Origin of the sequence: Burkholderia sp. AU27893, from assembly GCF_002223205.1 — a bacterium.
GTDB lineage: Bacteria > Pseudomonadota > Gammaproteobacteria > Burkholderiales > Burkholderiaceae > Burkholderia.
This window is the reverse complement of record NZ_NKFD01000004.1, coordinates 1088327-1145997: the sequence shown is the minus strand read 5'-3', so window position 1 is coordinate 1145997 and position 57671 is coordinate 1088327. Positions and strand designations below refer to the sequence as shown.

40 protein-coding genes, 3 pseudogenes and 2 riboswitches (1 of these 45 cut by a window edge) are annotated in these 57671 nt (G+C 67.1%); of the genes and pseudogenes, 29 read left to right on the top strand and 14 right to left on the bottom strand.

Translation table 11 applies throughout. The features are described from left to right. The first annotated feature begins 160 nt into the window (after positions 1-160). The 19 genes and pseudogenes from tssJ to CFB47_RS24960 all read left to right on the top strand — a co-directional run. Entirely contained in the window at positions 161-676 is a 516-nt protein-coding gene (gene tssJ, locus CFB47_RS25050; protein ID WP_089462631.1) for a type VI secretion system lipoprotein TssJ, read from the top strand. Next, the gene (tssK, locus tag CFB47_RS25045) at positions 673-2091 is read left to right on the top strand and encodes a type VI secretion system baseplate subunit TssK (protein ID WP_089458228.1); all 1419 of its coding nucleotides are present in this window, start codon (positions 673-675) and stop codon (positions 2089-2091) included. Before tssJ ends, tssK begins: the two co-directional genes overlap by 4 nt. 15 nt (positions 2092-2106) lie before the next feature. Next, positions 2107-3429, top strand: a complete 1323-nt coding sequence (locus CFB47_RS25040; protein ID WP_089462630.1) for a DotU family type VI secretion system protein — start codon at positions 2107-2109, stop codon at positions 3427-3429. A gap of 1 nt (position 3430) precedes the next feature. Then, positions 3431-7057: a type VI secretion system membrane subunit TssM gene (gene tssM / locus CFB47_RS25035; RefSeq protein ID WP_089462629.1), complete on the top strand. Its 3627-nt coding sequence runs from the start codon at positions 3431-3433 to the stop codon at positions 7055-7057. Next, positions 7039-7734, top strand: coding sequence for a type VI secretion system-associated protein TagF (gene tagF, locus CFB47_RS25030; protein ID WP_179258980.1), 696 nt, complete (start codon positions 7039-7041; stop codon positions 7732-7734). The genes tssM and tagF overlap by 19 nt, the downstream gene beginning before the upstream one ends. A 99-nt stretch (positions 7735-7833) precedes the next feature. Continuing rightward, positions 7834-10191 (top strand): serine/threonine-protein kinase, encoded by a 2358-nt coding sequence (locus CFB47_RS25025; protein ID WP_089462628.1) that lies wholly within the window; start codon positions 7834-7836, stop codon positions 10189-10191. Continuing rightward, positions 10178-11293: a type VI secretion system protein TssA gene (gene tssA, locus CFB47_RS25020; RefSeq protein ID WP_089462627.1), complete on the top strand. Its 1116-nt coding sequence runs from the start codon at positions 10178-10180 to the stop codon at positions 11291-11293. The genes CFB47_RS25025 and tssA overlap by 14 nt, the downstream gene beginning before the upstream one ends. Positions 11294-11358: 65 nt before the next feature. After that, positions 11359-11913, top strand: coding sequence for a type VI secretion system contractile sheath small subunit (gene tssB, locus CFB47_RS25015; RefSeq protein WP_089463540.1), 555 nt, complete (start codon positions 11359-11361; stop codon positions 11911-11913). Then, positions 11906-13414, top strand: a complete 1509-nt coding sequence (gene tssC, locus CFB47_RS25010) for a type VI secretion system contractile sheath large subunit (protein WP_089442466.1) — start codon at positions 11906-11908, stop codon at positions 13412-13414. The genes tssB and tssC overlap by 8 nt, the downstream gene beginning before the upstream one ends. A gap of 70 nt (positions 13415-13484) precedes the next feature. Next, positions 13485-13976: a type VI secretion system tube protein Hcp gene (locus tag CFB47_RS25005; protein WP_027791618.1), complete on the top strand. Its 492-nt coding sequence runs from the start codon at positions 13485-13487 to the stop codon at positions 13974-13976. A gap of 10 nt (positions 13977-13986) precedes the next feature. Then, complete coding sequence (gene tssE, locus CFB47_RS25000) at positions 13987-14550, top strand: type VI secretion system baseplate subunit TssE (RefSeq protein WP_373453157.1); 564 nt, start codon at positions 13987-13989, stop codon at positions 14548-14550. A gap of 4 nt (positions 14551-14554) precedes the next feature. After that, the gene (gene tssF, locus CFB47_RS24995) at positions 14555-16426 is read left to right on the top strand and encodes a type VI secretion system baseplate subunit TssF (protein ID WP_089462626.1); all 1872 of its coding nucleotides are present in this window, start codon (positions 14555-14557) and stop codon (positions 16424-16426) included. Continuing rightward, positions 16423-17514 carry a type VI secretion system baseplate subunit TssG gene (tssG, locus tag CFB47_RS24990; protein ID WP_089462625.1) on the top strand — a complete coding sequence of 364 codons (1092 nt, stop codon included), beginning with the start codon at positions 16423-16425 and terminating at the stop codon, positions 17512-17514. The genes tssF and tssG overlap by 4 nt, the downstream gene beginning before the upstream one ends. A gap of 12 nt (positions 17515-17526) precedes the next feature. Next, on the top strand, positions 17527-20184 hold the full coding sequence (gene tssH, locus CFB47_RS24985; RefSeq protein ID WP_089462624.1) for a type VI secretion system ATPase TssH: 2658 nt from the start codon (positions 17527-17529) through the stop codon (positions 20182-20184). Beyond that, on the top strand, positions 20181-22385 hold the full coding sequence (tssI, locus tag CFB47_RS24980) for a type VI secretion system tip protein TssI/VgrG (protein ID WP_089462623.1): 2205 nt from the start codon (positions 20181-20183) through the stop codon (positions 22383-22385). The genes tssH and tssI overlap by 4 nt, the downstream gene beginning before the upstream one ends. A gap of 15 nt (positions 22386-22400) precedes the next feature. After that, positions 22401-23666, top strand: a complete 1266-nt coding sequence (locus CFB47_RS24975; protein ID WP_089462622.1) for a hypothetical protein — start codon at positions 22401-22403, stop codon at positions 23664-23666. Between the two features lie 15 nt (positions 23667-23681). Next, positions 23682-28325 (top strand): RHS repeat-associated core domain-containing protein, encoded by a 4644-nt coding sequence (locus tag CFB47_RS24970; RefSeq protein ID WP_089462621.1) that lies wholly within the window; start codon positions 23682-23684, stop codon positions 28323-28325. 41 nt (positions 28326-28366) lie between these two features. After that, a complete protein-coding gene (locus CFB47_RS24965; RefSeq protein WP_226203280.1) occupies positions 28367-28711 on the top strand; it encodes a hypothetical protein in 345 nt (114 codons plus the stop codon). Positions 28712-29203: 492 nt separating this feature from the next. Then, positions 29204-29522 (top strand): annotated as a pseudogene (locus tag CFB47_RS24960) (IS3 family transposase); the annotation flags it as partial. Between the two features lie 66 nt (positions 29523-29588). Here the strand turns inward: CFB47_RS24960 and CFB47_RS24955 are convergent. Together CFB47_RS24955 and CFB47_RS24950 are read right to left on the bottom strand one after the other, a co-directional pair. Further along, positions 29589-29948 carry a hypothetical protein gene (locus CFB47_RS24955; protein WP_089462620.1) on the bottom strand — a complete coding sequence of 120 codons (360 nt, stop codon included), beginning with the start codon at positions 29946-29948 and terminating at the stop codon, positions 29589-29591. A gap of 115 nt (positions 29949-30063) precedes the next feature. Next, a complete protein-coding gene (locus CFB47_RS24950; RefSeq protein ID WP_089462619.1) occupies positions 30064-30531 on the bottom strand; it encodes an IS21 family transposase in 468 nt (155 codons plus the stop codon). Between the two features lie 161 nt (positions 30532-30692). On the opposite strand from CFB47_RS24950, the gene CFB47_RS24945 reads away from it, so the two are divergent. The 3 genes and pseudogenes from CFB47_RS24945 (at position 30693) to CFB47_RS24935 (ending at position 33600) form a co-directional block, all read left to right on the top strand. After that, a complete protein-coding gene (locus CFB47_RS24945; RefSeq protein WP_089462618.1) occupies positions 30693-32183 on the top strand; it encodes an ISNCY family transposase in 1491 nt (496 codons plus the stop codon). A gap of 201 nt (positions 32184-32384) precedes the next feature. Further along, positions 32385-32696: pseudogene (locus CFB47_RS24940) on the top strand (helix-turn-helix domain-containing protein); the annotation flags it as partial. Between the two features lie 10 nt (positions 32697-32706). Further along, the gene (locus CFB47_RS24935) at positions 32707-33600 is read left to right on the top strand and encodes a response regulator transcription factor (RefSeq protein ID WP_256946749.1); all 894 of its coding nucleotides are present in this window, start codon (positions 32707-32709) and stop codon (positions 33598-33600) included. Here CFB47_RS24935 and CFB47_RS24930 read toward each other — a convergent pair. Then, positions 33567-35609: a sensor histidine kinase gene (locus CFB47_RS24930; RefSeq protein ID WP_089462616.1), complete on the bottom strand. Its 2043-nt coding sequence runs from the start codon at positions 35607-35609 to the stop codon at positions 33567-33569. The two genes, CFB47_RS24935 and CFB47_RS24930, sit on opposite strands and share 34 nt — an antisense overlap. Positions 35610-36135: 526 nt before the next feature. Next, a pseudogene (locus tag CFB47_RS24925) lies at positions 36136-36678 on the bottom strand (NAD(P)H-dependent flavin oxidoreductase); the annotation flags it as partial. Between the two features lie 181 nt (positions 36679-36859). Between CFB47_RS24925 and CFB47_RS24920 the strand changes: the two are divergent. Beyond that, positions 36860-37315 (top strand): VOC family protein, encoded by a 456-nt coding sequence (locus tag CFB47_RS24920; protein WP_089462615.1) that lies wholly within the window; start codon positions 36860-36862, stop codon positions 37313-37315. Positions 37316-37358: 43 nt separating this feature from the next. Then, positions 37359-37943, top strand: a complete 585-nt coding sequence (locus tag CFB47_RS24915; RefSeq protein WP_089463537.1) for a hypothetical protein — start codon at positions 37359-37361, stop codon at positions 37941-37943. Between the two features lie 27 nt (positions 37944-37970). Here CFB47_RS24915 and CFB47_RS24910 read toward each other — a convergent pair whose 3' ends face one another. The 6 genes from CFB47_RS24910 to CFB47_RS24885 form a co-directional block, all read right to left on the bottom strand. After that, the gene (locus tag CFB47_RS24910) at positions 37971-38879 is read right to left on the bottom strand and encodes an ABC transporter ATP-binding protein (protein ID WP_089462614.1); all 909 of its coding nucleotides are present in this window, start codon (positions 38877-38879) and stop codon (positions 37971-37973) included. A 45-nt stretch (positions 38880-38924) separates the two neighbouring features. Further along, positions 38925-39899 carry an ABC transporter permease gene (locus CFB47_RS24905; RefSeq protein ID WP_089462613.1) on the bottom strand — a complete coding sequence of 325 codons (975 nt, stop codon included), beginning with the start codon at positions 39897-39899 and terminating at the stop codon, positions 38925-38927. 64 nt (positions 39900-39963) lie between these two features. Next, the gene (gene atzF, locus CFB47_RS24900; RefSeq protein ID WP_089462612.1) at positions 39964-41880 is read right to left on the bottom strand and encodes an allophanate hydrolase; all 1917 of its coding nucleotides are present in this window, start codon (positions 41878-41880) and stop codon (positions 39964-39966) included. Further along, positions 41877-45470 carry an urea carboxylase gene (gene uca, locus CFB47_RS24895; protein WP_089462611.1) on the bottom strand — a complete coding sequence of 1198 codons (3594 nt, stop codon included), beginning with the start codon at positions 45468-45470 and terminating at the stop codon, positions 41877-41879. Before uca ends, atzF begins: the two co-directional genes overlap by 4 nt. A 127-nt stretch (positions 45471-45597) precedes the next feature. Continuing rightward, complete coding sequence (locus CFB47_RS24890; RefSeq protein WP_089458254.1) at positions 45598-46254, bottom strand: urea amidolyase associated protein UAAP2; 657 nt, start codon at positions 46252-46254, stop codon at positions 45598-45600. A gap of 13 nt (positions 46255-46267) precedes the next feature. Continuing rightward, positions 46268-47023 (bottom strand): urea amidolyase associated protein UAAP1, encoded by a 756-nt coding sequence (locus tag CFB47_RS24885; RefSeq protein ID WP_089462610.1) that lies wholly within the window; start codon positions 47021-47023, stop codon positions 46268-46270. A gap of 57 nt (positions 47024-47080) precedes the next feature. Then, a riboswitch (guanidine-I (ykkC/yxkD leader) is annotated at positions 47081-47214 on the bottom strand. 432 nt (positions 47215-47646) lie between these two features. After that, a riboswitch (guanidine-I (ykkC/yxkD leader) is annotated at positions 47647-47768 on the top strand. 137 nt (positions 47769-47905) lie between these two features. On the opposite strand from CFB47_RS24885, the gene CFB47_RS24875 reads away from it, so the two are divergent. From CFB47_RS24875 to pal, 3 genes are all read left to right on the top strand, one after another. Further along, positions 47906-48928: an ABC transporter substrate-binding protein gene (locus CFB47_RS24875; protein WP_089462608.1), complete on the top strand. Its 1023-nt coding sequence runs from the start codon at positions 47906-47908 to the stop codon at positions 48926-48928. Positions 48929-49160: 232 nt separating this feature from the next. Then, on the top strand, positions 49161-50372 hold the full coding sequence (locus tag CFB47_RS24870) for a porin (protein WP_089458258.1): 1212 nt from the start codon (positions 49161-49163) through the stop codon (positions 50370-50372). 406 nt (positions 50373-50778) lie between these two features. After that, the gene (gene pal, locus CFB47_RS24860; protein ID WP_089462607.1) at positions 50779-51270 is read left to right on the top strand and encodes a peptidoglycan-associated lipoprotein Pal; all 492 of its coding nucleotides are present in this window, start codon (positions 50779-50781) and stop codon (positions 51268-51270) included. A 139-nt stretch (positions 51271-51409) separates the two neighbouring features. On the opposite strand, the gene CFB47_RS24855 is transcribed toward pal, so the two are convergent. Further along, the gene (locus tag CFB47_RS24855; protein WP_089458259.1) at positions 51410-51874 is read right to left on the bottom strand and encodes a hypothetical protein; all 465 of its coding nucleotides are present in this window, start codon (positions 51872-51874) and stop codon (positions 51410-51412) included. Positions 51875-52079: 205 nt separating this feature from the next. Here CFB47_RS24855 and CFB47_RS41280 point away from each other — a divergent pair, with 205 nt between their 5' ends. Beyond that, complete coding sequence (locus CFB47_RS41280; RefSeq protein WP_179258979.1) at positions 52080-52244, top strand: hypothetical protein; 165 nt, start codon at positions 52080-52082, stop codon at positions 52242-52244. A gap of 88 nt (positions 52245-52332) precedes the next feature. Here CFB47_RS41280 and CFB47_RS24850 read toward each other — a convergent pair whose 3' ends face one another. The 3 genes from CFB47_RS24850 to CFB47_RS24840 are packed head-to-tail and all read right to left on the bottom strand — an operon-like array spanning position 52333 to position 57163. After that, positions 52333-53592, bottom strand: coding sequence for a cytochrome c (locus tag CFB47_RS24850; RefSeq protein WP_089462606.1), 1260 nt, complete (start codon positions 53590-53592; stop codon positions 52333-52335). Next, positions 53589-54290, bottom strand: a complete 702-nt coding sequence (locus CFB47_RS24845) for a (2Fe-2S)-binding protein (RefSeq protein WP_089458261.1) — start codon at positions 54288-54290, stop codon at positions 53589-53591. The genes CFB47_RS24850 and CFB47_RS24845 overlap by 4 nt, the downstream gene beginning before the upstream one ends. Then, the gene (locus CFB47_RS24840) at positions 54287-57163 is read right to left on the bottom strand and encodes a xanthine dehydrogenase family protein molybdopterin-binding subunit (RefSeq protein WP_089462605.1); all 2877 of its coding nucleotides are present in this window, start codon (positions 57161-57163) and stop codon (positions 54287-54289) included. Before CFB47_RS24840 ends, CFB47_RS24845 begins: the two co-directional genes overlap by 4 nt. A 486-nt stretch (positions 57164-57649) precedes the next feature. Between CFB47_RS24840 and CFB47_RS24835 the strand changes: the two genes are divergently transcribed. Next, positions 57650-57671 carry the start of a sensor domain-containing diguanylate cyclase gene (locus CFB47_RS24835; protein ID WP_089462604.1) on the top strand. 1529 nt of this gene lie beyond the right edge of the window, so only the first 22 of its 1551 coding nucleotides appear in the window; it begins with the start codon at positions 57650-57652; its stop codon lies off the right edge, out of view.

Below are 57671 nucleotides of genomic sequence, written 5' to 3'. Positions count from 1 at the left end.
TGACCCGGCTTTTTACAAGAATAATTTGCCGACACGAATTGCAATGGATGGATATACCGGTTACACAATTACCGATCAATTAATTGTCCCTTTTTCAATCAGGTCATCCGGTTTCGAAGTCGAAAACCGGCGCACGGCTATTGGGTGGCGAGGGTGGAATATGCAATGGCGGTCGAGCAGTTTCATCGTATGGGGATGCGTGATGCTGTTGCCGGGGTGCGGTGCGACGGAGCACGCCGCGGCGGTGCCGTACGCGATCACCGTTGACGTTGCGCCGGACGTCAACCCTGACCTGAACCGCAAGCCTTCGCCGATCGTGCTGAAGGTGTTCCAGCTCCGCGCGGCGTCGTCGTTCGACAGCGCGGATTTCTTTTCGCTGCAGGACAAGCCGGAAAACGTGCTCGGCGCGGACCTGCTCGGCACCGACCGCGTGATCCTGCGGCCGGGCGAATCGCGCACGCTGCACTATCGCGGCAACGTCGAGGCCGGCGCGATCGGCGTGGTCGCCGAATACCGGATGCTCGACAAGAACCGCTGGCGGCTGACGGTGCCGCTGCCGCGCGCGAAGCAGCTCAATCTCTACAAGTTCTGGCAGACGTCGCCGGGCGAGCTGAAGCTGTCGATCGCCGTCCGCAACGGCGGCGTCGCGCTGAACGATGCGAAGGGGCGCCCATGACCGAACCGACGATGTCCGCGACGCCGGTCGCGGCGCTCCGCCAGCGGGTGGTGTGGACCGAGGGGATGTTCCTGCGGCCGCAGCATTTCCAGCAGCTCGAACGGCACTGGGAACGCTACGTCGCGCTGCGCTGCCTGCCGCTGCAAGGCTTCTACTGGGGCTTCGACACGCTGGAACTCGATCGCGAGCAACTGGCGCTCGGCAAGGTCGCGCTGCGCACCGCATCGGGCGTGATGCGCGACGGCACGCCGTTCGACCTGTCCCATCCGGACGATCTCCCCGAGCCGCTCGACGTGCCGGCCAATGCGAAGGACCAGCTCGTCGTGCTTGCACTGCCACTGTGGCGTGGCGGCGGCGAGGAGGTGTCGTTCGGTGCGGGTGCACGTGCAAGCGGCGCCAATGCCGCGAGCGGCGCAAGCGGTGCAAATGGCAGCGCCGACGTCGCGCGCTACGTCGTCCGCGAATACGAAGTGGCCGACGCGAACGCGGTCGCGCTCGGCCCCGCGCTGCTGCAGACGGGCCGCCTGAACGTGCGGCTGATGCTCGACGCCGAGCTGACCGGCGACTGGCACGCGCTCGGCGTCGCGCGGATCGTCGAGCGGCGCACCGACGCGCGGCTGCTCGTCGACGACGGCTACATTCCGCCGCGCCTCGTCGCGCAGCACGACGCCGTGCTGCTGGCGTATGCGCGCGAGCTGCACGGGCTGCTCACGCAACGCAGCGAAGCGCTCGCGGCGCGGCTGTCGGAGCCCGGGCGCGGCGGCGTGTCGGAAGTCGCGGATTTCCTGCTGCTGCAGCTCGTGAACCGCTATCTGGCGCTGACCTGGCACGCGCAGCAGCACGTGTCCACGCACCCGGAGGCGCTGTTCTGCGACTGGCTGAAGCTCGCCTGCGACCTGAGCACGTTCACGGCGGCCGGCCGGCGCCCGCAGTCGCTTGCGGTCTACGTGCACGACGACCTGCGCACGAGCTTCGCGGAGCTGATGACCGAGCTGCGCCGGTCGCTGTCGACGGTGCTCGAGCAGAATGCGATCCAGATCGAGCTGCGCGATGCGGGCAACGGCATCCGCGTCGCGACGCTGGCCGACCCGGCGCTGCGCGACACGGCCGGCTTCGTGCTCGCGGTGCGCGCGGACGTGCCGGCCGACAGCCTGCGCGCCCGGTTTCCCGCGCAGGCGAAGCTCGGGCCGGTCGAGCGGATCCGCGATCTCGTGCAGCTGCAGCTGCCGGGCATCACGATGCGCCAGTTGCCGGTCGCGCCGCGGCAGATCCCGTATCACGCGGGCCATACGTACTTCGAGATCGACAAGGGCAGCGACCTGTGGAAGCAGCTGGCGCGCTCCGGCGGTCTCGCTTTCCATTTCGCCGGCGAATTCCCTGGGCTCTCGATGGAATTCTGGGCGATACGCGGGTAAGGGCGGGGCGACGCGATGAATTCCTCCTCCGATTCGATCTCCCCCGGCGCCGGCGGATTCGTGCCGCCGAATCCGGGCGGCATGCATCCGGCCGCGGCGGGCGCGGCCGGCCCGACCGCGACGCAGCCGCGCCCGGGGCGCTGGGCCGCGAGCGGCACGAACCCGCTCGTCGCGGCCGCGAATCCGTTGCTCAACCTGGTGCCGCAGATCCGCTCGACCGTCCATCACCCGAACCCCGCGTGGCTGCGCGAGCACCTGGTCGTCGAGATCCGCCAGTTCGAGGCGCGGGCGCAGGAGGCCGGCGTGCCGTCGGAAGCGATCATCGGCGCGCGCTACTGCCTGTGCACGGCGCTCGACGAGGCGGCCGCACTGACGCCGTGGGGCGGCAGCGTGTGGTCGTCGCACAGCCTGCTCGTGTCGTTCCACAACGAGACGTGGGGCGGCGAGAAATTCTTCCACCTGCTCGAACGCCTGTCGCAGCAGCCGCGCCAGCATCTCGACCTGCTCGAGCTGCTGTATTTCTGTCTCGCGCTCGGCTTCGAGGGCCGCTATCGCGTGCTCGACAACGGCCATGCGCAGCTCGACGCGCTGCGCCACCAGCTCGCGCTGACGATCCGTTCGGTGCGCGGCGAATTCGAACCGGCGTTGTCGCCGCACTGGCGCGACGTCGTCACGCGCGATGTCGCGCGCCGCTTCGGCGTGCCGCTGTGGGTGTGCGTGGCGCTCGCGCTGCTGATCGGCTTCGGCGTGTTCGTCGGGCTGCGGATCGCGCTTGCCGGGCATTCGGATCGGCTGTTCGCGTCGATCGACGCGCTGCACGTGCCGAAACTGCAGCCCGCGCAGGCGCCGCCGCGCCCGGCCCAGGCGCCGCGCATCGCGAAGTTCCTGGAACCGGAGATCGCGGCCGGCCTCGTGGCGGTGCGCGACCAGGCCGACCGCAGCGTGATCGTGCTGCGCGGCGACGGGGTGTTCAAGTCCGGCGCGACGTCGGTGATCGACCGCTACGTGCCGGTGCTCGCGCGCGTGGCCGATGCGTTGAACAAGGTGCCCGGCAACGTCCGCGTGACCGGCTATACCGACGACACGCCCGTGCATACGGCCCGCTTCGCATCGAACTGGGACCTGTCGCGCGAACGCGCGGAAGCCGTGCGCGGGATGATCGCCGCGCGGCTCGACCATCCGGAACGGCTCGCGGCGGAAGGGCGCGGCACGCTCGATCCGGTCGCGCCGAACGATTCGCCGGCGAACCGCGCGCTGAACCGCCGCGTCGAGATCACGCTGCTGCCGGCGCCCGGCAGTGCCGCCGTCGGCGCGAGCGCCACGCAGGGAGCCAACTGACATGAACCAGGCTGTCGCGCGTTTCGTCCGGCCGTTGCCGTCGCGGGAGATCTGGACCTTCGCCGGTCTCGTCGTGCTCGCGTGCTTCGTGTGGCTCGCGGGGCCGCTGTTCGCGTTCGCCGAAGCCCGGCCGCTCGAAAGCGGCTGGGCGCGCGGGCTCACGATCGCGGTGCTGTTCACCGCATGGGGCGCACGCGTCGCGTGGCGCAGCTGGCGCGCCGGCCGGCTCAACGCGCAGTTGCTGAACCAGCTGCGCGAGGCCGCGCCCGGGCCGGCCGTCGCCGACGATCCGGCGAAAGCGCAGCTCGACGAGTTGCGCAGCCGCTTCGACGAAGCCGCTTCGCTGCTGAAGAAAGTGCGCTTCGGGCAGGCCGACACCGTGCGCAAGGGCTTGCCGCGCTGGTTCGACCGGATGTCGCGCCAGTATCTGTATCAGTTGCCGTGGTACGTGTTCATCGGCGCGCCGGGCTCGGGCAAGACCACCGCGCTCGTGAATTCCGGGCTCAGTTTTCCGCTGGCCGAGCAGTTCGGCCGCGCGGCGATCCGCGGCGTGGGCGGCACGCGGCATTGCGACTGGTGGTTCACGAACGACGCGGTGCTGATCGACACGGCCGGCCGCTACACGACGCACGAGGGCAACCGCGCGCTCGACGAGGCCGAATGGAAAGGCTTCGTCGACCTGCTGAAGAAGTACCGCACACGGCAGCCGCTGAACGGCGCGATGCTGACGATCAGCGTGGCCGACCTGCTCGGCGCGTCGGAAGCCGAACGCACGCAGCACGCGATGGTGCTGCGCAAGCGGCTGCTGGAGCTGCGCGCGCAGCTCGGCATCCGCTTTCCCGTGTACCTGCTCGTGACGAAGGCCGACCTGCTCGCGGGCTTCGCCGAATATTTCAGCCACTACGGCCGCGCCGAATGCGCGCAGGTGTGGGGTTTCACGTTCCCGCTCGCGCAGAGCGAGGCGCCGGGCTTCGACCTGCGGGCGGCATTCGACCGCGAATACCGGCTGCTGCACCAGCGGCTGAACGACGGGCTGCCCGAACTGCTCGCCGCGCAGACCGACGCGCGCCAGCGCGAGATGACCTACCTGCTGCCGCAGCAGATCGCCGACCTGCAGGACATGCTCGGCCAGTTCGTCGCCGAGGTGTTTTCCGTGTCGAGCTACGAGCCGATGCCGATGCTGCGCGGCGTCTACCTGACGAGCGGCACGCAGGAGGGCACCGCGTTCGATCGCGTGATGAGCGGCATCAAGCGCTTCCTGAAGATCGAGGGCGTGCCGCCGGTCGCGCAGGTCGGTTCGACCGGGCGCAGCTTCTTCCTGAAGTCGTTGCTGCAGGAGCACATCTTCCGCGAGGCCGCGCTCGCCGGCAGCGACCTGCGCTGGCACCAGAAGCGGCGCGTGCTGCAGATCGCCGGCTACGTACTGCTCGCGCTGGTGTGCGTGGCCGTGCTGTTTGCGTGGCTGCGCAGCTATTCGAACAACCGCGCGTATCTCGACCAGATCGGCGCGCGTGTGCCGGCCGTCGATGCGCAGATCGCCGGCGCGAAATTCTCCGATGCGGCCGACGTCGCCCGCCTGCTGCCCGTGCTCGACGCCCTCGGCAACCTCGCGAATGCGGGCGGCGTCGACCTGCAGCATCCGCCGCTCGCATACCGGTGGGGGCTATTCCAGGGCGAGAAGATCGACGAAGCCGTCGACGCCGTGTACCGGCGCGCGCTGGAAGACGTGCTGCTGCCGATCGCCGCGAGCCGGATGGAGGCGGCGCTGCGCGACGCACGCCCCGACGAGACCGAATATGCGTATGCCGCGCTGAAGGCGTACCTGATGCTGTACGACAGCGCGCACTACGATCCCGCGTTCGTGCAGGCCGTCGTCGACCTCGAGATGGAACGCGCGCTGCCGCCCGATTTCTCGCCGGCCGAACGCGCCGCGCTGCGTGCGCATCTTGCCGCGCTGTTCGGCAACCGGGTCGCGGTGTCGCCGTATCCGATGAACGAGCGGCTCGTGGCCGACGTGCGCGACCGGCTGCGCCAGGTGCCGTTCTCGCAGCGGCTGTACCGTCAGATGACGATGACGCTGCGGCCGGCCACGGCCGCGTTCGACTTCAGCGTCGCGCGGGCGGTCGGCCCCGACGCATCGCTGGTGTTCCGACGGCAGAGCGGCAAGCCGCTGTCGGAAGGCGTGCCGGGGCTCTATACGCGCAACGGCTATCGCAACGTGTTCGCGCCGCGCCTGGCCGGCGAGGTCGACGCGTACGGGCGCGAGGAAGTGTGGGTGCTGAACCTCGGGCTGTCCGAGATTCCCGGCCCGAACGACGCGGCCGCGTGGGCGCGCGATATCCGCCAGCTCTACCTGAACGACTACCTGAAGATCTGGGACGACTATCTCGCCGACATCAAGCTGCAGCGCACCGCGACGCTCGCACAGAGCATCCAGGTGGCGCGCGCGCTGTCGTCGGCCGATTCGCCGCTCACGCGGCTGATGGTGGCGCTCGCACGCGACACCGCGCTCGGCGATGCACCGGGCGGGGCGCGCAATCTCGCGGCGCAGGCGCAGGACAAGGTCGACGAGGCGCGCAGCTCGCTGTCGCAGATCTTCGCGGGCCAGGGCAGCAATGCGAGCACGTCCGCGGCGGCGCCCGCGAGCGCCGAGCAGATCGTCGACAGCCACTTCGCCGGGCTGCGTGCGTTCGCGCCGGGCAGCGGCGACCAGGCGTCGGCATTCAACGACGTGCTGAAGTCGATCGACGCGCTATACACGTACCTGACGGCCACCGACGACGCACTGAGGAGCGGCGCGCAGCCGCCGCCGTCCGATGCGCCCGCGAAGCTCCGTGCGCAGGCCGGCCGCCTGCCGACACCGTTCCGCGAAGTGCTCGACGACCTGTCGAACGTCGCGAACGGCAGCGTGGCGACCGTCGAGCAGCGCAGCGTCGCGACCCGGGCCGGTGCGAACGTCGGCGACTTCTGCCGACAGGCGATCGCGGGCCGCTATCCGTTCGCGCGCGGCGCGTCGCGCGATGTCGCGCCCGCGGATTTCGCGCAGATGTTCGCGCCCGGCGGCCTGATGGACGACTTCTTCCAGAAGAACCTGCAGTCGATCGTCGATACGACGTCGCACCCGTGGCGCTTCGCGAACCGCAACGCGGACGCCGATCCGTCGGCCGCCGCGATGCTGGCGTCGTTCGAGAAGGCCGCGGTGATCCGCGACGTCTATTTCGGCGGCGGCGCGCGCACCGCGCAGTTGAAGGTGCAGATCCAGCCGCTCGAAATGGACCCGTCGATCACGGAGATGGTGCTCGACGTCGACGGACAGATCGTCCGCTACGCGCACGGCCCGCTCGTGCAGAGCGCGGTGAACTGGCCGGGCCCGCGCGGCAGCAACCAGGTGCGGCTGCAGGTGTCCGGGCAGGCGGGCGCGACCGACGGCTTCTCGACCGACGGGCCGTGGGCGCTGCACCGGCTGTTCGACCGCGCGGGGGTGTCGGCCGGACGCGGCTCGGACCAGATGATTGCGCGCTTCACGGTCGACGGCAAACCGATCGTGCTGCAAGTGAATGCGGGCAGTGTCCGCAACCCGTTCAGGCTGCCCCAGATGGAGTCCTTTACATGCCCGCCGAAGCCATGAGCCCGACACCGCCGTTCACGCGTACCGACGGCGATGCGCCGGCCTGGTACGGGAAGATTCCCGGCGCCGGCGACTTCGTCAACAGCCGGCTGCCGCATGCGCTCGCGCTGTGGTGGGAGCGCTGGCTCCAGCAGGGCATGGCCGCGATGCGCCAGCGCGGCGCGGACGAGATCGAGCGCCACTACACGGTCGCGCCGGTCTGGAATTTCCTGATTCCGGCGGGCGCGGGGGCGTCGTGCATTCAGCCGGGCTGCCTCGCGCCGAGCTGCGACCGCGTGGGGCGCTACTACCCGGTGATCGCCACGCTGCCGATGCGCGCCGCCGATTACTGGAACGGGCTGCCGGATGCCGCCGACACGTTCTACTGGCAGGTCGGCCAGGCGCTGCTCGACACGATCCGCCATGCCCGCGCACCCGGCGATCTCGAGCAGATGCTGGCGCGCGTGCGGCTCACGCCGGGTGACGACACCTACGCCGACATCGTCGACGGCATGCCGGCGCCGCCGCCGGAACGGCCGGCCCCGGCCGCGTGGCCGGGACTGTCCGGCTATTTCGATCCGCACGGCGGCACCAGTTTCTGGTGGACCAACCGCGCGGACGGATCGCCGCTGCGCACGCACGCGCATACGGGCACGCCCGACAACGCGCTGTTCCTGACGCTGTTCGGCGGCAACTAGCGAGCCGGCTGACGGACGGCGGGCCGCCGGGCGCGGCGGGTGCGGCGGGTGGAATGGACGCGGCGGGTGGAAAGGACGCGGTTTCGAGAGGTGGTGGAGATGAAGGACGCTGGATCGAGAGACAACGAGCACGACACGGCGACACGCGGCGACGCATCCGAATTCACGGTGCGGCCGCTGCCGCTCGGCCATCGCCTGGGCGAACTGCAGCTCGACGAGGTGCTGGGCATCGGCGGCTTCGGGATCGTCTATCGTGCATTCGACCGCACGTTGCGGCGCGCGGTCGCGATCAAGGAATACATGCCGTCGATGCTGGCCACGCGCGGCGGCGACTACACGGTGTCGCTGCGCTCCGAGCGGTTCGCGCAGGCCTTCGACGCCGGTCGCGGCGCGTTCCTCAACGAAGCGCGCCTGCTCGCGCAATTCGATCATCCGGGGCTCGTCAAGGTCCTGCATTTCTGGGAAAGCCACGGCACCGCGTACATGGTGATGCCGTTCTACGAAGGGCGCACGCTCAAGCAGCTGCTCGACGGCGGGATGCGGATCAGCGAGACGCAGTTGCGCAGTATCGTCGCCGCGCTGCTCGGCGCGCTCGACACGCTGCATCGCGCGCAGTGCTTCCATCGCGACGTCGCGCTCGACAACGTGCTGATCCGCCCGAACGGCAGCGCGATCCTGCTCGACTTCGGCGCGGCGCGCAAACGGATCGGCGACCTGGTCGACGACGGCGCGATGATGATCAAGCCCGGTTACGCGCCGATCGAGCAGTACACCGACGATCCCGCGTTCAGCCAGGGGCCGTGGACGGATCTCTATGCGCTCGGCGCGGTGATGCACGCGATGATCACCGGCGAGCTGCCGCCCGCGGCCGTCGTGCGCAGCATCAAGGACACGTACCGGCCGCTCGCGACGCGCGAACTGCCGGCCGGCGAGGTGTACAGCCCGGCGTTTCTCGCGGCGGTCGATCATGCGCTGCAGTTGCGGATCCCGGATCGGCCGGAATCGGTCGCGGCGTTCGCGGCGGAGCTCGGGTTGCGGGATGTCGGCACGGGGGGCGGGTATGGTGCGGCGGTCGTGCCGCCGGTGGGTGATGCGGGCAGGAGCGGGGACGGGAAGGGTGAGGCGTCTGCTGCGTCCGGCTTGGCGTCCGCTGCTGCTGCGGCTTCGATCGGCGCGGGCGGGACCGCTTCGGGCAACGCTGCGCCGGATGGGCGGGCGTCGACAGCCGGTGGTGCGGATCATGGGTCTGCGCCTACGGATACGGCATCCGCATCGTCTGGCGTGTCCGGCGCCGAGCTGGAGGCCGATGCGCCTTCGACGTCCAGAACCGTCGCGCAAGGCGCCGCCGTTGCGGCTGTGGGCTCGCTCGCAGCGTCTGCTGCATCGCATGCGTCTCAATCGTCTGCGAAACCGGTTGAAAAAACGGTCGAATCCGAAACGCCGACCGGAAACGTCGAACGCGCGAAAGAAGCGCCCGCTGCACGAACCGACACACACGACGCAGCCGGTACGCGATCAGCGAATACGGCCTCGGACATCGGCGCGCAAGGTGCAGCCGGTTCCGGCAACGCGAACGCATCCGCGGCTGCCGGCGCCGCCGCTTCGACCGCACCGCATCCCGCCGCACCGGCGTCGTCATCCGGCGGCGCATCCGTGCCGACCGGCGCCCAACGCGGCCACGCTCCGCCTGGATCGCGCCACCGCCGCGTGCCTGTCTACGTCGGTAGCGCGCTCGTTGCGTTGATCGCCGTCGGCCTCGCGGCGACTTATCTGTCGCGTTCCGCTCGCGTCGCCGACGAGGCCGCGCCGGTCGCGAGCCAGCCGCAGGCCGGCACGTCACCGCCCGCGAGCACGCCGGGCGCCACGCTGGCCCAGCAAGGGCCGACACCGACCGTCGTGCCGCCGTCCAGCCTGCCGGCCGGATCGTCCGCGCAGGTTCCGCCGCCCCCCGTCGCCGCAGCGCCGGCCAGCGCGCCTGCCGTCGAGGCCGCCACGCCCGCGCCGCAGGTTGCGACCACCGTAACGAACCCGGCTCCGTCACCGTCGGGCTCCAGCTCGGGCATCGCCCCCGCCGGCAGCCTCGATTCGTCGGAACGCGTCGTCAACGTGCCGCCGTCGGAAGCGGCAGCCACACCGGCGACTGCGCCCACACCAGCACCGAAGGCGCCGTCGGAGGCCGCGACTGCCGTCGCCACCGTCAACGCACCAACGGCCGAGTCGCAGCCGCGTCCGCCGAAGGCGCAGGAAACCGTGCAGGTGCGTTTCAACGTGCGGCCATGGGGCGACGTCTACGTGAACGGCGCGCGGCGCGGCGCAAGCCCGCCGCTGCGTTCGGTATCGCTGACGCCGGGCGTCTACGTGATCGAGATCCGCAACGGCACGCTGCCGCCGTTGCACCGCACCGTGGCGATCGACTTCGGCAGCAAACCGGTCAACATCGACTATGCATTCGAATGACGTCAGCCAGGCGGCGCTGGCCGCCGCCGCATATGCCACGGTGCCGCCCGGCCTGCCGGCGACGCCGCGTGCCGACCTGATCGGCCAACTGCTCGCGGATGTCGCGCCCGATGCGCCGTGCGGCGCGAATCTCGAATACGACGCCGAGTTCCTGCAACTGCAGGAGCGCGCGACGCCGCGTGCCGAGCAGCAATACGGCGACACCGTGATCCCGGCCGAAGCGCCCGACTGGCGCGCGGTCGAGCGGCTCGCGCTGGCGCTGTCGGCGCGCACGAAGGATCTGCGCGTCATCGCCTGTCTCGCACGAAGCTGGATCGAGCAACACGGTATTCCGGGCTACGCGGACGCGCTCGCGCTCGTCGCAAACCTGCTCGAACGCCGCTGGGACGACCTGCATCCGCGGCTCGACGCGGACGGCGAACCGGACCCGACATTGCGGATGAACGCGCTCGCCGAGATAGCCGGCGCACATGACTGCGCGCGCGCGGCGCGCCGCCAGCCGCTGTTCGACGGCGGGCCGAGCGTGCGCGACGCCGAGCGGCTGCTCGACGGCCGCGACGACACCGGCAGCCCCGTGGCGGGCAGTCGCGACAGCCTGCTGGCTGCGCTGTCGGCCGCGCACGGCGACGGCACGACGCCGCTCGACGCGGCGCGCGCGGCACTGCGCTCGCTGGAGGCGATCCGCGTGGGCGTGACGGACAAGCTGGGCCGTGAATGGGCGCCGGACGAAGGCGATGCGGAGAAAGCGCTGCAACGGATCGTGCGCGAAGTGCCGCGGCCCGAGCCGCAACCGGCGTCGCCCGACATGCAGCAGGCCGCGCCCGGCGACACGTCGCAGCCCGGCACGGCCGCAACCGCGCCGGCGGCCATACCGAACGCGCACGCGTGGCGCGATGCCGAGGTCACGAGCCGCGACGACGTGCGCATCGGCCTCGACAAGATGTGCCGCTATTTCGAGCAACACGAGCCGAGCCATCCGGCGCCGCTGCTGCTGCGGCGCGCGCAGCGGCTGCTCGCGCTCGACTTCTACGAAATCATCCGCGATCTCGCGCCGGAGAGCCTGCCGAAGCTGGATCTGCTGAGCGGCGAGCGGAGCGAATGAAACGAGTGAGCGACGCGGGCGGTGACGACGAACTGCGCAACCTGATCGATGTGAAGGAGTGGACGATGACGGACAGAACCAAGGCGGCAGGCAGCGGACAGAAGTTCATCGCGCGCAATCGGGCGCCGCGCGTGCAGATCGAGTACGACGTCGAGACCTACGGCGCGGAACGCAGGGTGCAGTTGCCGTTCGTGATGGGCGTGATTTCCGACCTGGCGGGCAAACGTGCGGAGCCGTTGCCGGACTTGCCGGAGCGCAAGTTCCTCGAGATCGATGTCGACAACTTCGACGAGCGGATGAAATCGGTCGCGCCGCGCGTCGCGTTCCAGGTGCCGAACACGCTGACCGGCGAAGGGATGCTCAACGTCGACATGACGTTCGAGCAGATCGACGATTTCTCGCCGGCCGCGATCGCGCGCAACGTCGACGCGCTGCGCCGGCTGCTGGAGGCGCGCACCGAGCTGTCGAACCTGCTGTCGTACATGGACGGCAAGCACGGCGCCGAGCAGCTGATCGAGCGCGCGATCAACGATCCCGACCTGCTGAAGACGCTCGTGCGCAACCCGCACGAGCCCGCGCAGGGCGGCGACGCGACCCAACCGGAGGCCCGCGATGAATGATCCCGTCCAATCCCGTGCGGACACGCGCGACGCCGCGCAACCGGCCGTCGCGCACGACGAATTCGCCGCACTGCTGCAGAAGGAGTTCAAGCCGAAGACGGCCGAGGCGCGCGAGTCGGTCGAGCGCGCGGTGCGCACGCTCGCGCAGCAGGCGCTCGAACACACGGTCGGCATGACGACCGACGCATATGGCAGCGTGAAGCAGATCATCGCGGAGATCGACCGCAAGCTGTCCGAGCAGATCAACCAGATCCTGCATCACAACGAGTTCCAGACGCTCGAAGGCGCGTGGCGCGGGCTGCACTACCTCGTCACGCACACCGAGACCGACGAGCTGCTGAAGATCAAGGCGCTGCCGGCGTCGCGCAACGAGGTCGCGCGGGTGCTGAAGCGCTACAAGGGCGTCGCGTGGGATCAGAGCCCGCTGTTCCGCAAGATCTACGAGGAGGAATACGGGCAATTCGGCGGCGAGCCGTTCGGCTGCCTGGTCGGCGATTTCCATTTCAACCACAGCCCGCCGGACGTCGAGATGCTCGGCGAGCTGTCGAAGATCGCGGCGGCCGCGCACGCGCCGTTCATCGCCGGTGCATCGCCGGAGCTGATGCAGATGGATTCGTGGCAGGAGCTGTCGAACCCGCGCGACCTGACGAAGATCTTCCAGAACACCGAATACGCGGCGTGGCGCAGCCTGCGGCAGTCGGAGGATTCGCGCTACATCGGCCTCGCGATGCCGCGCTTTCTCGCGCGGCTGCCGTACGGCGCGCGCACCAACCCGGTCGACGAATTCGACTTCGAGGAAGACACCGACGCCGCGAACCACGACCGCTACACGTGGGCGAACTCGGCGTATGCGATGGCCGCGAACATCAACCGCTCGTTCAAGCAGTTCGGCTGGTGTTCGTCGATCCGCGGCGTCGAATCGGGCGGGGCGGTCGAAGGGCTGCCGAGCCACACGTTCCCGACCGACGACGGCGGCGTCGATCAGAAATGCCCGACCGAGATCGCGATCAGCGACCGCCGCGAAGCCGAGCTCGCGAAAAACGGCTTCATGCCGTTCGTCCACCGGAAGAACTCGGATTTCGCGGCGTTCATCGGCGCGCAGTCGCTGTACCAGCCGGCCGAGTACCACGATCCCGACGCGACCGCGAACGCGCGGCTGTCCGGCCGCCTGCCATACCTGTTCGCGTGCTGCCGCTTCGCGCATTACCTGAAGTGCATCGTGCGCGACAAGATCGGCTCGTTCCGCGAACGCGACGACATGGAGCGCTGGCTGAACGACTGGATCATGAACTACGTCGACGGCGACCCCATCAACTCGTCGCAGGAAACCAAGGCGCGCAAGCCGCTCGCGGCCGCGCAGGTGGTGGTCGAGGAGGTCGAGGACAACCCCGGCTACTACACGTCGAAATTCTTCCTGCGGCCGCACTACCAGCTCGAAGGGCTCACGGTGTCGCTGCGGCTCATCTCGCGGCTGCCGACCGCGAAGGCGGCCAACGAGTGAGGGCAGAGCAAGCAACGATCGGCATTCAACGCGGCATTCATCCTGACATCGCACTGAAACGGAGACGGCAATGGGCGTGGCAATGTTTATGAAGGTGGACGGCGTGACCGGCGAATCGGCGGACGCGCAGCACAAGGGCTGGACCGACATCCAGTCGTTCACGTGGGGCGCGAGCCAGCCGGGCGCGATGGCGAGCGGCAGCGGCGGCAACGCGGGCAAGGCGAGCTTCAACGATCTCGTCGTCGCCGCGTACATGGACAAGGGCGCGCCCGCGATCATCAAGAACTGCGCGAACGGCAAGCATCTGTCGTCGGTCGAGATCTCCGCGTGCAAGACGGGCGGCACGCAGGTCGAGTTCATGCGCGTGACGCTGCAGGAGGTGCTCGTCACGTCCGCGCAGGTCGCGGGCATCGATCCGGGCGACGTCGCCGACCGGCTGATGATGCATTACGGCTTCCAGGCCGCGAAGGTGAAGAAGCAGTACTGGCAGCAGAACGACAACGGCGGCAAGGGCGCGGAGGTGACCGTCGGCTGGAACATCAAGGAAAACACCGAGATGTGACGGCGCGGAGATGACGATGGACGACCAGCGAACCCGCGACGGCCGCGACGGCCGGGAAGGCAGCCTGCGCGACCGGCTCCAGCCCGCGCTGCTCGACCGGCTCACCGACGACACGCCGCAGCGCGCCGCCGAAGCGCCCGGCGCGCAGTGGATCGGCACGGAACGCCTGCGTGCGGCCGTGCTGCGCGATCTCGCGTGGCTGCTCAACACGCGCAACGCCGAGGACGGCTTCGTCGACTGGTCGGCGTTCGCGCACGCACAGTCATCGGTGCTCAACTACGGGATGCGGCCGCTCGTGGGCAAGCCGATGTCGGGCGTCGAACGGATGTCGGTCGAGGCGTCGATCCGCGATGCGATCCTGCGCTTCGAGCCGCGCATCGCGCCCGACAGCGTCGAAGTGCGCAGCGTGATCGACGCGGCCGGCGGCTGGGCCGGCGAACGGCGCCACAACGTGTTGCTGTTCGAGATTCGCGGCACGCTGTGGTCGATCCCGCATCCGCTCGAATTCGTGCTGCGCTCCGACCTCGATCTCGAGACGGGCGCGATGTCGCTGCAATCGATGGCGGGGGCCTGACGCGATGGATACGCGCCTGCTCGACTACTACAACCGCGAACTCGCGTACCTGCGCGAGCTCGGCGGTGAATTCGCCCAGCAGTTCCCGAAAGTGGCCGCGCGGCTGCGGCTCAACGAATCGGGGCCGCCCGATCCGTACGTCGAGCGGCTGCTCGAAAGCTTCAGCTTCCTCACCGCGCGCGTGCAGCTCAAGATGGACGCCGAGTTTCCGCGCTTCACGCAGGCGCTCCTCGATGCCGTGTATCCCGGCTATATCGCGCCGCTGCCGTCGATGGCGATCGTGCGGTTCGCGCCGCTGCTGAACGAAGGCAGCCTTGCGCAAGGCTGGCGGCTGCCGGCCGGCACCGCGCTGCGCGCACGTCCGGCCGCGTCCGAGCAGACCGCGTGCGAATTCCGCACCGCGCACGACCTGACGCTGTGGCCGCTCGAACTGACCGATGCGACCGTCACCGGCGCGCCGTCGTGGCTGCCGCGCGGCGCGTTCGCGGCGCGGCAGGACGTGCGCGGCGCGCTGCGCATCCGGTTGGAGGCGCGCGGCGGCGCCAAACTCTCCCAGTTGCCGCTCGACCGGCTGACGTTCCATCTCGCCGGACCCGAGCGCGACGCGCTGCACCTGCTCGAACTGATCGCCGCGCATGCGCTCGGCGTCGTGTGCCACGATCCCGCGCAGCCGCCGCGCTGGCTGCATACGCTCGACGCCGACGCGATCGTCCACGAGGGCTTCGATCCCGCCCAGGCGATCCTGCCCGACGACGGCCGCAGCTTCCACGGCTACCGGCTGCTGCGCGAGTATTTCGCGTTTCCGGCGCGCTTCCTGTTCTTCAGCATCGGCGGGCTGCGCGCCGCGCTCGCGCGTGCGACCGGCGACGCGTTCGAACTGACCGTGCTGTTCGATCGCCACGATGCGGCGCTCGAGGCGGCCGTCAGCGCGAAACACCTCGCGCTAAACTGCACGCCGGCCGTGAACCTGTTCGCGCGCCGCGCCGACCGCATTCCGCTGCAGCCGGGCGCGCGCGAGCACCATGTCGTCGTCGATCGCAGCCGGCCGCTCGACTACGAGGTCTATGCGGTGCAGCGGCTCGCGAGCGAGCAGCGTGACGACGGCCAGTCACGCGAATTCCGGCCGTTTCACGCGTCGTTCGCGAGCGACGACGGCAACCATGGCGCGTACTACACGGTGCGGCGCGAACCGCGGCTGGTCTCTTCTCAGGCGCGTGCGAACGGCACGCGCACCGGCTACGTCGGCAGCGAGACCTACGTGTCGCTCGTCGACAGCCAGTGCGCGCCGTACGACGAAACGATGCGCTACCTGGCGGCCGACACGCTGTGCACGAACCGCGATCTCGTGCTGCTGCAGCCACCGGGCGACGCGAACACGTTCACGTTGCGTGTGTCGGCCCCCGTCGAAAGCATCGTCGCGATCCGCGGCCCGTCGCGGCCTCGGCCGCCGATCGCCGATGCGCAAACCGCGTGGCGGCTGATCCGCCATCTCGGGCTCGCCCGGCACACGCTGACCGATCTCGACGACGACGAGGGCGCGCATGCGCTGCGCGAACTGCTCGGCCTGCATGCCGACCCGGCCGATGCCGCGATGCGCCGGCAGATCGACGGCGTGCTGCGCGTGGCGTTCTCGCCGGTGTTCCGCCGGCTGCCGGCGTCCGGGCCGCTGATGTTCGGGCGCGGCGTGCAGGTCGACGTGACCGTCGACGATCATGCGTTCTCCGGCGACAGCCCATTCCTGCTCGGCGCGGTGCTCGAACAGTTCTTCGCGCGCCACGTGTCGATCAACGCGTTCGCCGAATGCGTGATGACCAGTGCGCAGCGCGGCACGCTCGCACACTGGCCGGCGCGCATCGGCAGGCGGCCCGCGATATGAAGCGCGATATGTCTCCGGCCGCCGAAGCCGCACGCCGCGATGCGTGGTGGGCACGCCTGCGCGCCGCGCCGCACGGCTACGACCTGTTCCAGGCGCTGCGCTGGCTCGATGCGCTGTCGCCCGGCCGCGCGCCGCTCGGCCATGCGACGCGGCCGCGTGACGAGCCGGTGCGGCTCGGGCAGCAGCCGTCGCTCGCGTTCGCGGCGTCGATGCTGGCCGGCGTGAGCGACGAGGGCAGCGGCATGCCGCCGCGCATCGCGATCCACGGGTTCGGGCTGTTCGGCCCGAACGGGCCGCTGCCGACGCACCTGACCGAATACGCGCACGAACGCGCGGCGCAGCACGACGACCCGACGTTCGCCGCGTTCGCCGACCTGTTCCATCACCGTCTGATCCTGCTGTTCTACCGCGCGTGGGCCGATGCGCAGCCGACGGTGAGCCTCGATCGCCCGGAACGCGCACGATTCGATGGTTATGTCGCGAGCCTGATCGGGCGGGCGGCACACGGCGACAAGCCCGTCGCGAAAGCCGACATCCACGCCGACGCCGACACGCTTGCACCGCACGCGCGCTATTTCCACGCGGGCCATCTCGTGCGGCACACGCGCAACCCGGAAGGGCTCGTGCAGATCCTGCGCCGGCATTTCGGTGTCGAGGCGCGCATCGTCGAGCACGTGCCGCAGTGGGTCGCGATCGAACGTTCGCAGCGCTGCACGATCCGCGCGACGCGGCCGACGTTGCGGGTCGGCGCCGTCGCGCTCGGCGTCGCGGTGCGTGATGCGCAGTCGCGCTTCCGGATCGTGCTCGGCCCGCTGTCGCTCGATGCCTACCGCCGTTTCCTGCCGGGCGGCCCGCATGCGCGGCAGCTCGCGCAATGGGTGCGCGAATACGTCGGCATCGAGTTCGACTGGGACGTGCAGCTCGAACTGGCGGCCGACGCGGTGCCGGCGATCGCGCTCGGCGCGGCGCAGGGCATCGGCCGCACCGCGTGGCTCGGGCAACGGCTCGACCCCGGCCCCGCGCGCGACCTCGTCGTCCGCTACGACGTGCGGCGCGGCGGCGCCCCCCTTCATCGCGAAACCGCCTAAACGGGAACCGTCATGTCCGATATCGGCCGCGCCAACCTGTTCGGAAAGCTGAATCCGTTCCTCTACGAGACGCTCGAGCAGGCGACCGGCTTCTGCCGGCTGCGCGGCAATCCGTACGTCGAGCTCGCACACTGGTTCAAGCAGATGCTGCAGCGGCCCGACGGCGACCTGCAGCGCGTGCTGCGCCGCTTCGGCGTGGACGACGCCGCGCTCGACCGCGGGCTCGTTACCGCGCTCGACAAGCTGCCGCGCGGCGCGGGCTCGGTGTCGGATCTGTCCGTGCACATCGACGATGCGGTCGAACGCGCGTGGGTCTACGCGACGCTGAAGTACGACGCGACGCGCATTCGCGGCGCGGTGCTGCTGCTCGCGATCCTGAAGACACCGCAGTTGCGCAACGTGCTGCTGGCGATCACGCGCGAATTCGAGCGCATCGTGCCGGACGTGCTCGCCGACGAACTCGCGTCGATCGTCGAAGGCTCGCCAGAGGCGCCACCGGCCGGACAGGCGGCGCCGGGCGGCGACATGACGATGCGCGGCGCGACCGCCGCCGACGGCTCGGCGCTCGCGCGCTTCGCCGTCGATCTGACCGCCCGCGCACGGGCCGGCGAGATCGATCCGGTGATCGGGCGCGATCCGGAGATTCGCCAGATCGTCGACATCCTGCTGCGACGCCGGCAGAACAACCCGCTGCTGGTCGGCGAGGCTGGCGTCGGCAAGACGGCGGTCGCCGAAGGCTTCGCGCTGCGGATTGCCGCCGGCGACGTGCCGCCGTCGCTGCAGGACGTCGCGCTGTACCTGCTCGACATCGGGCTGCTGCAGGCCGGCGCGAGCGTGAAGGGCGAATTCGAGAGCCGGCTGCGCGGCGTGATCGACGAAGCGATGTCGTCCGAGCGGCCCGCGATCCTGTTCATCGACGAAGTCCACACGCTCGTCGGCGCGGGCGGGGCCGCCGGCACCGGCGACGCCGCGAACCTGCTGAAGCCCGCGCTCGCCCGCGGCCTGCTGCGCACGATCGGCGCGACCACGTGGTCCGAGTACAAGCAGTACATCGAGAAGGACCCGGCGCTGACGCGACGCTTCCAGCTCGTGCACGTCCATGAACCGGAGGAAGCGGCCGCGCTGACGATGCTACGCGGCCTCGCCGGGAAGCTCGAGGCCCATCACCGCGTGCTCGTGCTCGACGACGCGCTGGAGGCCGCCGTCACGCTGTCGCACCGCTACATTCCCGCACGCCAGTTGCCGGACAAGGCGATCAGCCTGCTCGATACGGCCTGCGCGCGCGTCGCCGTCAGCCAGCACGCGGTACCCGCGCCGATCGAAGACGCGCGGCGCCGCATCGACAGCCTGCGCGTCGAACAGGAGCGGATCGGACGCGAATGCGCGCTCGGCACCGGCGATACCGCGCGGCGCGATGCGATCGAGCACGACATTGCCGTCGCCCGGACCGAACTCGACCGGCTCGACACCCGCTGGCAAACCGAACGCGACGCCTTGACCGCGATCGTCGATGCCCGTGCGTTGCTGCTCGACGACGATCCGTCCCACGCACTCGATGCGGATGCACGCGCTACGGCACAAACCCGTCTCTCGGCCGCGCAGCAGGCGCTGGCCGACCTGCAGGGCGATGCGCCGCTCGTGCTGCCCGCCGTCGACACCCACGCGGTGGCCGCCGTCGTGGCCGACTGGACCGGCATTCCGCTCGGCCGCATGGTGCGCGACGAAACGCAGGCCGTGCTGAAGCTCGCCGATACGCTCGGCGAGCGCGTCGTCGGCCAGCAACACGCGGTCGAACTGATCGCCGAGCGCATCCAGACCGCGCGCGCCAAGCTCGACGATCCGAAGAAACCGCATGGCGTGTTCCTGCTGTGCGGACCGTCCGGCGTCGGCAAGACCGAGACCGCGCTCGCGCTCGCCGACACGCTGTACGGCGGCGAACACAACGCGATCACGATCAACATGAGCGAATTCCAGGAGGCGCATACGGTGTCGACGCTGAAGGGCGCACCGCCCGGCTATGTCGGCTACGGGCAGGGCGGCGTGCTCACCGAAGCCGTACGCCGCCGCCCGTACAGCGTCGTGCTGCTCGACGAGATCGAGAAGGCGCACCGCGACGTGCACGAGATTTTCTTCCAGGTATTCGACAAGGGCTGGATGGAGGACGGCGAGGGGCGCGACATCGATTTCCGCCACACGGTGATCCTGCTGACCTCGAACGTCGGCGCCGATCGCGTGACGCAGCTGTGCCGCGACCCCGAGCGCCTGCCCGACGTGCAGACGCTCGCCGATGCGCTGCGCGCGCCGCTGCTCGACGTGTTTCCCGCCGCGCTGCTCGGCCGGTTGACCGTCGTGCCGTACTACCCGCTCACCGACGCGACGCTCGCGCGAATCGTCGCATTGCAATTGCGGCGGATCGCGCAGCGGATCGACGCGCACCACGGCATCCGGCTGCGCTGCACCGATGCGGCGAACGCGCTGGTCGTCGAGCGTTGCCGGACGATCGAATCCGGCGGCCGGATGGTCGACGCGATCCTCACGCACACCGTGATGCCGCGCATCGGCCGCGCGATCCTGCAGGCCACGCTCGAGGGCCGCACGCTGTCGTCGATCGAGCTGAGCGCCGCCGACGGCGAATTCACGTACCGGTTCGACGAGGAGGAAACGACTTGAATCGCGTATTCACACTCGACACCCCGCACGGCGACGGCCTCAAGTTCCATACGCTCGACGGCAGCGATGAACTCGGCCGCCTGTTCGAATACCGGATCGAGGCGCTCGCCGACAGTCACAGCCTGTCGCTGAAGGACCTGCTCGGCAAGCCCGTGACGGTGCGGATCGAACAGCAGGACCTGTCGACCCGCTACCTGAACGGGATCGTTGCGCGCGCATCGCTGTCCGGCCGGCGCGCCGAGCGCTACTACGGCTACGAACTGATCGTGCGCCCGTGGCTGTGGCTCGCGACGCGCCGCTCCGATTGCCGGATCTTCCAGAACAAGACCGTGCCCGAGATCGTGCAGGAGGTGCTGTCGACGTACGGTTTTCCGATCGAGAACCACCTCGCCGAATCGTATGTGCCGCGCGACTATTGCGTGCAGTACAACGAGACCGATGCCGCGTTCGTGTCGCGGCTGATGGAGTTCGAGGGGATCTACTTCTGGTTCCGGCATGCGGCGGACACGCATACGCTGATGCTCGGCGACGCGATGTCGTCGCATACCGTGCTGCCCGGCTACGAGACGATTCCGTACATCGCGCGCGACCGCACCGCGATCGCCGACGAGGAGCACATCGACGGCTGGCTGCCGGCGCAGGCGGTGAGCGTCGGCCGGCACCAGACCACCGACTACGACTATACGAAGCCGCGCGCCGATCTTTCGTCGCAGAAGGTCGATCCGCGTGGGCACGATCACGACGGTTTTGCTTCGTTCGAGTGGCCGGGGGGTTATCGTGACGATGCACCCGGTGCGCATTACAGCCGCGTGCGGCTCGAGGAACAGCAGGCGGAACATGAGCGGGCGAACGCCGATACCGATGTGCGGGGTGTCGCGCCCGGTTATCTGTTCACGCTCGAACATTGCCCGCGTGCGGACCAGAACCGCGAGTACCTGATCGTGCGGTGCCAGTACCGGTTTCAGGAGAACGCGTATGCGAGCGACCAAGGCGCGGAGGCTGTCGTGCATCAGACGATGATGCTCGTGCAGCCGTCGAGCCTGCCTTACCGGTCGCCGCGCGAGACGCCGCGGCCACGCACCAATGGGCCGCAGACGGCCACCGTCGTCGGGCCGCCGGGAGAGGAAATCTGGACCGACCAGTATGGGCGCGTGAAGCTGCAGTTCCGCTGGGACCGGTACGGGCAAAGCAACCAGGATTCGTCGTGCTGGGTGCGGGTGTCGAGTCCGTGGGCCGGAGGTGGGTTCGGGGGTGTGCAGATTCCGCGGGTGGGCGATGAGGTGGTGGTCGATTTTCTCAATGGCGATCCCGATGAGCCGATCGTCACCGGGCGGGTTTTCAACGGCGAGAAGATGCCGCCGTGGGGGTTGCCCGGAAGTGCAACGCAGAGCGGGCTGTTGTCGCGGTCGTCGCCGGGTGGGACGACCGACCACGCCAATGCATTCCGGTTCGAGGACAAGAAGGGCGCCGAGCAACTGTGGATGCATGCCGAGCGAAATTTCGATGCGGAGACGGAGCTCGATCATTCGCTGTCCGTCGGGAACAACCATACGCATACGGTCGGGAACGACGAAACGATGCAGGTGAAGAACAACCGGCAACGGAGTGTCGGGCAAAACGAGACGGTGAATATCGGGCAGAACCGGGTCGCGCAGATCGGGGCGAATGAGACGCATGGCGTTGTCGGCAACCGGACGAGGACGGTCGGGCAGAACGAAACGGTGACGATCGCCGCGAATCGCGACGCGACCATCGGTGGCGTGCATACCGAGACGGTCGCCAAAGCCAAGACCGAAACGATCGGCGAGGGCAAGACGTTGAGCGTCGCGCAGCTTTATCACACGACGTCTCAGGACATGAAGACGCAGGTCGCGTCCACGCATACCGAGGAAATCGGCACGCGAACGTCGACGATCTCGAACGCCCATACGCACACGGTCGGCGGCGAACACACCGTCAACGTCGGTGCGAGCCATACGACGAACGTGCAGCATCAGGTGACCGTCAACGCCGGCGACCAGCTTTCGCTCGTCTGCGGGATGTCCAGCATCGTGATGAAGCGCGACGGCACGATCACGATCCAGGGCGTCAACGTCGCATCGACCGGTACGAACACCCACAGCGTGAACGGCAAGACGGTGACGTCGTCGGCGACCGCCGAGCACACGGTCGAAGGCGCCGTCCTGAAACTGAATCCGTGACGGAGACACGCACGAATGCAGAACTGGCAGCCGACCAATCCGGTGGAGCGCAGGTTCATGGATGCGCATGCGGACTGGATGAGTTTCGCGAAAGAGCAGGACGCGCGACTGATGATCTGGCAGACCGACGAGACGGATGCGGAGCTCGTGCGGCTGTATTTCCAGGTTCAGGATGAAACGTCGTGCGCGGTCAGGACGATGCGCGCGTCGTTCGTCAACGAAGCGGGTTATGCGAAGGCGCTGACGGACGAGCTCATTGCGTTCTACAACAGCCGGCGGGAGGCATCCGATGCGCAGGGCATACGTGCGGATTGGCAGGCACCGTACGACGACGGCAAGAATCCCGTGCTCTATCTGTTCGCGGTGATCGACAGCCTGATGCAGCACCATCCGGATGTTTTTCCGGCAATGGTGTTCGTGCTGGAACCGGTGAAGGTTCGGGATGATGCGGCATGGGTACGCTGGATGGACGATTTGCTGTCGATCATTGCGGTCGCGCCGCAGCTTGCGGAGCGCGTGCGCTTCGTCGTGCCGCGTATCGACATCGCGCCGTTTGCTGCGTTGCTGCAACGGCATCGCGCCGCGGTTCGCATCGTGCACGGCAAGTATTCGATGGCGAGCGTGCATCGCGAATTGCTGGCGGAATCGGGCGAGCGCGGGCCAAGCGGTGAATTCAGACGGCATTTCGTGATGCTGACGGAGATGATCGAAGGCAACAATCCTTCCCGCCTGGAGGAACTGCGAGCGGCCGCATTGAAGGTGGCTGAGCGTGAGCAGTGGTTCGATCAATGCGTTGTCGTGCATCTGATTGCGGGGGCCGCGTATCTGAAATGGCGTGATCGTGAGAAGGCGATCAATGCGTATCGGAGCGCGGCCAGCAGCGGTACGCGTGCGGTTGAAGCCGGACATCCGGCGGGGCACAAGCTCGTGGCGAACGGATTGTTCGGCGAGGCGAGCGTGCATTTGACGCACAAGGATTATGCACACTCGGCGTATTGCTACGAGCGCGCGGTGGCGTCGACCACGGCGGCGAAGGACGGGCTGATGACGGTCGAGGCCTGGCGGATGAGCGCGGTGTGCTGGGAGCGGGCAGGGGAGCGCGAGCACGCGCTGGAGGCCGGGTTCAATGCGCTCGATGCGGGGTTGATGATCGACGAGCCGATGCGGGCGAACAGCAGTCTGCCGATGGTTGTCGAGTGGATGGTGTCGCAGCTGGGTACGCAGGACCGACGGCGCAACGCGTTGAGCGAGAAGGTCGCGGCGTTGCGTGGCGGGCGCTGAGCGGGAGGCGAAACCTTGGCACTTCTCGCCGTCAAGCATCTCGATCCCGTTGTTGGCGTGGACGTTCATTCGGTGCTGGTCACGCCGGGAACGCCGCCGGTGTTCCTGCCGCATCCGCATGTCGGTTTCATGCTCGATCTGCGCGAATACATCCAGGCGGCGAAGGCCGTAGTCGGCTGCATTGCGATGATGATCGTGCAGGAGAAGGCGACCGAATACATCGAGGATCATCCGGAAGATGTGACGAAGCTGGAACACCTCGCCGATGAAGCGAGCCAGCAGGTCAATGAACTGATCGGCGGCGGCAAGCTGCCGGACCTCAAGGACGACCCCACTGTCGCCGAGGGGATGAAACTGGCGAAAGCGGCCAACAGGATCAAGAACCGCATCAGCGACGATCTTGGCTCGAACGTCGGGTCAGGTGGCGGCAGCGGCCGGCCGATTTTCGTGAACGGGATGATGCGGGCCACGGCCGGGACGCATGCGTATCACGTTCCGGGTTTGCATTTTCCGCTTGGCGAATCGTTCGCCCCGCCGCCGGCCGAGTTCGAACCGTCAAATGACGGGGAATCGTTCATGGGCAGCAAGACCGTGCTCGCCAACAACGATCCGCTGTCTTACATGGCGCTTGAAGCGTTGAGTTGCTGGTCGATCGGGATGGAGCCGCCTCCGCACAACAGCGCGCATACGGATCGAACCTATCCGTCGATGCCGAGTTCGGTGATGTTGCCGATTCCGGCCGGGCGGCCGGTGCTGGTGGGCGGGCCGCCGATCATGAACATGGCAGCGGCGGCGAAGGGGTTGTTCAAGGCGTTTCGCGGCTCGAAGTGGGCGAAGGCGCTGGCGGACAAATTGCATCTGAAGCCGGGATTCCTGAAATGCAACGTCCTGCATGCCGAGCCTGTGGATGTCACAACCGGCGAAGTCATCGTCGCGCAGCACGACTTCACGATTACCGGACATCTTCCTCTCGAGTGGAACCGGTGTTACGCGAGCCGCGCGCACCGCGTCGGTACGGTTGGCGTCGGATGGAGTACGCCGGCAGACATCCATCTGAATCTCATTTCGCGCGACGACGGAATCGGCGCGGCGATCTACTTTGTCGATCATGCCACGGCATTCGACGAAGTTCCGACGCACGCGGGGTGGGCAACGCGTGTCACTGACTGGCAGTACGGCTATGCGCTGTACCTCCGTGACAACCAATTGGTATTGCGCACGGGCGAGGGCATCGAATACGGATTCCTGTTGCGGCATCCGTGGGACACGATCGTCAACAGGTTATCCGGGGAGGCCTCACTAACGCTGATGCTCGACTGGATCGGTGACCTCTACGGTCATGCGTGGCTGTTCGAGCGCGGTTCGTCGGGTCACGTGTCACGGATTGTCGAACATGGCGTCGAAGGACCGACGGGACGACTCATCGAATGTCGTTCGAATGTTGACGTAGATGGACACTGCGACCCGACAGCGGTAATGACACTGACCAACGCTGACGGACACGTGTATCCGCTGGTACGTTACGAACGCGATCGCGATCGGAACCTCGTCGCGGCATTCGATGCCATGGGTTATCCGCGCCGCTTCGACTATGAAAGCGGCAATCGGATGACTCGGCACGTCAGTGCCGGTGGTGTTTCGTTTCACTATGGCTATCGACGAAGTGTTGACGGCGAGTGGCGTATCGACCATGCGTGGGGCGACGATGGGGTGCTCGACTATCGCTTCGAATACGACCTCGCTCGAAACCAAACTCGTCTTACCGAATCCATGGGACGCGTTGCCGTCGTTCAGATGAATGAACGTCACGTTCCGATCGCCGAAATAGATGTCCTCGGCGGTATGACCAGTTACGGCTACGACAGTCAGTGGCGTACCTGCGCCCAGACCGATCCGATGGGGCGTACGTCTCGGTGGGAATACGACGCGAATGGCAATCTGATTGCACAGATCATGCCCGACGGTCGATCGGTTCGCGCCGAATACGACAGCAATCACAAGCCGGTTTGCGTGACCGGGGCCGGGGGGCGTCAATTTCGATACGAATGGGATGCACGCGGTCGTCTAGTGAGTCGCGCCACACCATCCCGGGCGACGTTCAGATATGCATACGACACATTCGGTCGCGTGACGTCCTGTGCTGGCCCGCAGGGTGACGTTACGACGTTCGGTTACGACCGACACGGCAACCTGACCACAATCGTCGATGCGCTTGGACACCGAACGCAATATGAACGCGACGCACGTGGCTATGTCATAAGCTCCCTCGATGCAGCAGGGCACCAAAATCGTTACGAGAGGGATGCTTGCGGACGACTGGTACGCGCCATCGAATGGGACGGACGCGAGACTCATTGCAGCTATGACCCGGATGGCAATCTCTTGCGGTATCGCGACCCGGTCGGCAATGTGACGCGCCTTGCCTATACGGCGCTAGGAGAAATCGCGAAGCGGATTCAGTCTGACGGTACTGAAGTCCAGTATCGCTATGACACGGAAGGGCAGCTCGTCCAGGTCGTCAATGAGCGGGGAGAGTCCTATCTGCTCAAGCGCGACGCGCTCGGCAGGATCGTCGAAGAAATCGACTACTGGGGACAGTCGCGCCTTTACGAATACGGGTCGACCGCGGAACTCTTGCGTAGCGTCGACCCGCATGGCCGGGCCATCGAGTATCGATATGACGAAGTAGGGCGAATCGTCGAGAAGCGCATTCCTGATCCCGACCGGCAGGACGGTGTTCGGACTGACTGCTTTCACTACGACGAGCACGGCGATCTCATTCGCGCGTCGACCACATCCTCGCTGCTCGAATTCAGATATGACGACGACGGCAGGCTGGTCGAGGAACGACAGGGCGACGACTTTACGCTTTCCAATCGATATGACGCAGCCGGAAACCGGATCGAACGAAGAACGCGCCTCGTTGCGGGCAGCGAAATCGTCGAGCAGTCGATTCGTTACAACTATGACGCACTGAATGCGGTCGTCGGGATCGAGATCGATGGGCATGCGCCAATCGTCATCGAACGGGATGCACTTGGCCAGATTCGCGACGAACGCCTGGGTGACGCCCTGCGACGCGAAATGTCGTACGAAGCCAACGGACGTTTGTCCCGACAGGCGCTGCTTGCCGATACCGGAGAAATGTTCGCGATCGAATACGCGTACGACGCGAACGGTGACCTGATCGAGCGACGCGACTCCCGGACCGGCATCGAGCAGTTTCAATACGACCCTGTCGGGCAGGTCGTCGCACATATCGACTGCGCAGGTACGACACGCCGCTTCATGTACGACCCCGCCGGAGAATTGCTCAACACCCGGGTGTTCCGGTCAGGCGCGCGACGAGGCGAAGCCGGCTCGCCGGCATGGCGCCGGGAAGGCATGCACGAAGACACACACTACGTATTCGATCGTGCCGGCAATCTCGTCCACACGCGCGCGGCGCACCAAGAGATTACGCTGCGGTGGGACGCTGCAGGGCAGTTGGCCGAGACGCTCACGACTCGTCGCGCCGGGCAGGGCGACGCCAACGACGATCATCACCTCCGCGTACGGTACGAATACGACGCATTTCGCCGGCGCGTCAGGAAAATCACTTCGTCGCGCCAGCTCGAATCGAGCCACACCACGGTTCGTCAATTCTTTTGGGACGGCGACGTCCTCGCAAGCGAACTGCGCGCCGACCAGTCAGACGAGAAAAATGGCCTGACCCAAAGTGTTCAGATCCGACGGGACGTACGGGACTGGATCCACTATCCCGATACGTTTCGGCCGCTCGCCGTGGTTCATCGAACCCTCGACTCGCGCATGCCTCTACGCGTGCCTGAGCATGCCGGTGTCGTGCCCGGAAGCGCGCCCTCACTCGATGAGAGACGGTCACCCAAGGCAATCGCCGACTATTCCGCTCCGAACGCGACGTCGACTACGCGCCGGCTGCCGGCGTCATATCGCCCCGTCAGCACGGTCTACTTCTTCCATAACGACCCAAATGGGGCGCCAGTCCGGGTTGTCGACGAGCGTGGCCGAACTGCGTGGGAAGCGAGTTACGCCACATGGTCGAGCAACACGCCGATACAACCGAAAGACAGGCCACCATTCGATCAGCCCATTCGGCTTCAGGGGCAGTATTACGACGAAGAAACCGGATTTTGCTACAACAGATACCGGTATCTCGACCATGGAATCGGGCAGTTCATCAGCCAAGACCCGAGCTGCATCGAGGGAGGTTCGGCACTCTATCGATATGCACCGAATCCGGCCGCCTGGATCGACCCTTACGGTCTTGCGAACACGATCGACGGTCACGGGAACACGGTCCCGATCGTCGCCCTGGGGATCCCCGACAAGTCCTTGTTCAAACCCAAATCCGGCATCACAACGGCGTACTCGCGCAATTCCCAATGCGGACCGACCACGGCGCAGACGAGGTCTGTGCAGGGGAAGCCATGCGTGGCGTGCAATCAGACGGCCACCACGATGGTTGCAGACCATATCGATGCGCTCGTGGTCGAGTATTATCGAACGGGAACCAACGACGTCACGGTGCAAACGTCAATCGCCGCGGTGCAACCACATTGCCCCGATTGTTCTCGATCCCAAGGGGGCAAAGCGTCGGGCTTTTCGCGGGCAATGAAAAGGGCCCTTCATCTCCCATGAAGAAGATTTTGAATATCTGAACGCACACCTGGAGTGCAAAGATGGAATCGCAACACGAAACAGCCATAGCGGACATGCAGCGCGAAGTATGCGACCGATACGGGTTACCCGAAACCGCCGTGGAGGACATGGTCGCCTTCGCGACGTCGACCGTGGGGCAGATGCCGGTTTATGGCACGCGTCTGGAACGTCGCCCGGACGATAACATCAGCTGGTATTTCCATTGCGGCGAATACTCGGACGCCGATGACTTTTATCAGCCGGTGCATACGGAGCATCTTCAGCAAATGCTGCCGCTCGTCATCAAGTATCTTCGGTTGCCGCCCGGCACGCGTTTCATCGTCGATGACCAGGGATACGAAGATGTTTGGCAGGAGCCGGCCTGAACCTGCCGGCGGAGCAGCGTCGAGGGCGCACACGGAAATACCGCGACCCACGTCCTTGATTTCGCGCGGCCGAATCTCTGCGCTCCCATTTAAAGCGCCTATCGTGGCTGGCGTTTCGAAGGGGGCGATTACGAGCTTGTTACGCTGTTGCCTCGAGCGAGGAGCGACGCTTTGTTTGCCCGGATCATTACTGCATCTCCGCAAATTCTCCCGCCGTCCATTTTAAACACGACAGTCCGTTTCGCTGGCCAACCGGACGCTCGATCTGTGACAACGCAAATTGCACTACAACCGATCACACACATCCGCAGGCTTTCGTACCCAAGGTTGATCTATAGCTGATGTTTCTTATGCTGCAAGTACAGCGTCCGAAAAACAAGATGCCGTGGACCCAGAAATTTAAAAAATTCCCGATAACACTTTCTCTAGTTGCTGCTGACGCTGCTGTCTATTTGCCAGATCGGAAGCGGCACGTTCGACCGCACCTGTATAGGCCAGAAGCTGTACCTGTCTCCGGTGATGGACTTGTACAACGGCGAGATCGTGGCCTATCAGATGGACAGGCGGCCGAGCTTCGAGTTGGTCAACAGTATGCTGAAGAGGGCACTGGCTAAACTCCCGCGCAAGGACAAGCCGTTGCTGCATTCGGATCAAGGCTGGCGAGTGCTTCAGGCAGCAGCGCTTCACTTGCGTGGAGCAATTACGCCAGACGCTGAAGCGCTACATCCATTACTACAATCACGAACGAATCAAGCTCAAACTGAAAGGACTGAGTCCCGTGCAATACAGAACTCAGTCCTTGGGCGCCTAGCCTTTAACCGTCCAACTTCGTGGGGTCAGTTCAGGTGCGGGCTTCGGGGTGTGTTTTCGCTGTGGCTTACTTACTGCTGATCGCCTCTCGGTTCGTCCAGTATTCCTCTGTCTCGCCTTCGCGGCGGAGCTGGATCAAACCGCCAAAGATCGGCACATCGCCCAGGTAGACCGTTTGCCCGGCGCGGAACACGGTGCAATTTCCGGCCGCGATCGCGCTGAGGGCTGCTTTCCTGAACGCTGCTTTGTCGAAAGAAATGATCTTGTCGAAACGTTCTTTGGTATCGCAACCGAACCACGCCCCGGCCTTGTTGTCCTTGATGTGATACGCGGTCGGCCCGGCCACAGCGGCGGATTGAGTCAGGACCGCCGAAATGCAGGCTGCAGCAAACACGCCGCATGCGCGGCGTACCCCGGAAAGGGTCATGGATTGTCCTTTTTTGTTGTGGTATTGAAAGCAGCAGCGTAACACAATGTTACGGTTAGCTTTCTTGGCGGTGGTATGCAGGCGGGCCGACGCCAGTCCATAACGGCCCGCTGCGTTACATACGCGGAAGCTCGATCGCCAAGACGCGCCATTGCGCGAGGACGGCCGCAAAAGTGCCTTCGCGCTTGGCTCGCCGAATCTTGTCGACGACATTCCAGCCCCGCACGTAGTGCGCGAAGCTCCGTTGGCTTGAGAGGAAATGCGCCGCGTGGACGCCGACCCATGCGAGCAATCCGTCGGGGAGAACGTCGGGTGAAGCCGGGTCAGGCTCGATGTTCGCTACAACGGCGGGTTGTTCGACCGTCGAAGCGGCGCGAGCACCGGCGGCCGGCGCGATGGCTTCGGACGCGAGCAAGCGAAGAAGCTCGATGCGGTGCCACGGGATCGGCGAACGACCGGCGACGTAGTTCCGGACAGTGCGGGTGCAGCAGCGGAGCGACTGAGCGATTCGAGCGATGGACAGACCGTCGGTGAGCGCAAGGAAATCGGACAGCGCGCCGTGACGGTGGTCGGCGGCATTCATAGGCGTTGTTGCTAGCGACTAGACTTTACATAACGTGAATTATCGCTGGATTGGGTTGTAGTAGCTAAGTTCAAATGTCCGCTTCTGGCTAAGTTCAGATGTCCGTTTTTCGACCCATCGTAAGCTGACCGGCTGCCGGTTGTCCGGCGCCGGAGGCTGCGATGGCTGCAACGGAACGGATCACGATGACGATGCGCGAACTGGACAGGTTCAAGGTCATTCAGGACGTGGCGGACGGCAAGCTCAAGCCATGGCGTGCGGCAGAACGGCTGGAGCTGACGACCCGGCAGGTTCGCCGGCTGGTCGCCAGGCTGCGGGAACACGGGCCTCAAGGTCTCGTGTCGGGACGGTATGCGAAGCCAAGCAACAACCGGCTGGACGCGGTAATTGTGGACCGGGCGCTGTCGATCATCCGCGATCGCTACGCCGATTTCGGACCGACACTGGCCTGCGAGAAGCTCTGGGAGTGTCACGGCATTGGGCTGGCCAAGGAGACGGTCAGGAAGCTGATGACGGACGCTGGCTTGTGCATTCCGCGTCGACAGCGTCCGCCGAAGGTTTATCAGCCGCGAGCGCGTCGCGCATGCTTGGGCGAGTTGATCCAGATCGACGGCAGCGATCATCGGTGGTTCGAGGAACGGGCACCGGCCTGCACGCTGCTGGTGTATGTGGACGATGCGACGAGCCGATTGATGATGCTGCACTTCACGCAGACCGAATCGACGTTCAGCTACTTCGAGGCAACGCGGACGTATATCGAACGCCATGGCAAGCCGGGAGCGTTCTACAGCGACAAGGCCAGCGTGTTCCGCAACGTGAAGCCGGGCAAGACTGGCAATCGCGTGACGCCGTTTGGCCGGGCGATGTACGAGCTGAACATCGACACGTTCTGCGCGAACAGCAGCTCCGCCAAGGGGCGCGTGGAGCGAGCGCACTTGACGTTGCAGGATCGATTGGTCAAGGAGATGCGATTGCGCGGCATCAACACGGTGGCCGACGCCAACGCTTACGCGCCCTCCTTCATGGCCACCTACAACACGCGCTTCGCGAAGCCGCCAAAGAGCGACTTCAATGCGCACCGGCCGTTGCGGGCCGACGAGAGTCTGGACCGGGCGCTGACGTGGCGCGAGCCACGGAAGGTAACGAAGTCGCTCACGGTTCAGTACGACCGGGTGATGTACTTGCTGGACGATACGCCGGAGAACCGGAAGTTGATCGACCGTCAGATCGAGGTATGGGAGTACCCGGATGGGCGGATCGAGATTCGGGCTGACGATCGTGCGTTGAGCTGCAGGCAATACGACCGCCTGGCCGAAATCGATCAAGGTGCCGTCGTTGAGCACAAGCGTTTGAGCCATGTGCTACAGGTCGCCCAAGCGCTGCAGGCGCAACGCGATAATAGTCGAATCGGTAAAGCCCCGTCTCGAACGCATCGTGGCGACTCAACCCGGACCGACCGAAACGAACCCCAAGCGGGCAAGAAGAAGCAACGCGAGGTCACGCAGGCCGACGTCGAGCATGTGATCGTGGAACTGGCGCAACGTCGGCAAACCGCAAAGCCGCCAAACAAACCTGGCCGTCGGTCTGCAAAGGCTAGTGAAACGAACGTGAGCGCCCTGCCCGTTCAGGCGCCGACCTTCGACACTGCGTAATGCTCAAAACGAGGAAAAAGACGCAGCAAAACCAACCTTAATACCGGACATTTTTAAATAGCTGGAAGGTGGACATCTGAATCCGGGTATGACATTGGTTGTAGTAGCTTTTTAGAAATGTCGTGTTCTGGCTATTTACAGATGTCGTGTTTTTGACTGCTGGCATGCTGGACGGCTCGTTGAGCGAGCGCGGAGCCGTCCATGCAGCCAGCCGGATTGGCGACACTGACGATGCGAGAGCTTGATCGACTCAAGGTAATCCAGGCCGTGGTGGACACGGGCCTGAAGCCCGGACGTGCGGCCGAACGGCTGGGACTGAGCGTGCGACAGGTGGAAAGGCTGGTCATCCGATATCGAGAGCATGGACCTTGCGGCGTCGCTTCGGGCCGTCGTGGCCGGCCAGGCAACCGCAAGCTCGACGAAGGACTAGCGTTACGCGCCTTGACCACTATTCGAGAGCGCTACGCCGATTTCGGCACGACGTTGGCCTGCGAGAAGCCCTGGGACTGCCACGACGAACCTGGTGGCGTTCTACAGCAATAAGTACAGCGTGTTCCGCAATAAAACGCCGGGCAAGATTGCCCCTAACCACGATCACAGCGGCCCCGGTCGGCTAAAATCCCCGCGCTTGCCAAGCGCAGGCGAATCCGGGGCCGATGACGACGGCATCGCGCTACCCAGCGCGGCATTGCCGCCGATCTCGGCGGAAACAAAAGGCAGACCCCGCAACCACACAACGCGGATTCAAGGTAGCAGTATGGCCAAAGTGCTGTTGCTCGACGACGAGGTCGAGTTGCGCGAGGAAATCGCCGCGTTTCTGGAAAAACGCGGCTGGACGGTCGATCAGGCCGGCACGATCGCGGAGTTCCAGGAGCGGGCGTCGGATCTCGCATTTGCGATCATCGACGTGATGCTGCCCGACGGGAGCGGTTTCGACGCGGCCGTGTGGCTCAGAGCCCGGCATCGCGATTGCGGCATCGTCATGCTGACCGCACGCGGAGACACGCAGGACAAGATCGACGGCCTGATCGGCGGCGCCGATCACTATCTGGTCAAACCGGTGAAACTGCTCGAACTCGACGCCATTCTCCAGGCACTCGGCCGCCGGGTGGCGAACGACTGGCGGCTCGACTGTCAGGCCCGCGTACTGTCTGCGCCGGGCGGCGGCCGGCTCGATCTGTCGGCGAGCGAGATCGCCCTGCTCGCGCTGCTGGCGCGGCATCCGTCCAAGGCCGTCAGCCGGCGACAGATCGCGGAGGATTTCGGTTTCGACTGGGTCGACTACGACGAGCGCAGGCTGGAAACGATGGTCAGCCGCCTGCGGCAGCGCTGGCGAAGCGAGACGGGCTCCGAACTCCCGCTGAAGACCGTCCATCGCACCGGCTACACGTTCGCCGCGCCACTGATGCTCGCCTGAGCGGCTACGGCCGCCCTGCCCGCGTTCGTGGGCAAAAAGACCGTCACCCGGCACCCGTACCCCGCCTCGCTCACCAGATTCAACGTACCGCCCTGCATCTCGACCATGCGGCGCGCCAGCGGGAGACCGAGGCCGGTACCCGGCTTGCGGCCCACGTTGCGGCCGCGATAGAACCGCTCGAATACATACGGCAGATCCGCCGGCGCAATGCCGGGGCCGTCGTCCTCGACTTCCAGCTCCACACCGCCCGGCACACGCCGCCCGCGCAACACGATCCGGGTGCCGCCAGGTGTGTATTTGACGGCGTTGTCGGCGAGCGTGCGCAGCACGAGACGCGTGAGGCTGCCGTCGCACACGAAGATGTCCGGCAGGTGTTTCGCGTCGATTTCGAGGCGGTGGCCGTCGGACAGCGCGCCGGCAGCCGTGGCCGCATCGTCGAGCAGCGCCGCCAGCCGGGTGTCGCCGATGCGGGTTCCGCGTCGCAGCAGCTCGAACCCGTCCTCGTGCAGCGAGTCATTGATCAGCACCGTCAAACGCTGCGTCGCGCGCAGGATCTTCTGGTAGCGCGACGACGTCAACGGATCGGCGCGGGAGTCGTCGAGGTCGAGATTCTGGGCAGTGGCGTCGATGACGGCCAGCGGCGTCCGCAGCTCATGCGACACGGTTGCCAGAAGCTGGCGCTGCTCGTCTTGCGCACGCTTTTCCAGCGCGAGCGACGCTTCCACCTGCTCCATTGCCTCCCGCAGCGCCTGGGTGCGCAGCGCGACCTTGGCTTCGAGATCGCGCTCGGCCTGGCGCGCGACACGCAATGCATCGGCCTGCGCCGCTTCCATCGCATTGCGCATCGCGTTGTAGCGCGAGCTGATCGCCGAATTCATGACGAGCATGAACGCGAGCATCCCCAGGTATCCGGCGTTGTCGGCGAGCAGCCCCGGCGGGATCCAGCCGACGTTGCGCGCAACACGCAATGCGCTGCCGGCGAGCAACAGCAACAGCACGAGCACGACGATGCGTGCGTGCCGGTATCCGCGGGCGGTGAGCCAGAGCGCAACGCCCATCGTGACGAGAATGACCGCCATCTGCCAGAACAGGTAGAGCGGTCGCACCCACCAGACATTGATGATCAGCATCAGCGGCGCGACAGCCAGCGCCACGACGATCGTCAGTGCGGCAAAAGCGATCGTCGGGCGCCGCCAGCGCCCGTTGAACAGGCCGAGGTAGTGCATCGTGAACAGCGTGCCGACCGGCGTGCCGAGCAGCCAGCTGATCAGGTAGACCGCATTGCTCGCGGCCGGAAAGCCCGGCAGCAGGTACTGATAGATGTAGCCTTCGGCGCCGAGCGCGGTGAGCAGGTTCACGACGACGCTCAGCGCGTAGAGCCCAAACGATACATCGCGCGTCACCCGGAACAGCCACAGGCTCGAGACGAGCAGCACGAGATGCGCGGCGTCCAGCAGCCCGAATAGCAACGACTCCTTGCTCGTCGCGGAGATGAACGCGTCTGGCGACCACAGCGCCATCGAGAAACTCATGGTGCTGGTGCTGCGGATTCGGAGATAGAGCGTGACCGGCTGGTCCGGCGGAAGGTCCAGGCGAAATACGGGGTTGCGGTACGCGATGTCGCGTTGTTCCACCGGCTTGCGATCGCCTGCGACGTGGCGCTGGTATCCGCCGCCCGGCTTGGGCATGTACAGCGTGACGTCGTTCAGCAGCGACGACCGCAATTCCAGCAGCCACATCGGCGGTGCGCTCGCCGGGCGCATCACGGTCACGCGCAGCCACACCGCGCCGTTGACATAGCCGAGCGCGGGCTCCGACGTCTGGCCGACGAATGCGCGCGCGATCTCGGGCTGGGACATGCGCTCGACCGTGAGCGTGTTAGCCGGATCGCGCAACAGATCCCAGCCGTTCCGGATGCCGACCTGCCCTCCGTCCGGCAACGTAATCGGCGTTGCCGCGAAAGCCCCGGAGGCCCAGGTAATCAGGATGAGGAAGATGAGCCGGAGCATCGCGCGATTCGTACTGGTGTCTGCAATCGGGCGACACTATAACCGAACATGCGACGCCCGCCGGCACGCCGTTGACGTCCGCGCTCCGGATGTCAGAACTTGTCAGTTTTCGCTGCGCACGCTCATTTAAGATGCACGCCAATCAAGGAGGCCGGGCGCGGTTCGCCGACAGTGAGTGCCCCGACACCCTTGACCAGCAACGCTACCCTTGCCTACGCCCCGCACGACGACGGCGCATCGACGCCGACAACAACGATATGGCCGGGCTGGCGGCGGCATTCCGACGAGCAATGACAATAAATCAGGCACGAGGCGCTCGTTGGACGGCATGCCGTCGCCGTCGACCGACTGTCGGCAGGATTTGGCGGGCTTTCGTGGTGTTGCGCGCGACGATGGCGGGCAGCGGTCCGCCCTTCTGCAGTCTCGCCTGGCCCAATGGGGCCGGGCGAGGCCGGAAGCGCCTTGCCGTTCTTCAGCACCAACCCGCACCAGGCGCGCGGCTCCCGGAATTCGGGCAGCTTGTAGCTCAAACAGCAATACGTGCCAGCCGACCACGGATGATCTCCTTCGCCTCGCTCACGATGCGATCGGCGAGTTCCTTCACGGTCGGGATATCGCGGATCAAGCCGACGACCCGGCCGCACGACCATGCGCCCGCGTCGAGCGCGCCCTCCTTCATGATGCGCGGATACACGCCGGCGCCCTCTTCGTCGCTATCGTCGAACCGGATATCGGTACCGAGCCTGCTTTCCTTTTCGAGGATGCGATCGACGGCGGTATTGCGCAGCACGCGCTCGGTATTGCGCAACGGGCGCATGACCAGGCGCGCGTCCAGTTCGGTCGCCGCGACCAGTGCCTGCTTCACGTTCCCGTGCACCGGCGCCTCGCGGGTGGCGATGAAACGCATCCCCATGTCGATGCCGTCCGCGCCAAGCGAAAGTGCCGCCACCAGCGATCGCCCATCAGCCATGCCGCCGGCGGCCACGAACGGAATCCTGAGATCGTCGGCGGCGCTCGGCAGCGGGATGAAGCTCGAAATGTCGTCCTCGCCCGGATGGCCGCTGCATTCGTCCGGCGCCCGCCGCCGCACCGCCGCCCTTGCCCCATTCACACGATTCGTTTGTAGAATCAGCGTGTTAGCCGTTCACGACACGGCAAAATCCTCGGCCACCGCCCCAGCGAAGTCACGACGCGCCCCGCGAGGCCCGACAGGTTCGAGCGACACCCACACCCCCAAACCGGAGGGCACCATGGCGATTCACGAAGTCTTTCCCTATTTGCGCGCCAGGCATGCGGACGACGCCATCGCGTTCTATGCGAAGGCGTTCGGCGCGCAGGAGAAATTCCGTCTCGTCGAGCCGTCGGGACGCATCGGCCACGCGGAATTGCAGCTCGGGCCGTGCACGCTGATGATCTCGGACGAGTTCCCCGAATACGATATCTTCGCGATCGACCCGGATGGCAAGGCGCCGATGTCGCTTCACCTGCATGTCGACGACGCCGACGCGACGATCGCCGCCGCGATCGCGGCCGGCGCACAGCTGACACGCGCGATCCAGGACCAGTTCTACGGCGAGCGTTCCGGCAAGATTCGCGACCCGTTCGGCTACGATTGGCTGATCGGGCATACGATCGAAGCGGTCGAACCCGATGAAATGCAGCGGCGTTACACGGCGCTGCTGTCCGGCGACCCGCCGAAAACCTGAACGGCGCACCGCGCGCGCCGGTCGACCACCCCCGACATTGGCGATGCACTATCACCCCGACGACATCCACCGGCTCTACCGAAGCGTGCCGACGCTGCTGCTGAACCGTCCTGCGCCGGCCGAACGGTTTCTCGCTGCTGCCGTCGAGACCGGCGCCGAACTCGGGCACGTGCTGCGCGACTACCCGCAGGTCCGCTACCAGCCGCTCGACTTCCACTACCTGTGCCGGCAAAGCCTGTCCGTGCTGGACGACGCGCTGCTGGCCGACCTCACGTGCGACGACGAACACGGATGGCGCGGCGCGCAATGGGCCGCGCTGTTGATCGCGTTATCGGGCGACGCGCGCCATCTGCCGCACCTCGACGCAGTCAGGCGCCATCGCGGCGTCGAGTGGACGGCCGGGCTTGCCGATGCCGCCGTCCGCCCGGAAGCCGCGTCCGACGGTTTTCGCTGCTGCCGGCTGATCGTCGACCTGCGGACTCAGCTCGCATCGCTACCGCGCGTCGCCGTGCGTCTGCGAAAGTCACCGCCGCCGGAAGTCATCGCGGCCACGACGGCAGCCGTTCGGGCCGCGTATCGCCGCGGCGATGTCGCGACGGCGCTGGCGCTCGCCCGCGCCTGGACGTAGCGACCGTCCGCCCGTTTTCATCACGGCTTACTCGACGTTGTCCGACACATCCGTCATGCGGATCATGTGCGGCCGCACGCCATCGTCGATCGCCACCACCTCCTTCGGATGGATCAGCGCCTCGAGCCGCGCCTTCGTCGCGATGAACTCCGGCGTATTGACCTGCGCATAGTCGCGCGGCCGTGGCACGGGCACCTCGATCAGTTCCTGCACCGCCCCCGGGTTCGCCTTCAGCACGAGAATCCGGTCCGCCAGAAAGATCGCCTCGTCGAGATCGTGCGTGATGAACAGGATCGTCACGTCGATGTTGCGCCAGATGTCGAGCAGGTGCGTCTGCATCCGCGCCCGCGTCTGCGCGTCGAGCGCGCCGAACGGCTCGTCCATCAGCAGGATGCGCGGCCGGTTCGCGAGCGCGCGGGCGATCGCCACGCGCTGCTTCATGCCGCCCGACAACTGGTGCGGATAGACATCCGCGAAACGCGTGAGCCCGACCAGATCGAGCCACTGCAGCGCTTCGCGCTCGGCCTGGCCGTTGCTGCTGCCGTTCATCCGGAGTCCGAACATCACGTTCTTCTTCACGGTGAGCCACGGAAACAGCGTGTAGCCCTGGAACACCATCCCGCGATCGGCACCCGGCCCCTGCACGGGCTTGCCGTCGAGCAGCACCTCGCCGCTCGTCTGTGCGTCGAGCCCGGCCAGGATGCGGATCAGCGTCGACTTGCCGCACCCGGACGGGCCGATCACGCACACGAATTCGCGCCGGTAGGTACGGAAACTGATGTCGTCGAGTGCGGTGCACTCGCCCTGCGGTGTCGCGAAACGCTTGCCGACATGACGCACGTCGAGTATCACGTCGCGGGTTTTCAGGCGCGCGAAGCGCTCGCGCACCGCGTCGGACTGCATCAGGTAATCGGGAACGGCTTGCGGGTTCTGCATGATGGTCTCCGCGGAAATCGGTCGATGGGTGGGCGTCAACGGGCGTCACGCGTTCAGCGTGCGATCCCACGGAAACAGCCGGCGGCCAAGCAGCCCGAGCACGATGTCGGTGCCGAGGCCGATGATCCCGATCATCAGGATCGCCGCATACACGTTGTCGAAATGCTGGTAGCGCGCCTGCTGGCTGATGTACCAGGTGATGCCCGAGCTCGTGCCGACTAGTTCGGCGACGATCAGGTAGGTCCACGCCCAGCCGAGCAGGATGCGCTGGTCGCGATACAGGTCCGGCAGCACGCCGGGGATCACGACGTGCGTGAGCAGCTTCAGCTTCTTCGTGCCGAGTGTCATCGCTGCCTCGAACAGCCCGTATTCGAGCTTGCGCGTCGTGTTCGCGATGATCAGCACCTGCTGGAACAGCGTCCCGATCACGATGATCGCGACCTTCGGCGCATCGTAGATGCCGAGGATCGCGACCATCAGCGCGCCGAACGCGGGTGCCGGCAAATAGCGGAAGAACTCCAGGAACGGCTCCTGCAGCCGCGCGAGCACGCTGAAGGTGCCGCAGACGATGCCGAGCGGCACGCCGATCGCGGACGAGATCAGGAAGCCCCAGAAGATGATCCGGATGCTGTGCCACAGGCTCTCGTGCAGCCAGACGCCGTCGCGGGATGCCGGCGGAGTCGTGAACGCCGTGTAGAACGCGCGCAGCACCTGGTGCGGCGCGGGCAGGTACACCGGGTTCGCGCGCACGCCTTCGGGCACGGCCGCGTGGGTCGCTCGCGCATGGGCGAGTTCGTCGTCGAACACGTCGCGATCGATCTGCATGCCGGCCTGGAAATAGTCGACGCTGCCCGGATTCGTGACGCGCATTTGCGGATGCCAGATGAACGGCACATAGCTGATCAGGCACCAGACGGCGAACGGCAGCAGGAAGGACGCCACGCCGAGCGTCCATTTTCCGCGGGTCGTCAGCTCGCGGCGCACGGCGAGCCATCCGTTCGTGTTGCGGGTCGTTGGCATGTCAATCTCCGTATCGTTTCAGGTGCCGGTCGCGCGCATGCCGGAGCGCCGCGCGACCGGACGTTCATTGCAATGCGCCTGCGCTGGTCGCGCCGCTCGCGGGGCTCGCACGGTAGGCACGCCAGCCGCCGAAGTGCGTGATGTCCTGCGCGCCGGCCAGCGCCGCGCTCTCGCACAGGAAGCCCTGCACCCGAGTGCCGTCCGCGAGCGTCAGCGTGCCGATGCCGAGCGGGCCGGCAATGCCGGCGACGAAGCTGCCGTAAGCGTCGACCGGCATCTCCCAGAGCTCGACCGCGATCGACGCGCCGCCGTCCGGCACACGCACGAGGCCCGGCTTGGCGACGCCGCCGGATGCCGCCTCCGACAGCGCGTAGAGACGATAGGCGGGCGCTGTCGTCGTCGCGGCGACGAAACGTCCGCCCCGCTGGGTGAGCTGCCAGTTCAACGGCTCACCGCTCAGATGCGCGCCGACGACCGCCACGCACACGACGCCGGATGACGCGCCGGGCACCGGTGCCGGCGTTGCGAACGCGTCGTCTGCGACGTCCGTCTGCAGGCCGCCGCCCTCCCCGCCGCCGCGTTCCTCCGCGTCACCCCACGCCTGCGCAAGGTCGAGCAGCCGCGCGTCGTCGTGCGCGCGCCCGACGAACGTGATGCCGAACGGCAGCCCGGCATGCCGCCCGGTTTCGCAGCGACCGGCGGGCACCGCGATCGCCGACAGGTCGAGCAGGTTGACGAAGTTCGTGTAGAAACCAAAACGCGAATTGACGCCGATCGGGTCGGCTTCGAGTGCGTCGATGGTCGCCGTCGTCGCCGAAGTCGGCATGACGATCGCGTCCAGTCCGTCCCATGCGCGACCGGCCTCGACGCGCAGCGTCGCGAGCGTGTCGAACGCGATGAACGCATCGGCCGCGCTGAATCGCGCCGCGCCGCCGACGATTTCGCGGATCACCGGATGCAGCGCGTCCGGTTCCCGCGCGGCGAAGGCGCCGATCGCGGCGAGCCGTTCGGCCACCCACGGGCCTTCGTAAAGCAGCCGCGCGGCAGCCAGGAACGCACTGAAATCGATCTCGACGATCATCGCCCCGGTCGCACGCATGCGCTCGAGCGCGGCACGCCACGCCGCGCCATACGATTCGTCGCCGAAGAATTGCAACTGATCGGCGCGCGGCGTGCCGAAGCGCAATTGCCCGAGCGGTCGCGCCGTTTGCGCGCGTAGCCCGTCCGCGCCCAGCAGCGGCTGCCATGCGCGTCCGTACGGATCGCCGTCGGTCACGCCGTGCGCGGCGGCGAACACCGTGCGCGCGTCGGCCGCCGAGTGCGCGAACACCGACACGCAATCGAGCGACCGGCAGGCCGGCACGACGCCGAGCGTGCTCAACACGCCCTTGGTCGGCTTGAGCCCGACGAGCCCGTGGAACGCGGCCGGCACGCGCCCGGAGCCGGCCGTGTCGGTACCCAGCGAGAACGACGCGACGCCGAGCGCCACGGCCACCGCCGACCCGGAGCTCGAGCCACCCGACGCATAGCGCGGATCGAGCGCATTGCGGCACGCACCATGAGGCGAGCGCTGGCCCGACAACCCGGTCGCGAACTGGTCCAGGTTGGTCTTGCCGATCGGGATCGCGCCGGCCGCGATCAGCCGCTCGACGACGGGCGCGCTGCGCGCCGGCGTGTACGCATAGGCCGGGCAGGCTGCCGTGGTCGGGATGCCGGCGAGATCGATGTTGTCCTTGATCGCGAACGGCACGCCGTACAGCGGCAATGACGCGAGGTCGCGCCCGGCCAGCGCGTCGGCGTAGGCCGTCATCTCGCCATGCGTCAGCGGCCGGATCCACGCATGATGCGGATCGCCCGCGGCGAAATGCGCGGCGATCGCGTCGACGAGCGCATGCGGCGTCAGGTCGCCCGCCGCATAGCGCGCACGCAGCGCGGCAATCGAGCGGACGCCGGGCACAATCGAACGTTCCGTCGTGCTCATGCGACCTCCTCGGCGGCGCCCGCCTTCATCACCATCAGCCGCTGGCCGGCCACCACCGCCGCGCCCGGCGCGCAATCGACCGTCTCGATCGTGCCGTCTTCCGTCGCCGTCACCGCGACCTCCATCTTCATCGACTCGACGATCGCGACGACCTGCCCTTCGGTCACGCGCTCACCGGCTTCGACCAGCACCTTCCACACGCTGCCCGATACGTCCGCGGCGATCGCGCGCTGCGTATCGGCGAGCGCGCCGGCTTCCCGCGCGGCATCCGCGTCGCCCTGCGCCGCGTCGCCGACGTATTCGGCATGGCCAGCCACCCGCCACCGTTCGCGCTCCGCTTCGAACGCCGTCTGCTGCGATGCCTTGAACGCGGCGATCGAATCGGCCTCGTCACGCAGGAAACGGTTGTATGCGCCGAGATCGAACACCGATTCCTCGATCTTCAGCCCGGCGCGCCCCGCGACGAAATCCGCGCGCAGTTCCGCCAGCTCCGCCTCGCTGACTTCGTAGAAGCGAATCTCGTCGAAGAAGCGCAGCAGCCATGGCTTGCCGGCTTCGAACTCACGGGTGGTGCGGTGGCGATTCCACATCTGGACGGTGCGGCCGACGAACTGATACCCGCCCGGCCCCTCCATCCCGTACACGCACAGGTACGCGCCGCCGATGCCGACCGCGTTCTCCGGCGTCCAGGTGCGCGCGGGGTTGTACTTCGTGGTGACGAGCCGGTGGCGCGGATCGATCGGCGTCGCGACCGGCGCGCCGAGGTACACGTCGCCGAGCCCCATCACCAGATAACGGGCGTCGAACACGATGCGCTTCACGTCGTCGATGCCGGCCAGGCCGTTGATCCGCCGGATGAACTCGATATTGCTCGGGCACCACGGCGCATCGGGCCGTACCGACTGCATGTAGCGCTCGATCGCGACCCGCGTCGACGGGTCGTCCCACGACAGCGGCAGATGCACGATGCGGTTCGGCACGCGCATGTCGGCGACTTCCGGCAGTTCGCGCTCGGCCGTCTGCAGATGCGCAAGCAGCGTGTCGAGCGGCAAGGTCCGCGCGTCGAACTGCACCTGCAGCGAACGGATGCCCGGCGTCAGGTCGAGCATGCCGGGCAGACGGTGCGCGTCGAGCCAGCACATCAGCGCATGCACGCGAAAACGCAGGTTCAGGTCGAGCACGAGCGGCCCGTATTCCACCAGCACGTTGCGGTCGCCCGAGCGCCGGTAGACGACACCGATGCCGCCGCCGGCCGACGGGTCGCGATGCAGCACGCAGGCGTCCGGCGCGCTGGTGGGTGCCGGACGCGCAACCACCGTGTCGGCGGAGAGTTTGGTCGACACACGGGCGCGCACGAACTGCACGGTATCGCCCGGTCGCAGTTGCCCGAGCTTCCACAATTCGTCATGCACGACCGTCACCGGACACACGAAGCCGCCGAGGCTCGGGCCGTCCGGGCCCAGGATCACCGGCATGTCGCCGGTGAAATCGACCGCGCCGATCGCGTACGCGTTGTCGTGGATGTTCGACGGATGCAGGCCGGCTTCGCCGCCGTCCGTGCGCGCCCACTGCGGCTTCGGGCCGATCAGCCGGATGCCGGTGCGGCTCGAGTTGTAATGGACCGTCCACTGCGTGCCGTACAGCATCGCGATGTCGTCCGGCGTGAAGAAATCCGGCGCGCCGTGCGGGCCGTCGAGCACGCCGAGCGTCCACGCGTGCGTCAGGGCGGGGATCTCCGCCGCGGCCAGCGTGGCGCCCGCTTCGCCGCGTCCGGCTGTCGCGTCCAGATGCAGCACGTCGCCCTTGCGCAGCGCACGCCCCGCATGGCCGCCGAACTGGCCGAGCGTGAAGGTCGCCTTGCTGCCGAGATAGTCGGGCACCTGCAGCCCGCCCTTCACGGCCAGGCACGCACGCACGCCGGCGCCCGTCACGCCGCCCAGCTTCAGCACCGCGCCTGGCCGCGCACGCAGCACCTGCCAGAACGGGGCGGACTCGCCATCGAGCGATGCCGCGAGCGGCGCACCGCCGAGCACGAAGAGCGTCTCGGCGTTGAAGCGCAGCGTCGCGCCGACCATCGTGAATTCCAGCCCGGCTGCGTCGCGCGCGTTGCCGAGCAGCGTGTTCGCGAGCGCGAACGCGCGATCGTCCATCGGCCCGGACGGCGGCACGCCGACGTTCCAGTAGCCGACGCGCCCGGGCGCCTGCTGCACGGTGGTCTGCACGCCGCCATCGAGCACGTCGATCGTGTGCGGGGCGAACGCGAAGCGCGACAGGAAGGCGGTCGTCGATGCGCCGCGCGCGAAGGTATCCGAACCGGCAATCGCGCGCAGATAGTCGAGGTTGGTTTCGATGCCGTACAGTTCCGTACGCGCCAGTGCGCGCTGCAGCGCGGCCAGCGCGTCGCCGCGCGTCTCGCCGTGCACGATCAGCTTCGCGAGCAGCGGATCGTAGTACGCGCTGATCTCGGTGCCGGCCTCGATCCATCCGTCGACGCGCACGTCGTCGGGAAACGCGACGTGCGTCAGCAGCCCCGCGCTCGGCAGGAACTGCTTGTGCGGATCCTCCGCGTAGAGCCGCACCTGGATGCTCGCGCCGCGCGGCGCAACGGCGAGCGTGTCGAGCGGCGGCAGATCGCCCTCCGCCTGCAGGATCATCCATTCCACGAGATCGATGCCCGTCACTGCCTCGGTCACGCAATGCTCGACCTGCAGCCGCGTGTTCACCTCGAGGAAATAGAACTGGCGCGTCGTCGCGTCGAACACGAATTCGACCGTGCCGGCCGACGCATAGCCGACCGCGCGGGCCAGCCGCACCGCGCTCGCGTGCAACGCGACGCGTTCTTCTGCGGTCAGGCCCGGTGCAGGCGTTTCCTCGATCACTTTCTGGTTGCGGCGCTGCACCGAGCAATCGCGTTCGCCGAGCGCGATCGCATCGCCGTGGCCGTCGCCGAAGATCTGCACTTCGATGTGCCGCGCGTGCTCGACGAATTTCTCGAGATACACGCCCGCATGCGCGAAGTTCGCGGCGCCGAGCCGCACGACGGAATCGAACGCCGCTTCGAGCTGCGCGGCATCGCGGCACAGGGACATGCCGATCCCGCCGCCGCCCGCGGTGCTTTTCAGCATCACCGGATAGCCGATCGCGTCGGCTTGCGCGAGCGCCGTCCGTGCATCGTCGAGCAGGCCCGTGCCCGGCAGCAGCGCGACGCCCTGTGCGGCGGCGAGTTCGCGCGCGGTGTGCTTGAGCCCGAACGCGCGCATCTGGTCGCCGCGCGGCCCGATGAAGCGCAGGCCCGCGGCTTCGCATGCGTCGGCGAAACCGGCGTGCTCGGACAGGAAGCCGTAGCCGGGATGCACGGCTTGCGCGCCCGTCTCGCGTGCGGCGGCGAGAATCGCCGCGACGTTCAGGTAGCTGTCCACCGCCGGCGCGGGGCCGACCCGCACGGCTTCGTCGGCGAGCGCCACATGGCGCGCATCGCGATCGGCGTCGGAGTAGATCGCGACCGACGCGATTCCCAGCCGCTTCAGCGTGCGGATCACGCGGCACGCGATTTCGCCGCGGTTCGCGACGAGGATTTTCTTGAATCTCATGTTGCCTCCCGCCGGGCCGCCCCAAGGAAGGCAACCGCCCCCTCGGGGGGCAGCGAACGTGTCGGCCCGGAGTAGCGCTTCAGCGCGTACTCCGGCCCCATGCAAAGCAAGTGAGCGTGGGGGTCGTTCATTCCACCTCCCAGATCGTGAGGCGCACCGGCGTCGGGTTGTACCCGTTGCACGGATTGTTGAGCTGCGGGCAGTTCGAGATCAGCACCGTCACGTCCATCTCCGCGCGCATCTCCACATACTTGCCCGGTGCGGAAATGCCGTCCTCGAAGGTCAGCCCGCCGAGCGGCGTAACGGGCACGTTCATGAAGAAGTTGACGTTGCCGACCAGGTCGCGCTTGGTGAGCCGCGCGCCCGCGCCGCACGTGCAGTGGGTGATCGCGTTGAGGAAGCTGTCGCGGCAGTTGTGCATGTGCCGCTTGTCGAGCGCATAGCGCACGGTGTTGCTCTCGGCCGCGCACGCGCCGCCGAGCGTGTCGTGACGGCCGCAGGTATCGGCGACGATCGTCACCATCGGGTTGCCCCGGCTCGACAGCAGCACGCTGCCCGCGCTCAGGTACAGGTTGCGCTGCGCGCGGATCGTGTCCTGCGCGCTGTAGCGCTCCTCGGGGTCGTCGGACCGGTAGAACAGCGTGTCGACGGCCTGGTTGCCTTCGAGGTCGAGAATGCGGAAGACTTGCCCGCGCTTCAGGTCGCGCAGCCACGGTTCGCCCGCGTTCAACGTGGTGTCGTGAATGGCATCGCGTGGGTCGAGACGGCTTTCGATGATCGGCATGGCTCGGCTCTCCTTACGCAAACAGGCGATCGGTGTTGGCGAAGCCGCGCACGTTCTCGGCGCACGCGCGGCGGCACGGATCGTCTTCCGGCGCGGCCCCGTCCGCCGGATACGCGCGGTACGCGATCAGCTTCACGGCCTTCGGCGCGTAGTCGGGGTGCGGATCGAGCGGATGCGGCGCGGTCGAGAACGCCGCCAGCGTGTTCATCTCGAAGCGCAGGTCGAGCATGCTGCCGGCCGGCGAATGTCCGGCAACGAAATCGAGCGCGCCGTCGTCGCGCGTGTCGAGCTTGCTGAAGAAGTTGACGTTCGCGACGAGGTCGCGCGCCGACAGCCCGTATTTCGCGAGTTCGAGCACGAGGCTGTCCCGGCCGTTGCGGATCATCGCGTTGCGATCGGCCTGGTACGACGTCGTGCCGTACTTGTGCGCGAACAGCCGCGCGTCGCCGACGCCGCCGAGCGGGTCGTGCCAGCCGAGCGTGTCGGCCGTGATCGACGCGATCACGCGCCCCATGTCGGTGTACAGCGCATGGCCGCGCGTGAGATGCGCGGTGTGCTGCGCCTTCAGCGTGTCGGCCATGTTGTAGCGTTCGAGCGGGTCTTCCTGGCGATGAAACACCGCGGACAGGTTCGCGCCGCCGTCGACGTCGACGACACGCAGCGCGAGACCGCGGCGCAGGATGCCGGACCAGTGGGTTCCGGCGGGAATGAGCGTTTCCCACACGACGTGTGGCGGCGGGGCAAGGACGGCTTGGGGGCGCGGCGACATGGCGGCTCCGTGGTCGGTTGGACAAAAGGCGTGAGAGGGCGACCGAACGACATCGCGACCTCCCGGGCTTTTATCCCTCCGTGGAGCCTCGCCGTTTCCTCGATGCGAGGAGAAGACAAGACCGGATTGCTCTCGGACCAGCCATCGCGCGACGCGAACGCCGCACGACCGGAACCCTAGCGATCCTGAAGATGATGCAAATTGCTTCGCACCTCTCGGGCACTGACTAAGCGAGTTGCGTGCCAGCGTGTGAGGAATCGCGGTGCCACGCGGCTTTCCGGCATGCGCGCGCTGACGGACACCGCACCGGATGCGGACGGCCGCCCTCGCGGCGGGCGTGCCGCGCACCATGCGAACGCGCGCCCGCACCGGCGCAGTGCGCGCCGCGGCCGCCGGCACGACACGATCGGCAATGGCATGGGCATTGCTCGATGCATGCACCTTCACTCGATACGCGACACCTCATGAACAAGCTCGACCTGCTCCGGCGCGCGCTGAGCGCGCTCTTCTCCGCCCGCTTCATCGAACTGCAGCGCAGGTCGCGCCGCCCCTGAGCCGCCCCGCCGCGTGCCGTTGGCACGCTTCTCGCTCGGCATGACGTCGAGAGGTGCGGCGGCGTCGCATCTTAGGGGTGCTAGGGTTCCGGTTCATCGAACGTCTGGTCCGAGAGCAGCCCGGCGCGGGTGCGTCCGATCGCGAGACCGGACGCGCACGCGCTACACGGCGGGACAAAAGCCCGGGAGATTGGCGATGGCAACGGCCGTCGCGCCTCTCCGTGGCCGCTTCATTCGTTCCGCATCCGCAGGAACCGGCCACGCGGCCGGACCGCGCACGCGCACGGTCCGTATCGACGATCCCGATCCCGGTCTCCTGGAGAAAACGATGACCCGTCCCGCCCTGGCGCTCCGCCGCCTGCTGTCCCGCCGTTCCGTCCGTCACGCCTTGGGGGCCGCCGCCGCGGCCGCCACGCTCCTCATGACGCCCGCCGCGCACGCGGCAGCGCCGCTCAAGATCGGCTACAGCGACTGGCCCGGCTGGGTCGCATTCCAGGTCGCACTCGACAAGGGGTGGTTCAAGGAAGCCGGCGTCGACGTCGATTTCGAATGGTTCGATTACTCGGCATCGCTCGACGCGTTTTCGGCAGGCAAGCTCGACGCGGTCGCGGCGACGAACGGCGACGCGCTCGTCACGGGCTCGGCCGGCGCGAAGAACGTGATGATCCTGCTCACCGACTATTCCGCCGGCAACGACATGATCGTCGCCAAGCCGCCGCTGCGCAACGTCGAGGCGCTGAAGGGCAAGAAGGTCGGCGTCGAACTCGGCCTCGTCGATCACCTGCTGCTCGAAACCGCGCTGCAGAAGCACGGGCTGAAGGACGGCGACGTGACGCTCGTGAACGCGAAAACCAACGAACTGCCGCAGGTGCTCGGCTCGTCGACGGACATCGCGGCGGTGGCCGTCTGGCAGCCGAACGCGGGCGAGGCGTTGAAGCGCGCACCGGGCGCCCGTGCGATCTTCACGTCGGCGGATGCGCCGGGGCTGATCTACGACGCCATTACCGTCGCGCCGGCCAGCCTCGCCGCGCGCCGCGCCGACTGGGCCAAGGTGATCAAGGTCTGGTACCGCTGCGTCGCCTACATCAACGATCCGAAGACGCAGGGCGACGCGGTCCGGATCATGTCCGCGCGCGTCGGCCTGGCGCCGGAGCAATACCTCCCGCTGCTGAAGGGCACGCACCTGCTCGACGAAGCCGCCGCGAAGCGCGCGTTCCGCAAGGGCGACGGGCTCGATTCGATCTACGGCTCGACGCGCAACGCGAATGCGTTCAACGTGCGCAACGGCGTATACAAGCAGTCGCAGGACATCGACGCGTATATCGATCCGCGCCTCGTGATGCCGCATTGACGGGCGCAGGGCCGGGCTTCGGGCACCGGCCCCTCGCGCTCGCTTCCCCCCAAACCCGGCCGCGTCGATGCGCGGCCGCGGCCGCCCCTCTCCTCGCCCCCACCTCGCCGCGATTCCACGCGATTTTGCAGAGGACCTTTCCTGTGCAACGCCTTAATCGAGCGCCGCACGATCTCCAATAATGGCCGCTCGATCCGCCGGCCACCGGGCCGCAAAAACGATAAAAACTCCTATGCATTCCTACAAGATGAACCAGCACGCCAGCACTCGACTCGCGGGGACCGCCATTGCCGCCTGCCTGACCGCTCTCGCATCGGGCGAGGTACACGCACAGAGCAGCGTGACGCTGTACGGCCTGATCGACACGTCGATCACCTACGCGACCAACCAGCGCACGCACGGCGCCGGCTCGCCGGGCAGCGGTGCCGTCGCGATGACGAGCGGCGCACTGAACGCGTCGCGCTGGGGGCTGCGCGGCCGCGAGGATCTGGGCGGCGGGACGGCCGCGGTCTTCACGCTCGAGAACGGCTTCTCGGGCACCACCGGCGCACTGTCGCAGAAAGGCGTCGACCTGTTCGGCCGTCAGGCATGGGTCGGCCTGAGCTCGAAGACGGCCGGCACGCTCACGTTCGGCCGCCAGTACGACCTGATCCTCGATTTCGTGACGCCGCTCGGCGCGTCCGGCCCCGGCTGGGGCGGCAACCTCGCGGTGCATCCGTACGACAACGACGATTCGAACCGCAATCTCCGCATCAACCACGCGGTGAAGTACACGAGCCCGACGTACCGCGGGCTGACGTTCGGCGCGATGTTCGGGTTCTCGAACACGGCCGGCCAGTTCTCCAACAACGCGGCGTGGAGCACGGGGGTGTCGTATGCGAACGGACCGCTGAAGCTCGGCGCCGGCTACCTGAAGATCAGCCGCGACCGCAATGCGCCGAACCCGAACGGCGCGCTCAGCACGGTCGACGGTTCGGCAACGATCACCGGCGGCAACCAGCAGATCTGGGCCGCGGCCGGCCGCTATGCATTCGGGCCGCATTCGGTCGGCGCCGCATGGTCGCACTCGACCACCGACGGCGTGACCGGCGTGCTCCAGGGCGGCGGCATCGCGCCGCTGAAGGGTGAATCGCTGGTGTTCGACAACTTCTCGATCGACGGGCGCTACGTCGTCACGCGGGCGTTGAGCCTCTCGGCCGCCTACACGTACACGATGGGCCGCTTCGACACGCGCACCGGCCAGACGCGCCCGAAATGGAACCAGGTCGTGGCGCAAGCCGACTATGCGCTGTCGAAGCGCACCGATGCGTATCTCGAAGGCGTCTACCAGAGCGTGAGCGGCGGCAACGGCAATCCCGCGTTCAACGCGACCGTCTGGACGCTGACGCCGTCGGCGAACAGCAACCAGGTCGTCGTCGCACTGGGGCTGCGGCACAAGTTCTGACGACGCAAGACGGAGCGGTGCGGCGCAACGCGGTTGCGCCCGCCGTGTCGGGCATGCGTTTCCAGCTCCGCCCGATCGTCATGTCCCGAACTGGAATGGCCGCGCCCGTGCGCGGCCTTTTCGCTGTGGCTTCGCCCGGTGCAACAGCAAAAATGCGGCCCGGACTGTCGTATCGGCGCAAAAAAATGCGGAGAAACTGGTCACGCTGTGACATTTTTCCTAATCTGTTTGCAGCGACGCCGAGATTTGGCGTTCCGGTCGCGACACTCTTTCATATGGCGCACCACCGGCTTACGAACGTGCTTCACGTCGTGCGTGCCGGACCTTTCGCGCCATGCCGGCCGGATACGGGCGTGCCGGTCGCTCGCCCCACGCGTTCAACGCAGTCAACCGCTGGAGACGAACGATGAGCAAAACGAATCGATTTGCAGTCCTGGCAACCTTCGTGCTGCTGGCCGGTTGCCACAATGCGGCGAAGACGCCCGAGAATGCCGGCACGGAGCCAACACCGTCGAGCGAAGCCGTCGCAACGGTGACGGCCGACGATCTCGATAATCCGAACAGCCCGCTCGCGAAGCGCAGCATCTACTTCGATTTCGATCAGTACTCCGTCAAGCCCGAATACCAGTCGCTGCTGCAGGTGCATGCCGACTACCTGCGCAGCCATCCGGCGCGGCGCGTGCTGATCCAGGGCAACACCGACGAACGCGGCACGTCCGAATACAACCTCGCGCTCGGCCAACGCCGTTCGCAGGCCGTGATGAGCGGGCTCGAAACGCTCGGTGTGCCGGCCACGCAACTCGAGGCGGTCAGCCTCGGCAAGGAAAAGCCGGTCGCGCTCGGCCACGACGAGGATGCGTGGGCGCAGAATCGCCGCGCCGATCTCGTCTATCGTTGATCACAGGCCGCCGCGACGGCGGCGGCTTCCGCTTCAGGAACGGCATGGCAGCCCACGGGCCGCAGAAGCGGCCGCGCGGTGCCGCCCGCTGCATGCTCGCGAGCAACGACACAGCGCCGGATGACGCACCGCGTCTCGTTCAACGCCGGCGTGCGAGCCGCCGATGCAGCCAGTACGACAGCACGGCCGACGTCACGATCGCATCGAGCGTGGCGATCGCGTCGATGTCGCCGACCTTGTCGGATTTCAGCAGGTAGGCCACGAGTTCGACGAAGCCGATCATCGCGCCTGCCCCGACGATCATCCCCAGCAGCACGAACCAGCGCCGCCGGATTCGCGTGCCGATTGCACCCATGATGCCGCCCGCCACGGCCGCCGGCACGAAATAGCCGAACAGGAACGACGCGAAGAAGATCAGCGGCACCATGCCGGCGCTGACCTTCAGTACCTCCCACGACGGACCGTCGATCAACGACCACGCGATCAGCATCACGGCCGGCCAGACGAGCGATGCGACCAGCGGGCCGCCGACGGCAAACGACATGCAGCCGAACACGACGGGATGGGACGGACGCGACGGCGGACGTTCTGCGGTAGCACTCATGTTTTTGTAGTCGGAATCGGAATGGCGGCTGCCGGAGTGTACCAAGGCGGCAAGATGCATCCGGTCCGCCCCTTCGCGTTCAGCGATCCACAAAATGCATGGAATAACCCGCCCGCCCGAAACGTTTCATGTTCCGTCAGCACGCAGACGCGCGGTTCACGCGAACCGGCCTTTCCAGCGTCCCGCGCGCGGCAAGGAGGCGGACATGAAATCGGCAAGGTGGGCCGCGGCGCTGATCGCCGCGCTGGTGCTCGTGCTGTCGGCGGGCTGTACGGCGTCGGGTAGCGGCCCTGCGCAGGGCCCGGGCATGAGCCGGTATGGCGGTGGCGGCTCGGGAGGCAGCGGTGGCGGAGGTGGTAGCGGCTACTGAAGCGCCGCCGAAAAAATCGGACGACGCGTCGCCCACGAGCACCGGAAACCGGCTGACTCGCGCGCGACGCGCCGCCCTGCGGCACGACTTAACGCATGGCCTTCACGTCGGCCGGCGTGACGCTCGCGGGCTGGCCGCCCCACGTCGCACGCAGGTAGTTCGCGAGCTGCGCGAGTTCGTCGTCGCTCAGCGTGTGCGCGAAACCGGGCATCGGCTGCAGGTTCTCGAACCCGGCAAACTTCTGCTCGCCGATGCCGTCGAGCATCGCGACCAGCAGGTTGCGCGGGTCGCCCTGGCGCACCGTCGAATTGCCGTTCATCGGCACCGCCACGTGCGGCTTGCCTTCACCGTTGAAACCGTGACAGCCCGCGCAGACCGCGAGATACACCGAGCGGCCTGCCGCAAGCTGCGCGGCGTCGGCCGATACCGGCTTCACCGGTTGCGGCGCGGGCGGCGTATCGCCCAGCAGGTACACGGACAGCGCGCGCAGGTCGTCCTTCGTCATGGTCTGCGTGCTCAGGTGTACGACCGGGTACATTTCGCCGAACGCCGAGCCTTGCGGCGCGATGCCGACGCCGAAGAACGTCTGCAGGTCGGCGCCCGTCCAGCCGCGCGCGGCGAGGCCGGCCGGCGTGATGTCGGGCGCGGCCACGCGGCCGAGCGCGGCGCCGGCGAACGGCTTCGCGCTGTCGAGCTGGCCCGTGAACGCGCGCGGCGTATGGCATTCCGCGCAATGGCCGAGCGCACCCGCCAGATAGCGGCCGCGCTGCCAGTCGGCGGACTGGCCGGTCGACGCATCGGGCAGGCTGTCCTTCAGGAACACCATGTCCCAGAAGACCATCCCGAAACGCAGGTTGTACGGGAACTTCAGCGCGTGCTCGCGGTTTTCCAGTGCGACCGGCTTGACGGTCTTCAGGTACGCGTACATCGCGTCGGAATCGGCGCGCGTGAGCTGACGGTACGACGTGTACGGCATCGACGGATACAGGCGCTTGCCCGGCGCCTTGCCGTCATGCAGCGCGGCGTAGAAATCGTCCGCGCTCCAGCTGCCGATCCCGTGATCCTTGTCGGGCGTGATGTTCGAACCGTAGAACGTGCCGAACGGCGATTCGAGCGGCGCGCCGCCGGCGAACGGCGCGCCGTCCTTCGCGGTGTGGCACGCCGCGCAGTCGGCGGCCTTGACGAGGTAGCGGCCGCGCGCGATCGGATCGGCACCCGGTGCGCCGGAAGCCGCGTTCGAGGCCGGCGCGTCATGGCCGCCGCACGCGGCGAGCAGCAGCGCGCAGGCGGCCGCGAGCGCGGGCAAGCCCGCAGCCCGCGCGACACGATGAGCGAATGTGCGTTTCATGCGGCGTCCTTCACGAGTCCCGGCGTCGTCAGCACCACGTCCTTGACGGCTTCGTAGTAGCGGACATAGCCCGTGCAGCGGCAGAGGTGCGCATCGAGCGCCTCGGTGATCGTGCGCTCGACGTCGGCCTTCGCGACCGGCTCGCGCTTCAGGCGTTCGATCAGCACGGTCGCCGCGTTGACGAAGCCCGGCGTGCAGTAGCCGCACTGGAAGCTGAAGTGCTCGAGGAACTTCTGCTGGATCGGCGACAGCTCGACCACTTCGCCCGCTTCGTTGCGCTTCGCGTGGCCTTCGATCGTGCGGATCGAGCGGCCGTGGAAGAAGTGCGCGCCGGTGATGCAGGTGCGCATTTCCTCGCTCGTGCCGTCCGGCTTGTCGACGATCACGACGCACGCGTGGCAGATGCCCTGCCCGCAGCCGAGCCGCGAACCGGTGAGGCCCGCGTATTCGTGCAGGAACTCGATCATCATCAGCCCTTCCGGCACCTGCATCGGGCCGACGGACTTGCCGTTGATATTGATCGACAGCGGCTTCGACTGGAACCGGACGAGCGGACGCTCGACGGCGGCCGGGGCCGAAGCCGGCACGGCCGCGGCCTGTGCCGATGCCGGTGCGGCCGAAGCCGCGCTCGGCGCGGAAGCGCCGGTCGCAGCGGCGCTGGCGCTCGCGGCCGAAGCCGCGGTTTGGGCGGTCGTCATGCGAGCACCTCCTGAATCTTTTGCGGGGTCACCGGCAGGTCGGTGAAACGATGGCCGATCGCGTGCGCGATGCCGTTCACGATCGCGCCGACGACAGGAATCATCACCACTTCGGCGACGCCCTTCGGCGGATCGGTCTCGGACAGCGGCGGCAGCACGTCGCCCGTCTGCGTCCAGACGGCAACGTCGGATGCGCGCGGCAGCTGGTAACGGTTGAAGTTCCACGTGCCGTTGCCGGGGCCGTCTTCATAGAGCGGCAGGTACTCGTGCAACGCGTGGCCGATCCCCATCGCGAGACCGCCCTGCAACTGGCCCGACACGAGCTGCGGCGAAATCTGGTTGCCGCATTCCATGATCGAGTGATGCGTGAGCAGCTCGACCTTGCCGGTCGCTTCGTGCACGGCCAGCTCGACCAGCGTGCCGACTGCCGTGTAGTACGTGACGGCCGCGTTGTTGCGGCTCGTCGGCGGGATGAACACGCGCTTGCGGTCCAGCACGCGGTAGCCGTTCGCGGTCGGCGCCAGCGTGCCGCGCATCGTGGTCGCGCCGGCCGGTGCGGCGGTGCCGGGCACCGGGCCGTTGTCGCCCGTCTTCGGCGCGCCGACACGCAGCGACAGCCCGTCGATCGGCAGGCGCTCGACCGTGCCGCCCACTTCGAACTCGGCGTCGGTCCACTGCCAGCGGTTGAACACGTGCACGACGGCGCCGGTCGGCAGGCCGAGCGCATGGGCCTGCTTCGCGAGCTGCTCGAACGACAGCGGCTCGAGCCCGTCGGCGGTCAGCTTGCCGTCGACCCAGCGCGCGTCCTCGATGCGGATCGTGTACGGCGCGGCCTGGCCGCCGCCGAGGCCGCGCGTCCAGATCGACATTGCGGCCGGCCACAGGCCGTAGCGGAACACCGCGCGCGCGGCTTCGCGCGTGCTGTGCGTGAAGTAGTACGCGGAGTTCGTCGCGCTCGACGGCGACGCATAGCTCGGCGACCAGCGCGGGTTCGCGCTCAGGCGATCCTGGTCGGCCTGCGACATGAGGTACGGATCGCCGCTGGTCTCGACCGGCAGGTCCGGCCATTCGGTCACGGCCACGCGCACGTCCGTGGCCGGACGGCCCAGCCATTTCGCGACCGCGACGGCCTGCGACGTCGACATCCCGGTGCCGATCTCGGCCGCCGTGTGCTGCAGCGACACCTTGCCGTTCTCGTCGAATTCGACCTTCGCGAACGACGCTTCCGCGCCCGTGCCGAAATCCTTCTGCACGCACGCGAAGCCGACGCCGTAGCGCTTGCCCGGGTTCGCAGCCTCGTATTCGGCCTTGCGCGCGGCGCGGCGCGTCCATAGCGGATGCTGCCTCGAGCGCTCGAGCACCTCGTCCACGCGCAGCGCGCCGGCGGGAATCGCCCCTTGCGTGTTCTTCATCCCCGAGCGCAGCGCGTTGCGCAGGCGGAACTCGATCGGGTCGATGTTCAGCTGCGCGGCGATCTCGTCGACCGCCATCTCGGTCGCCGCCATGCTCTGCAGCGTGCCGTAGCCACGCGCGGAACCGGCATCGATCGCGCGCGACGCAATCGCGACCGCGGCCAGGTCGCTCTTCGGGAAGTAATAGATCGATTGGGCAGCCGTCGCCCCCACCATCGCCACCGACGGCGAGAAGTTCGAGCGCCCGCCGCCGTTCGCCTCGAAGTCGCCCTTGAACGACTGCAGCAGGCCCGTGTTGCGGTCCACCGCGATCCGGTAATGCATCTTGAACGCGTGACGCTTCAGCGACGTCTGGAACTGCTCGTAGCGGTCGTTCGCGAAACGCACCGGGCGGCCGTCCGCGTACAGCGCGCAGACGAGGCCGTAGAACGGCACGTTGAAGTGATCCTTGGAGCCGTAGCCGACCGTGTAGCACGGATGCACGAACAGCTTCTTTACCGGGAAGCGGCACTTCGCGACCATCGCGGCTGCGTTCTCCGCCACTTCGAGCGGCGACTGGGTCGGCACGACGAGGTGCAGCGACTGCGTCGCGGTGTCGTACCAGCAGTTCGCGTTGTCCGGTTCGAGCGCGGACGTGTCGACCGACTGCGTGTTGTACTCGCGGTCGAACACGAGCCAGTCGGCCGACGGATGGTCGAGTTCGCTGGCGATCTGCCCGGCGAGGAACATGCCCTGCTCGTCGAGCTTGCCGTGCTCCTTGCCGTCCGGCCACACCGGCAGGTGCTTGCGCATCATGCTCGGGAAGATCGGCGCGTCCTTCAGGCTCGAATAGACGTCGTCGTCGTAGGCCGTCTTGCCGCCCACGCGCACGTAGCGGAAGGTGCCCCACGGATCGCGCTCGAGCGGGCCCGTGACCGCGCCGTAGCGGATCACGTCGTCGCGGAACTTGAGCGCGTTCTTCGCGAAGCGGAAGCGCGCGAAGTCGTGATAGATGAGGATCGCGACCGCATGGCCGAGATACGCGGGCGTCTTGCCGGCCGGCAGCAGCATGTCGTCGCCGTAGAACGCCGGGAACGCGACGCCGTCGCGCACGAGATCGTCGGCCGTGACCACGCGGTCCGGCTTCAGGTCGTCGCCGAGCAGCGACAGGTCGAAGCCTTCGTAGATTCGGTCGGCCTGCGTGACGCGCAGGATCAGCGCATGCGACTGCTGCTGCGGCCAGTGCGGCATGTCGGCGGCGCGCACGTCACGGGCGAACACTTTCGAGCCGGTGACCTTCGCGATGCCGTCGATGCGGAATTGGGGGATGCCCGTGACGCTATCCCATTTGACGGGGGTGAGGAGTTTTTCTTCGAAGAGCGCCGCGAATGCGCGGCTGCCCAGGGGCGCGACATACACCGCGACACCCGCCAGCACGCTGGCTTTCAGAAAACCCCGCCGTGACAGGCCGTGGTTTTTCATTTGGGGGGAACCTCCTGATGCGGCTCGGACGGCGATCGGGTGTCGCGACGTTCGGAGCGGCGCGCATTCTGGCATTGTTTTAGATATATCGCCTATAGTATTTCCCGCATGAAATACTTATTGAATTTCTTATAACGGTATTCAGCCGGGCTGCGGCAGCCGGTCGCGGGGGTTGATCCGACCGCGTCGCGTGCCCGGCTACGGCAGTTTCGATCGTGTCGACCGAGCCCGGCAGGTGCGCGCGCTGTGTACGGTGACCGGTCTCCTGCCGGTCGCCGAGCCGCGTTCCGTTCGCCACGATGCTGCCCCCGGCGCCCACGAATGCGCAAGCCATTCGCGGGCGGGGTTAACGACTAATGGCCTGCGCAGCTAGCGGTGCCGCCCGTGTTTCATGGTAATGTCGTGCGCATCCGGCCTGGCCGGGCGCCCGCCATGTGCCGTGCGGGCGCCGCCAGCCATCGCGACATCGTGTCGAGGTTAAAAACCATGGCAGTCAGGGCATCTCTCC

Excerpts from the sequence above, each read along its gene's own strand:
- CFB47_RS24915 (WP_089463537.1), top strand. The coding sequence starts at position 37,359 with ATGCACTATCACCCCGACGACATCCACCGGCTCTACCGAAGCGTGCCG.
- CFB47_RS24855 (WP_089458259.1), bottom strand. The coding sequence starts at position 51,874 with ATGAGTGCTACCGCAGAACGTCCGCCGTCGCGTCCGTCCCATCCCGTC.
- tssG (WP_089462625.1), top strand. The coding sequence starts at position 16,423 with ATGAAGCGCGATATGTCTCCGGCCGCCGAAGCCGCACGCCGCGATGCG.
- CFB47_RS24920 (WP_089462615.1), top strand. The coding sequence starts at position 36,860 with ATGGCGATTCACGAAGTCTTTCCCTATTTGCGCGCCAGGCATGCGGAC.
- CFB47_RS25040 (WP_089462630.1), top strand. The coding sequence starts at position 2,107 with ATGAATTCCTCCTCCGATTCGATCTCCCCCGGCGCCGGCGGATTCGTG.
- CFB47_RS24870 (WP_089458258.1), top strand. The coding sequence starts at position 49,161 with ATGCATTCCTACAAGATGAACCAGCACGCCAGCACTCGACTCGCGGGG.
- CFB47_RS24905 (WP_089462613.1), bottom strand. The coding sequence starts at position 39,899 with ATGCCAACGACCCGCAACACGAACGGATGGCTCGCCGTGCGCCGCGAG.
- atzF (WP_089462612.1), bottom strand. The coding sequence starts at position 41,880 with ATGAGCACGACGGAACGTTCGATTGTGCCCGGCGTCCGCTCGATTGCC.
- CFB47_RS41280 (WP_179258979.1), top strand. The coding sequence starts at position 52,080 with ATGAAATCGGCAAGGTGGGCCGCGGCGCTGATCGCCGCGCTGGTGCTC.
- tssH (WP_089462624.1), top strand. The coding sequence starts at position 17,527 with ATGTCCGATATCGGCCGCGCCAACCTGTTCGGAAAGCTGAATCCGTTC.
- CFB47_RS25005 (WP_027791618.1), top strand. The coding sequence starts at position 13,485 with ATGGGCGTGGCAATGTTTATGAAGGTGGACGGCGTGACCGGCGAATCG.
- tssB (WP_089463540.1), top strand. The coding sequence starts at position 11,359 with ATGACGGACAGAACCAAGGCGGCAGGCAGCGGACAGAAGTTCATCGCG.
- tssK (WP_089458228.1), top strand. The coding sequence starts at position 673 with ATGACCGAACCGACGATGTCCGCGACGCCGGTCGCGGCGCTCCGCCAG.
- tssJ (WP_089462631.1), top strand. The coding sequence starts at position 161 with ATGCAATGGCGGTCGAGCAGTTTCATCGTATGGGGATGCGTGATGCTG.
- tssC (WP_089442466.1), top strand. The coding sequence starts at position 11,906 with ATGAATGATCCCGTCCAATCCCGTGCGGACACGCGCGACGCCGCGCAA.
- CFB47_RS24955 (WP_089462620.1), bottom strand. The coding sequence starts at position 29,948 with ATGACCCTTTCCGGGGTACGCCGCGCATGCGGCGTGTTTGCTGCAGCC.
- tssM (WP_089462629.1), top strand. The coding sequence starts at position 3,431 with ATGAACCAGGCTGTCGCGCGTTTCGTCCGGCCGTTGCCGTCGCGGGAG.
- CFB47_RS24885 (WP_089462610.1), bottom strand. The coding sequence starts at position 47,023 with ATGTCGCCGCGCCCCCAAGCCGTCCTTGCCCCGCCGCCACACGTCGTG.
- CFB47_RS24840 (WP_089462605.1), bottom strand. The coding sequence starts at position 57,163 with ATGAAAAACCACGGCCTGTCACGGCGGGGTTTTCTGAAAGCCAGCGTG.
- CFB47_RS24975 (WP_089462622.1), top strand. The coding sequence starts at position 22,401 with ATGCAGAACTGGCAGCCGACCAATCCGGTGGAGCGCAGGTTCATGGAT.
- CFB47_RS24890 (WP_089458254.1), bottom strand. The coding sequence starts at position 46,254 with ATGCCGATCATCGAAAGCCGTCTCGACCCACGCGATGCCATTCACGAC.
- CFB47_RS24950 (WP_089462619.1), bottom strand. The coding sequence starts at position 30,531 with ATGAATGCCGCCGACCACCGTCACGGCGCGCTGTCCGATTTCCTTGCG.
- CFB47_RS24910 (WP_089462614.1), bottom strand. The coding sequence starts at position 38,879 with ATGCAGAACCCGCAAGCCGTTCCCGATTACCTGATGCAGTCCGACGCG.
- CFB47_RS24875 (WP_089462608.1), top strand. The coding sequence starts at position 47,906 with ATGACCCGTCCCGCCCTGGCGCTCCGCCGCCTGCTGTCCCGCCGTTCC.
- uca (WP_089462611.1), bottom strand. The coding sequence starts at position 45,470 with ATGAGATTCAAGAAAATCCTCGTCGCGAACCGCGGCGAAATCGCGTGC.
- CFB47_RS24850 (WP_089462606.1), bottom strand. The coding sequence starts at position 53,592 with ATGAAACGCACATTCGCTCATCGTGTCGCGCGGGCTGCGGGCTTGCCC.
- tagF (WP_179258980.1), top strand. The coding sequence starts at position 7,039 with ATGCCCGCCGAAGCCATGAGCCCGACACCGCCGTTCACGCGTACCGAC.
- CFB47_RS25025 (WP_089462628.1), top strand. The coding sequence starts at position 7,834 with ATGAAGGACGCTGGATCGAGAGACAACGAGCACGACACGGCGACACGC.
- tssF (WP_089462626.1), top strand. The coding sequence starts at position 14,555 with ATGGATACGCGCCTGCTCGACTACTACAACCGCGAACTCGCGTACCTG.
- CFB47_RS24945 (WP_089462618.1), top strand. The coding sequence starts at position 30,693 with ATGGCTGCAACGGAACGGATCACGATGACGATGCGCGAACTGGACAGG.
- tssE (WP_373453157.1), top strand. The coding sequence starts at position 13,987 with ATGACGATGGACGACCAGCGAACCCGCGACGGCCGCGACGGCCGGGAA.
- CFB47_RS24845 (WP_089458261.1), bottom strand. The coding sequence starts at position 54,290 with ATGACGACCGCCCAAACCGCGGCTTCGGCCGCGAGCGCCAGCGCCGCT.
- CFB47_RS24965 (WP_226203280.1), top strand. The coding sequence starts at position 28,367 with ATGGAATCGCAACACGAAACAGCCATAGCGGACATGCAGCGCGAAGTA.
- tssA (WP_089462627.1), top strand. The coding sequence starts at position 10,178 with ATGCATTCGAATGACGTCAGCCAGGCGGCGCTGGCCGCCGCCGCATAT.
- CFB47_RS24930 (WP_089462616.1), bottom strand. The coding sequence starts at position 35,609 with ATGCTCCGGCTCATCTTCCTCATCCTGATTACCTGGGCCTCCGGGGCT.
- pal (WP_089462607.1), top strand. The coding sequence starts at position 50,779 with ATGAGCAAAACGAATCGATTTGCAGTCCTGGCAACCTTCGTGCTGCTG.